We start from the raw sequence: 54,694 nt of genomic DNA on the forward strand, positions 1-54,694 counted from the left end.
GCAGCCTGCATCTGGCACAACTGGGCCACTGGCGCCAAGATCAAACGATCCCTGATCGCCTTCGACCACTGAGAACATCGGACTCATTCATCTAGCCGGCCGTTCGGCGGCCCCTGTGGCCCCTTGCGGCCCGCTGGCCTTGTTTGGGTGCGGCGGCCCGCTGGCCTTGGCCACGTTGGTGCCATCGTGGCGCCACACCGTGCGTAGATCACTGAACCGCTTGCCCGCACCTCACCGCACGTTGCCGTCCCCCGCCCGCCCACCGGCGGAACGTCGCCACACCCACACCCACACCCACACCCCCGCTCAGCAGACCCATCAGGCCCATCCGACCCATCAAACCCACCCCGCCCACACCAAGAGGACGGAACAGCCATGCCTCATTTCGACTTCGAGACACCCGAACCGGTCTCCGCCACCGTCGAGTTCGACATCGGGACCGTCCGGATCATCGCCGGCAAGCGCACCGACACCGTCATCGAGGTGCTGCCCGCCAACGCGGCCGAGGCCGCCGACGTACGGGCCGCGGAGCAGACCAAGGTCACCTGCGCGGGCGGAACCCTGCAGGTCAAGGGCCCCCGCAAGCGTTCCCTGTTCGGCCGGAGCGGTTCGCTCGACGTACGCATCGAGCTGCCCGCAGGGTCGGACGTCCACGGCACCTCCCCCATGGGGGACTTCGACTGCACCGGCCGCCTCGGGGAGTGCCGGATCAAGACCTCCTACGGTGACGTCCACGTCGACGAGGCCCACACCGCTTCCCTGCGGACCGACCTCGGCGACATCCATGTGAGCCGGGTGACCGGGGACGCCGAAGTCATCGCGGCCGGCCGGATCGAGGTGGGGGAGGTCGGGGGCGCGGCGACGGTCAAGAACGGCAACGGGGCGACCACGATCGGCGAGGTCACCGGCGATCTGACGGCCAGTTCGTCCAACGGCCGGCTCTCGGTGGGCGTCGCACACGGCGGCGTCGAGGCCAAGACGGCCCACGGGGGCATCCACATCGGCGAACTGGTGCGGGGCCGCTCCAACCTGCTGACCGCCACCGGTGACATCGAGGTGGGCATCCGTGCCGCCACCGCCGCCTGGCTCGATGTGCATACGCGGCTCGGCGGGGTGCGCAACACGCTCACGCCGTTCGACGGCCCCGGCGCGGGCGAGGAAACGGTCGAGGTCCGTGCGCGCACGGGCGTCGGCAACATCGAGATCCGCCGCGCCTGATCGCCTGATCACCGGACCGCTTCCCTCGGCAGCGGTTCTCCTCAAGTCCTCCACAACAGAACAGAGAGAGAAGGAAGTGACGTGACATGACGTCCCCCAGCCCGTCTTCCGCGCCGGCCCCGTCCTCCGCGACCACACCCGTCGCCCCGGCGACCACAGCGCCCGCCCCGGTGACCCCCGCCCCCGCGATCTCCGCCTCCGCGATCACTGCCGCCGGGCTCACCAAGTCGTACGGCGACAAGACCGTCCTCGACGGCATCGACCTCCGCATTGCCAGGGCACCGTCTTCGCCCTCCTCGGGCCCAACGGCGCGGGCAAGACCACCACCGTCCAGATCCTCTCCACCCTCCGCACCGCAGACGCCGGCCGGGCTCGCGTCGCAGGACATGACGTGCGCGACGCGGCCGACGCCGTACGGGCCACGATCGGCGTCACCGGCCAGTTCTCGGCCGTGGACAATCTCCTCACCGCCAGGGAGAACCTGCTGCTCATGGCGGACCTGCACCACCTCGACCGCCGGGAAGGCCGCCGGCGCACCGCCGAACTCCTGCGCCGTTTCGAACTGACCGAGGCGGCCGGCAAGCCCGTCGCCACCTTCTCCGGTGGTATGCGCCGCAAGCTCGACCTGGCGATGACGCTGGTCGGCAATCCCCGGATCATCTTCCTCGACGAGCCGACCACCGGACTCGACCCGCGCAGCCGGCGCACCATGTGGGACATCATCCGCGGTCTGGTCGCCGACGAGGGCGTCACCATCTTCCTCACCACGCAGTACCTGGAGGAGGCCGACCAACTCGCCGACCGGATCGCCGTATTGGACGGCGGAAAGATCGTCGCCGAGGGCACCGCGGAGGAACTCAAGCGCCGTATCCCGGGCGGGCATATCCGCCTGCGGTTCGCCGACGCGCACGGCCTCGAAGCGGCCGCCGCCCTCTTCGATCCCGGTGCCGCCGGCTTCGACCCCTCGTCCTCCTCCGGTCCCTCCCCCTCCGCCTCCCCCTCTGCCTCTGCCTCTTACGGTTCCGTCGGCCGGGACGCCGAAGCGCTCACCCTGGACGTGCCCAGCGACGGCAGTATCCCCGCCCTGCGCTCCGTGCTCGACGCGCTGGACGACGCCGCCATCGAGGCGGAGCGGCTCACCGTGCACACGCCCGATCTCGACGACGTCTTCCTCACCCTCACCGGCCCCGCCGCGTCCGGCCGGGACGCCAACTCCCCGAAGGAGCAAGCCCGATGAGCACGCTGCCCTACGCCGCCCGGGACTCCGCGACGATGCTGCGGCGCAACCTCAAGCACGCCCTGCGCTACCCGTCCATGACGGTGTCGGTCGTCGCGATGCCCGTGCTGATGCTGCTGCTGTTCAACTACGTCTTCGGCGGTGCCCTCGGCGCAGGTATCGGCGGCACGTCCACCGGCACCACCGGCACCACCGGTACCACCGATTACATCGACTACGTGGCGCCCGGCATCATCCTGATGGCGGCGACCTCGGGGGCGGTGGCCACCGCCGTCTCCGTCTGCGTCGACATGACGGAAGGCATCGTCAACCGGTTCCGGACCATGGCGATCTCCCGGGCCTCGTTCCTGACCGGGCATGTCGTCGGCAGTGTGATCCAGACGATGGTCAGCATCGCGCTGGTGATCGGGGTGGCCCTCCTGATGGGCTTCCGGCCCGACGCCACTCCGGTGGAGTGGCTGGCGGCAGCCGGCGTCCTGGCCCTGCTCACCCTTGCGCTCTCCTGGTTGGCGGCGGCGATGGGTCTGGTGGCGAAAAATGCGGAAACTGCGAGCAATATGCCCATGCCGCTGACGTTCCTGCCGTTCCTCGGCAGCGCGATCGTCCCGCCGGAGTCGATGCTCACCGGGCTGCGCTGGTTCGCCGAGTACCAGCCGTTCACCCCGGCAATCGAGACCCTCCGGGGCCTGCTGATGGGCACCGAGATCGGCACCAGCGGCTACCTCGCCGTCGCCTGGTGCCTCGGCCTCAGCCTGGTCGGCTACCTGTGGGCGCGCACGGCCTTCAAGCGCGGCGTCGAACGCTAGCCGTCCGTGACACGACCACGACGCCCGCCACGAGACCCGCCACGACAACCACAGTGACACCCGCCGCGCCACCCGCCGCGACAGCCGCGGCCCCTCACCGCACGAGAACTCCCGGAGCACCGCCGTGGACCGCCCCGCATCGCACCACCCGTTACGGCACACCACCACTCACCACAGGAGGACGAAGCCCCATGCGTAACGAACCGCCGACTACCCCCACCGCCCCCACTACCCCCACCGTCCCCACAGCCCCCACCAGCCCCGTCACCGATCTTCCCCTGACCCGCCCCACCGGCTGCCCCTTCGACCCGCCCGCCGAACTGGCCCGGCTGCGCGAAGAACAGCCGCTGCGGCGGATGCGCTACCCCGACGGCCACGAGGGCTGGCTGGCCACCGGCCACTCCGCGGTCCGGGCGATCCTCGCCGACCAGCGCTTCAGCTCCCGCTACGAGCTCATGCACCTGCCGATACCGGGCGCGCCCCCGTCGCTGCCCCCGGCCCCGGTCGGCGACCTCACCGGGATCGACGCACCCGAGCACACCCGCTACCGGCGGCTGCTGATGGGCAAGTTCACGGTCCGCCGGATGCGCGAACTCACCGCCCGCGTCGAGGAGATCACCGCCGAGCACCTGGACGCCATGGAGCGCCGGGGCGGCCCGCTGGACCTGGTGGAGGCGTTCGCGCAGCCCGTTCCCGCGCTGATGATCTGCGAGCTCCTCGGGGTGCCGTCCGCCGACCGGGACGTCTTCCAGCGCCATACGGCCATCGTGACCGACCACGGCGTCACCCAGGAGGAGCGGACGGCGGCCTACCTGGCGATCCAGGAGATCCTGCACGAGCTGGTGGTGGCCAAACGGGACCGGCCCACCGACGATGTGCTCGGCGACCTGGCGCAGAGCGGCGAACTCAGCGACGAGGAACTCGCCGGCATCGGCACCTTCCTGCTGGGCGCCGGCCTCGACACCACCGCCAACATGCTCGCCCTCGGCACCTTCGCCCTGCTGTCCCACCCGGAACAGCTCGCCGCGCTGCGCGGGGACCCGGAACTCGCCGACCGGGCCGTGGAGGAGCTGATGCGCTATCTGAGCATCGCCGACATGGGGCTCCGCGCGGCCCTGGAGGACGTCGAGGTGGCGGGGCAGCTGATCAGGGCGGGTGAGTCGGTGACCCTGTCGCTCCAGGCCGCCAACCGGGACCCGGCGCGGTTCCCCGCCCCCGACACCCTTGACCTGCGCCGGAAGGCGACCGGGCACCTGGGCTTCGGCCACGGCAGCCACCAGTGCCTGGGCCAGCAGCTGGCCCGGGTCGAGATGCGGGTCGCCTTCCCGGCGCTGCTCACCCGGTTCCCGACGCTGCGACTGGCCGTCCCACCGGAGGACGTACCGCTGCGCACCTCCTCGAACATCTACGGCGTGCACCGGCTCCCGGTCACCTGGGACGAGGCCTGAGCCCCCTCAGGGACGAGGCCTGAGCCCCCTTTGGGACGTGGCCTGAGCCCCCTTCAGCCCCGGCTCGCTGCCGGCCACTGGTCCGTCTTCCGTCCCACTGCTCACTCCTTGAGCCAGAAACTGGTGGCGTCGAGCCAGGCGTCGAGCAGCCCCTCATCGCCGAGGACCTCGACGCCGCCACCGGCGGCCCCGGGGGCGAACCGCCGGCCGTAGACGAACAGCAGCAGGTCGGCCAGGGGCCCTTGGGCGGTGACGCTGGCCGGGCCGCCGCCGCGGCGCGAGACGAGCGTGTCACCGCCCAGACCGACCAGCCACTCCGCGCCGGCCTCGGGCGCCGTATCGGTGGCCCGGAAGCCCAGGGTCCGGCCGCCGGCCAGGAGGGCGGGCAGATCGGGCCTGGTCTCGAACACGGGGGGCAGGTGGCCGAAGCTCATCCACTCGTCCAGGGCGTCGATGGCGACCTCGTCGTCCACGGTGAAGTCCGCTCCGACGGCGAACGCCGCGTCCGCGCGGTGCACCACCGTCTCGTGGGTCATACGGCGGGCCCAGAAGACCGGCGTGCCACCGGGGGCCACGGTCCACACCGCGGCCTCCGGCCCCGCTGCCCGCAGCGCGTCCGCCAGTTGCCCGGCGCCCTCGGTGAGCCAGGCGGCGAGTTCGGCCGGGTCCTGGTCCGTCGCGTCGGAGACGTTGTTGATCCGCTCCTCGGAGACCGGCCCGGTGGCCCGGGTCCGGACGATCGTCTCCACCCAGCGATGCGCTTCACCGAGGTGGCGCAGCAACTGACCGAGGTTCCATCCGGGGCAGGCCGGGACAGGAGCGGCCAGCCCGGCACCCTCGACGTGGGACACCAACAGGCCGGTCTGCGCGACGATTTCGCCACAGTGGCGCTCAAAACTCATGGACTCCATCGAACCCACTCCGTCCGTCCCCATCGAACCCATCCCGAACCCAGCGAACCCAGCGAACCCAACGAACCGATCGGACCCATCGAACCCATCGAACCCACCGAAGGAGGCATGGCGCCACGATAGGACGCCACCGGACCGGCCCCCACCGGACCGGCCCCCACCTGATTTCCCACCAGAAGGGCCCCTGGGCCAGACCAAGCAGTGGGTGCTATCCCGGCCACGTCCCGACGATCACCGTGGCGTACAGCTCCTCCGAGCGGGCGATCCGCGGACGCAGCCCCGCACCGGTGAACGCCTCGACGGCCCGCGGCGCCTGCCGTTCGCTCGTCTCGACCAGCAGATGCCCGCCGGGCGCCAGCCATTGCGGGGCGGCCCCGGTCACCCGGCGCAGCACATCGAGCCCGTCCTCCCCGCCGTCGAGCGCCACCAGCGGCTCGTACTCACGGGCCTCCGCAGGCAACAGCGCCACCTCTTCGGTCGGTACGTAGGGCACGTTGGCCACCAGGACGTCGACGCGGCCGCGGAGACCCGGTGGCAGCGGGCCGAAGAGGTCGCCCTCGTAGACCTCGCCGCCAACGGGCCCGACATTGCGGCGGGCACAGCACACCGCGGCGGGTTCGACATCGGCCGCGTACAGCTCGACCCGTTCCAGACCGGCGGCCAGTGCGGCGCCCACCGCTCCGGAGCCGCAGCACAGATCGACGGCCACGGTGGGCCGCCGAGGCGCCCCGGACTCCGGGCCGGCGGACGGGCGGAGCAGGCCGAGCGCCTGCTCCACGAGGAAGTCCGTACGGCGACGCGGCACGAAGACACCGGCATCGACGGCGATCCGAAGCCCGCAGAACTCCGCCCAGCCCAGGACGTGTTCCAGCGGCTGGCCGAGGGCGCGACGTTCCACCATGGCGGCGAGCTCATCGGGCGTACGGGCGGTGTCGCACAGCAGCGCCGCCTCGTCCTCGGCGAAGACACAGCCGGCAGCACGCAGCCTGGCGACGACATCCGCTACCGGACCGCGACACGTGCCCTGTGATGAGGGGCCAGGGCGCGAAGAGGGCGCTGACAAAGTACGTGAGGACCCTGATGGGCCATAGGGGCCTGACAGGGCTGAAGTGACTGAAGGGGCCGAAGTGCCTGAAGGAGCGGACGTATCTGAAGGACCAGACGTATCTGGAGGACCGAACGTATCTGGAGGGCCGGACGTATCTGGAGGACCGAACGTATCTGGAGGGCCGGACGTATCTGGAGGGCCAGAGGGTCGTGACAGATGCTGTGACGGCATGAGTGGTGAGCCTTTCGGGGCGCCGAGGGCGGGCCCGGCTCACCTGTGCCGGAAGGTCACCTGAGGCGGTGGACCACGCGGACGGGAGACGGGTGCGCCTGCCTGGACTGGCGGGGTATCGGTCTCACCTCCTCGTTCGCTCCACTGCTGGGACGGCAAAGGGTACCTGACGGCGTGTGAGCGGGTGTCACCCGTTCGAACTGATTTTCAGGAAAGTACTTGTCGAAATGGAAAGTGCTTGGCACGCTGAAAACACGAAGCCGAAGAGTGCTCGTCGGGGGAGACCAATCAGCGACGAGTAGCGACCAGTCAACGGCTGACCAACGGGGAAGTGCGGGAACGTCAGGGGGGACTGACATGTCGGAGCAGGTATACGCATCCGAGGACGCGGCGGCCGCGCTGGCCCGCGCGCAGGAGCTGAGCAGTACGGTCCGGGCGAGCATGAAGTGGTACGTCCGCTATCAGGTGATCTACGGCTGCGGGTCCGGAGTGATGGTGCTGGCCCTCGGGTTGCTGGGCCAGCCGTACGGAATGGCGCTGAGCAGTATCTTCTGGTGCGCCATCGTGGGCGGCCTGTCGGTGTACGCCGCCCGGCAGCGGGTCGCGCGACGCGGCTTCGGTCGCTGGCACGCCGGCCTGATCATCGCCTGGGGCCTGCTCTACAGCGCGGTCCTGGTGCCGGGCTTCATCTGGTTCCAGGGCGTCACGGCGTGGTGGGTGGCGGGAGCAGTCCTGGTGGCCCTGCCGGGGCTGATAGGCGGATATGCGGAGGCCCGCCGGTGAGCACCTCGCACCCATTGCCCCAGGGGGCCCATCCGCGGCACGGGCTCGACGAGGTCATCCACGCACCCGTCCGCTTCTCCATCGTGGCGACCCTGGCGCCCGCCGACAAGGCCGAGTTCGCCTTTGTCCGCGATACCGTCGAAGTGAGCGACTCAGTGCTCTCACGCCAGGTCTCCACCCTGGAGAAGGCCGGCTATGTCGCCGTCACCAAGGGATACGTCGGCAAGCGCCCACGCACCTGGCTCGCCCTGACACCTGACGGCCGCGCCGCGTTCGCCGCCCACTGCCAGGCCCTGCGCGCAATAGCCGAGGGCACTGGCTGACGAGGGAGGCTGACGGGTGACGGGTGACGGGTGACGGGTGACGGGTGACGGGTGACGGGTGACAGGCGACGGGTGACGGGTGACGAGCGCTGAGCCGATGCCGCGCCCCCTTCACGGTGCCCGTGACGCTGCGCCCGTGTCACGGTGCCCGTAATGCGGGCGCGCGTGACCCAGCACACCTTCCCTGCCGCGACGCGCTGGCACCGGCCTGGTCCCGCGAACTGGCCCGCGACCCGGCCCCGCGACCGAGATGGATGCCATCGGCGCAGCGCCGTGTTGACTTGGAGCGCACTCCAACTCCTACCGTCCAGAACGGGATTGCTTGAACGACCAGCCCGAAGCCCGTCCAGGAGGTACCAGCACCATGACCACAACGACCATTCCGCCGCGCAAGCTCGGTGAGCTGGAGGTATCCGCGCAGGGCCTCGGCTGCATGGGGATGAGCCACGGCTACGGGCAGTCGGACGACGCGCAGTCGATCGCCACCATCAACCGGGCGCTCGACCTCGGTGTCACCTTCCTGGACACCTCCGACTTCTACGGCGCTGGGCACAACGAGGAGTTGATCGGCCGGGCCATCGCCGGGCGGCGGGACGAGGTCGTGCTGGCGACGAAGTTCGGGTTCGCCAACCGGCTCGGCGAGCCGACCGCGATCCGGGGCGACGCGGCATACGTACGGCAGGCATGCGACGCGTCGCTGCGCCGGCTCGAGGTCGACCACATCGACCTCTACTACCAGCACCGGGTCGACCCCCAGGTGCCGATCGAGGAAACCGTCGGGGCGATGGCCGAGCTCGTCGCGGCAGGCAAGGTGCGCCACCTCGGACTGTCCGAGGCGAGCGCGGCGACGCTGCGCCGGGCGCATGCGGTGCACCCGATCGCCGCGCTGCAGAGTGAGTGGTCGCTGTGGACCCGGGACCTGGAGCAGGAGGTCGCGCCGGTCTGCCGGGAGCTCGGGATCGGTCTGGTGCCCTTCTCGCCGCTGGGACGCGGGTTCCTGACGGGTCGATACACCAGCGTCGAGGGGCTGGCCGAGTCGGACGTGCGCCGCACCCAGCCGCGCTTCGCCGACGGCAACCTGGAACGCAACCTGGCCATCGTCGAGAAGCTGAACGAACTCGCCGCGCAGAAGGGAGTCACTGCCGGGCAGCTCGCGCTGGCCTGGGTGCAGCACCGCGGGGACGACGTGGTGCCGATCCCCGGCACCCGTCGGCAGAAGTACCTGGAGGAGAACATCGGGGCGCTCGCCATCGAGCTCTCCGCCGAGGACCTCGCCGCCATCGACGCCGCGGCCCCGGCCGGCCAGGTCGCCGGGACCCGGTACGACGAGGTGAGCCTGAGCTTCGTCGACGGCTGACCGGCCGGGGGCGGGCCCGGTCCGGCTCCGCAGGCTGGTTCCGCCGACTGGTTCCGCAGTGTGTCTACGCTGGCGACATCACCTCGTAGAGGTTGCCGGAGTCGTCGGCGAAGAACAGGCCGCGGGGGCACAGCGGGTGGTCGGTCCGGCCGTTGTCCGGGGTGGCGGGGCCGTTGCCGTAGGGAATGCCGGCCGCCTCGATGCGGGAGAGGATCCCGTCGAAGGTCTCGGGATCCACGTCGAAGGCGAGATGGTGGCCTTCGGCGTCCGGCACGGTCATGAAGTCGAGGGTGAGGGTCTCATTGACCCGAACCGGCGCAAAATGCCCCAGCCGACCGGCCGGCGGAAGCTCCGCCAACCCCATGACCTGCGCAAAGAAGCGAGCAGCCGCCCGATGGTCGATGGCCGGAACGATGGTGTGGTTGAGGGTCACGGGCATGTGAACTCCTGAGGGTGAGGTCGGGCAACCGCGGTCGTTCGTCGGTGTCGGGCACGGTTGCTCGTCGGTGTCGGACGTGGTCGTTCGTCGGGCGTTCGCTGTGGCTGTGGCTGTGGCTGTGGCTGTGGCTGTGGCTGCTGTGGCTGTGGCTGTCGCTGGGGGTGGGGGTGGGGAGGCGGGTGGGGGAGGGGAAGGGGGGAGAGGGGAAGAAGGGGGGGAGCGCCCGGGCCTGGCGGTTCGTTGGTGTTGCCTGGGCGCGGTGGGGCGCCAATTGCCGGGTTACGGACGGTGCGTGGTGGGGCGTGGCGTTGCCGAAGCGCGGCGACGCGTGGTCGTCCGGGCACGGGGAGGGGGGCGGCCAGTTCCGGCCGGTAATTCCTTGCCGGCTGGGGCTGGGGCTGGGGCCGTGGCTGGGGCTTACGGGGCCGTGGCGATGTGTCGTTGCCCGGGCGCGGCGGTTGGTCGTTGGGGCGTGTGAGGGGTGATGCCTCGTTGCCGGGTGCCGGGTGCCGGGTGCCGGGTGCCGGGTGCCGGGTGCCGGGCGCTGGGTGCTTGCCGCAGTGCCCGGCCCCGGTGTTGGGCCATTGCTGGGTGCGTCCGGTTAGGCGTCGTACCCGGGGCGTGGCGGACCGTGGGGGCTGCCGGGTTGCGTACGGATTCTTCGGTGCCGCCCGTTTCCGCGGGTGTGTGGTCGCCGGGGGCGCAGCGGCGACTCGTTGGCGGTCGGCTGCGGTGCGGCGGCGGTGCGTCGTCTGTGTGCCGTGGGGCCCGTTGGCCGGGGCGGCGGGGCTACGTGTCGTTGCCGGGGTGGGTGAGGGTGCCGTGGAGGAGGACGGCGATGAGTTCCTCGCTGGTGAGGGGGGTGTCGGCCTCTGAGACGGGGGTGGGGAGGCGGGTGAAGAGGAGGCCCAGGAAGGCGCCGGCGACCTTCTCGGGGGTCAGTCGGAAGGCGTCCCGGTCCGGTTCGATCAGCTCGGTGACGGCTTGGCGTAGCGCGGCGGCCGACCGGGCCCGTGGGTCCTCCGGCGGTCCGTCCGGCTTGGTCCCGGCCTCCGGGGCGACGGTCCCGGCCTCGCGGCCGCGGCCGCGGAGGTGGCCGGAGGCGTGCAGGGCGCCGACGACCGTACCGATCCGCTCCATGTGGGCGCGCAGCGCCTCGGCCGCTTCCGTCAGCCGGGCGGCGAGCGGCTCGTCCAGGGAGACCGAGGCCAGTTCGCGCAGGACGTGGTCCGTGCTGACCGCCTCGCGGACGCAGGCGTCCAGTACCTCGTCCTTGTCCTTGAAGGCCCGGAAGATCGTGGCCTCGCCGATGCCCGCCGCGCGGGCGATCTGGCTGGTGGTGACGGCCGCGCCGTACTCCGCCACCAGCGGCAGCGCGGCGGCCACGATCATGGCCCGGCGCTGTTCCACACTCATGCCGGGCGCGCGCCGGCGTGCAGGTTGTGGGGTCATGCCTCCAGAGTACGGAGTGAGTGCTCACTCCGTCAATGCCTGCCACCTGCGCCGGGCCGCGCGCTGCGCATGGCCGTCGTTCGCTCTTTAGACTTCTTGCAGCGGATTTCTTGCAGTGGTGCAGCGGCGCAGCGGATTTCTTGCGGCGGGGCTTGCCGTTTGCGGAGTGGGATTTTGCTGGGGTGCCCCGGCGTGGAGTGCGCTGGTGCGGGTGCTCTTGCCGTCGCATGCGGAAGGCGGCGTGTCATGGACTGGAAGCTCGAACTGGTGCCGGTTCCGGTGGCCGATGTGGAGCGGGCCAAGCGCTTCTACAGCGAGCAGCTGGGCTTTGCCGTCGACCATGACGTCTCGGTCGGTGGCCAGGCGCGCATCGTGCAGCTGACGCCGCCTGGGTCCGAGTGCTCGATCGTCATCGGTGCGGGTAGGGGGGTTACCGACGTGCAGCCCGGTTCCGTGCAGGGCCTCCAGCTGGTGGTGTCCGATGTTGCCGCGGCCCGGGCGCAGTTGGTCGAGCGGGGCGTGGCGGCGAGCCCCGTGCAGCACGTCGAGGACGGCGCGCTGGCCGATGGGCCCGGCGGGACGTGGAACTCGTTCGTCTACTTCACCGACCCCGACGGCAACGGCTGGTCGTTGCAGGAGGGGCCCACGGGCGGCGGGCAGGGGCCCACGGGCGGTGGGTAGGGGGCCCCACGGGCGGCCAGGATGCTGGGCGGGTTCGGCCCCAACCCAACGCGCCACCCCAACGCCTCATTCCAACGTCCATCCCAACGCGCCTCCCAACGCCGTGGCTGCGCCCGGGTCTCGCACCGTCCTTCACGCCGTCCTTCACGCCGCCCTTCGGTCCTCCTCCCCCGCACCCGCCGTCGTGTCTACGATCGGGGGATGGCGACGGTTCGGGAGCAGGAAGCGTTTTTGCGGGCGTTTCACGCGGCGCGCCCCGCGGTGACGGTACGGGCGATGGCGCACGGACGAGCCGAGGACGGGCGGTCGAGTTACGAGATCCTCCGGGATCGGGTGGCGGACTGCGACAGGGTGCTGGATCTCGGGTGCGGTGACGGTCTATTGCTCGAACTCCTCGCCGAGCGGGGACGGCGGGCCGACCGGACAATGGCCGACCGCGAGTTGGCCGACCGGACACTGGCCGACCGAGAGTTGGCCGACCGGACGTTGGCCGACCGAGAGTTGGCCGACCGGGAGCTGGCCGACCGGGAGCTGGCCGACCGGGAGCTGGCCGGACTCGACCTGTCCGCCGAGGAGTTGGCGCTGGCTCGACACCGTCCCGGTCTTGCTGGCGCCGACCTGAGGGCCGGTCGGGCTCAGCAACTCCCCTTCGAGGGCGGCCGCTTCGATGGCTGTGTGTCCCATATGGCGCTGATGCTGATGGGCGACGTCGAGCAGGTCGCGGCCGAGGTGGCACGGGTGCTCGCGCCCGGCGGCACGCTGGCGGTCGTCCTGGGCGGCGGAGCGGTCGGGGGCGAGGCGTATGCGGCGTTCCTGCGGGTGGCCCGGCCGCTGTTCGCCGCCGCACCCGCCGACCAGCGGATTCCCTCGCTCGGCGACCGGCGGCTGCGGAGTCGTGAGGGGTTCGACGCGGTGTTCGGGCCGGCCGGCTTCGGGCCCGTGCGCTGGGAGACCGTACGGATCGATCTGACCGGGCCGCCGGAGCGTGTCTGGGCGACCATGAGCGGCTTCTACGATCTGGGGCCGCTCGACCCCGCCGTCACCGCGGACCTGCGGGCCCGTTTTGAGCGGGAGGCGGCGGCCCTGGCGCTGCCCGACGGCCGTATCCCGTGCGCGATGCGGGTGCATATCGCCACGGCGGTGCGGGGGGCGTAGTCACGGGGGGTGCGTAGTGACGTGCGGTGCGGGGTGCCGCCCCAAGGCCCCAACCGTCAACCCTCAAGGCCCAACCCCCAACGCCCCAACGCCACAACACCCCACCCCCAACGCCACGACATCGCAACGCGCCAACGCCACAACACCCCACCCCTCTACCCCGGATGCCGTTGACCGTAAGTGGCCTCCAAGTGGGGCATGTGGGCGGTGCCCCAGGCGCCGAGGGGGGCGAGGGCCTCGTTGAGGGAGCGGCCGGCCTCGGTGAGGGAGTATTCGACCCTCGGTGGCACCTCGGGGAAAGTCTCTCGGTGCACGATGCCGTCGGCCTCCAGTTCCCGTAGCTGCTGGGTCAGGACCTTCTCGGTGATCTTCGGCAGGCCGCGGCGCAGTTCGCCGAACCGATGGGGGCGCTCGGCCAGCGCCCACAACAGCAACACCTTCCATTTGCCGCCGATGACGTCCACCGCGGCGTCCAGCCCGCATTCGTACGGCTTGTTGCGTGCGCTCATGACCGGCCCGGCTCCCCCTGATGGCGTTCTGACGCGTTCCTCTCGCTGGAGCAAGTATCCAGGGCCGGGAGGCGGTTGGTGGGCCACGGTCGGTGTGCCCTCACAGGCCCTGGGCGGCCATCCACTCCGGGTCCGGGTCGATGGTCTGGAGGACCTCGATCAGGGTGCCCTCGGGGGCCCAGACGTTGAAGCGGCGCTGACCCCAGGGCTCGTCGCGCAGCGGTACGGCGATCGGCACCCCCTTGTCGCGCAGGGCGGCCTCCTCGGCCGCGGCGTCCTCCACCAGGAAGCCGAGGAGGGCGCCGGCGGTCTTCTGGTGACGGAAGTCCGACGGCATGGCCTCGTGCCCGCGCAGGGTGAAGTCCAGGGCGCAGTCGGGGTGTTGGGGGTGCTGAAGGCTGGCGTACCAGTCGAGCTCGACGAGTGGCTGGAAGCCGAAGTGGTCGACGTAGAAGCGGGTGCTGGCCGCGACGTCGTCGGTGAGCAGGGCGGTGCCGAGCTTGGCGAAGCGCATATGGATCCTCTCCGGGCGCGGCCGGGGGGTCCGGCGGCGCGGTGGTGTGCCACCGGATCGGGGCGGTCACGGCCGCCACCGGTGCAACGACTCCAGTTGTAGTACTCTGGATGTAGTGGTTGCAAGTCCTTTTCGAAAATTCGGCCGGCGGTCGGCGGTCGGCGGTCGGCAAAGTGCGAGGTGGGCGAGATGGTGCGTAATCCGGAGCGGCGGGCGGCGTTGGTGGATGCCGCGATCGAGGTGCTGGCGCGGGACGGTGCGCGCGGGCTCACCTTCCGGGCCGTCGACGCGGCCGCGGAGGTGCCTGGTGGCACCGCGTCCAACTACTTCACCAGCAGGGACGATCTCCTGGCCCAGGTCACCGGGCAGATCCACCAGCGGATCGCGCCCGACCCGGACGAGGTCGCCGAGGTGATGGCGGCGCCGCGCAACCAGGCGCTGGTGGCCGACCTGATGCGGTGGATCAACCGCCGGGTGACCGAGAACCGCACCGGCTATCTGGCGATGCTGGAGCTGCGGCTGGAGGCGACCCGCCGCCCCGAGCTACGGGCGGAGCTGACCCAGGTCATGCGGGCGACGCTCGACGAGAACCTCAGCTTCCATCTGGAGCACGGGCTGCCCGGCGGCCCGACCGCCGTGACGCTGATGTATCTCGCCATGACCGGGCTGATGCTGGAGCAGCTCACCCTGCCCGGCGTGGTGCCCGCCGAGGAGACCGACGGGCTGATCACGGCACTCGTCGACCGCACGATCGGGCCGGAGGGAAGTCCGAGTAACTCCGAATAGCGGGGCTCCCCCCCCGAGCCCGAATATCGGAGGCCACCACGCCGGCCCTCAGCCCGTAAGGGCGCGCCCTACCCCCGTAAGGGTGCGCCCCGAGTCCCCGTACGGGTGCGCCCCGCCCCGTCGCGGTGCACACCAAGTCCCGTAGGGGTGCGCACCAAGTCCCGTAGGGGTGTGGCCCGGTCCCCTGGGGATGCGGCCTAGCCCCCGTAAGGGCGGGCCGTGCGGGCCTCGCGGAGGGCCAGGGCCCACCACTCCAGCTGGCGGAGCAGGGCGCCGGCGGCCTTTTCGGCGGGGGCCGGGTCGTGCAGCCGGCCCTCGTCGTCGAAGAGGTTGCCGGCCAGCGCGAAGCTCACCGTTTCGCGCACCGTCGTGGCGTGCAACTCGGCGAAGACCAGCCGCAGTTGCTCGACGGCGCGGAGGCCGCCGGAGATCCCGCCGTACGAGACGAAGCCGACCGGCTTGGCCTGCCACTGCGGGAACAGCAGGTCGATGGCGTGCTTCAGCGGAGCCGGGAAGGAGTGGTTGTACTCCGGGGTGATCACCACGAACGCGTCCGCCTCCGCCACGCGCTTGGCGAAGGACTCGTACTCCTCGCTGCCGTGACGCAGCTCGTACGGGCGGATCTCGGCCAGATCGATCACGTCGAGGTCGACATGGGCGCGGGTCTCCGCCTGCCGGGTGAACCAGTTCGCGATGACGGGCGCGAACCGGCCCTCCCGGGTGCTGGCGACGATGACTGCGAGGCGGTAGGCGTGCTCGGACATACGGGTCCTCCGTGGCGGGGTGGCCGGGTGGCCGGGGTGGTGGACGGCGGGCTCGCCGTCGGGACCCGACGCTAAGACCTCAAGCAAAGTTGAGGTCAAGCGCGCCCCAGGACCGCCACCACGGAGGCCAGCGCTACGGGAACGCCGGCGCGAAGGCCAGTGCTACGGGACCGCTGTCACGCAGGCGGCCTCCATGGCGGCCGTCACCACGGAGGCCGTCACCACGGAGAGCCCGCCGACGGATCACCCCACGCCGGTCACGCCGATCACGCCACGCCGATCAACCCACGCCGATCACTCCACACCGAACAGCTTCAGCAGCTCCGTCTTCTGGAACATCTGCGCCGTCTCGATCGCCGACGGCGCGCCCGCCGACGGATCGGCCCCGTGCGCCATCAGTACCTTGACGACCTCGTCGTCGCCCTTGAACACCGCTCCGGCCAGTGGCGTCTGGCCGCGGTCGTTGGGGCGGTCGGGGTCGGCGTCGCGCTGCAGCAGTGCCTCCACCGTCGCCGGGTGGCCGTGGTACGCCGCCAGCATCACGAGCGAGTCGCCCTTGTCGTTCGTCAGGTTGGCGGGCACGCCGGCGTCCACGTACGCGGCGACGGTGTCGGTGTCTCCGTGCCGCGCCAGGTCGAACACCTTGGACGCGAGCTGCAGTACCTCGGGGTCATGCGCATGCTCGATCGACTCGGGCCCCTGCGGCTGGGGATTCGCGTCGCTCATGGTCGCCGGCCTCCTGCTGTCGTGGGTGGTACGTGCATGATCAGTGCGGGACGAGTACGCGGCGCCTGCATGGCACCTGCGTGGTACCTGCGCGGTACGTCCTTGATACCTGTGCGGTACCTGCGTGCACTTGTTCCTGCACCGTCATCGCCACTTTATGCAGGCCACCGTCCTTCCGGCAGCGCCACCGCACCCGGCTCCGGCGCCAACCCCGGCGGAGTCGGCACCAGCACGCCGCATCAACCCACCGCGTCAGAACGCCGCGCGGATCTCGCCCACCCGGACCCCGCCGCCCAGCAGCGGGACCTCCGCCAGCCGGGACAGCACCGGCGCGTCGACGCCCATCAGGCGGAGGGTGCGGGCGAGGACCGGGCCGAGGGCGCGACCGGCGCCGTCGTCGATCTTGAACGCCAGCGCCCGGCCGTCCGGCAGGGCCACCGCCTGGACCGCCTCGGCACCCATCTTCGACAGCGTGCCGGGCAGCTCCTGCATCAGCCAGGTGTCGGGGCGGCGGGTTCCGGCGACGTACTCCGGGTGGGCGCGCATCGCGTCCGCCACCAGCCGCTCCGGCGTGCCCGGGTCAGCCAGTACGAAGTGCCGGAACGAACGGGCCAGGCCCGTCAGGGAGAGCGAGAGCAGCGGGGCGCCGCAGCCGTCCGTACCGACGTGCGCGACGTCCTCGCCGCTCGCGCCGCGCACCGCCTCGGCCACCAGCTGCTGCAGCGGATGCGTCGGGTCCAGGTACGAGGCCAGCGGCCAGCCGTTGCGCGCCGAGGCGGCGAGCATCGCGGTGTGCTTGCCCGAGCAGTTCATGGCCAGCCGGTCGCGGACCTGGCCCGCGGCGAGGTACGACTCCGCCTCCTCCGGGTCCAGCGGCAGGTCGGGCGGCGTCTGGAGCTGGTCGGCGGTCAGCCCGTGCTCGGCCAGCATGGTCCGCACGAGGTCGAGGTGGAAGGCCTCGCCGGAGTGGCTCGCGGCGGCCAGTGCCAGCCGCTCGCCGGACAGCTCAAGGCCGGCCCGCAGTACGGCCGCGGCCTGCATCGGCTTGTTCGTGGAACGCGGGAAGACCGGCGCCGCCACATCGCCCAGCGCCGTCTCGACACTGCCGTCCGCCGCCAGCACCACCAGCGAGCCGCGGTGCCGGCCCTCGACGAAACCGGAGCGCACGACCTCGGCGAGGACGGGGGAGACGGCCTCCGCGGAACGCGGGGTCGGTACGGATATCGGGTTGGGCGAGGACGAGGTCATCGGCGGCCTTCCGGACGGGGACGGGGGGCGACCCGCGTCCGGAAGGCTTGTGGCCCGTCAGGACAGCAGGTCGTCCACTTGTGCTTCGCCTTCACGGTACCTGCGGGCGATTTCCGCACTGCACTCGTCGGTGGTGCGCTGCAGCGACTGACGGCGCTGCGAGACCTGGCGTTCGTAGCGGATCAGCCGGCCCATCGCCTCGTGCAGCTCCTGGTCGGTCCGCGCGGTGAGGTCGGACAGCTCGACCTCACCGAGCATCTCGTCCGCCATCCTGCGGTACTCCTCGCTGTGCGGCGTGCCGAGCGTCACATGCCGGGCCGACGAGCGGTGCCGCGACGGCAGGTCCGTCAGGATCTCCGGGAGCCGGTCCAGCAGCGGCGAGTGCTGGGCGGTACGGCGGGCGATCTCGGCCCGCAGGATGTCGATCCGGCCCTGCAGCAGCCGCCGCAGATAGCTCAGGTCGGCCTCCTCCTGCTGCGAGTCGCGGCGTACGACCCGCAGCTCGGGCAGCCCCAGGCCGGAGAGATCGGGTGTGTCGGCCGGGCGGCAGCGGTCGCGCTGCTGCGGAGGGCGGGGGTGCTGCGCCTGGCCTGCCTGGAGCATGGGGCCGTCCTTGGTGCCGGCCGGCTCACCGGGAGCCGCTGCCGTGGTCGTCGTGGTCGTCGCGGTGGATGTGGTGGCGTTGGTGGGGGATGCGGTGGTGGTCGTTGATGCGGTGGGGGCCGCCGGGGCGGCCGGTGCCGTCCGTCCGGTGCCGGACGCGGTGGTGGCGGCTGGCGCCGGTGGTTCGGTCGGTTTCGTACGGGCGCTTGGTGTCGTACGGGCGCTCGGTACGGGACCGGGTGTCTGTCCGGCGCCGGCAGTGCTCATGAATGGTTCCGTCCCCTCATCCGGGCCGCGTCCAGGGCATGTTGTCCATGAAACGCACCACGTGCACGCATCGTGCCACTCTGTGCGGTCCTTCTGCAGGGCCATGGCACCCGAACGGCCCCCGTGGGGGCACGGCTGTCCGAAGCCGTACCGCCGACCGGCATGATGGCGGGTATGCGAGCCGTGGTGCAGAGAGTTGACGGCGCCCGCGTCGAGGTGGCGGGCGAGACGGTCGGGGAGATCGTCGGGGAAGGGCTGTGCGTACTGGTGGGCGTCACTCACGACGACACCCCGGAGAAGGCGGCACAACTCGCCCGCAAGCTGTGGTCGGTGCGGATGCTGCAGGCCGAGAAGTCCTGCTCGGACACCGGGGCGCCGCTGCTGGTGATCAGCCAGTTCACTCTCTACGGTGACGCGCGCAAGGGCCGCCGCCCCACCTGGAACGCCGCGGCCCCCGGCCCGGTCGCCGAACCACTGGTCGACGAGGTCGTCGCCCAGCTGCGAGCGCTGGGCGCCCATGTGGAGACCGGCCGCTTCGGCGCACAGATGAAGGTCTCGCTGACGAACGACGGGCCGTTCACGGTCCTGGTCGAGGTGTGAGGGGTGCCCTTGGAGGGGCGGCTCGCGGGGGACTGGTGCCCGTAAGGGTGAGTCGAACGGATTCCCTAGGGGACGCGAGCGCCCCCTGCGGGGCCACAACGTGGCGGGGCGGGCGGGTATTCCCAGGCCGCCGGCCGGCGGCCACAGGCGGCGAACGTGGCGGGATGAGTGGGCCCTTCCGGGCCCGCAGGCGGCGAACGTGGCGGGAGGGGTGGGGCGTTCCGGGCTACAGGTGGTGAACGTGGCCGGGCAGACGGGCTCTTCCCGACCAGCCTCCGTAGCCCCCACAGCCTCCGTAGCCCCTACGCCCCGCAGCTCCCGCAGACCCGCTGCCCCCGTAGTCCCCGCAGACCCCACGGCCCCCGCAGACCCACTGCCCCGTAGCCCCCGCAGACCCAACGGCCCCCGTAGCCCCGTCGGGGCTACGGCTCCACCACCACCTCCTGGGCCGCTGCGGTGCCGCCCGCGGTCAGTTGGGCGTCCACGGGGACGTTGCGCTTGACCAGGGCCAGGGCGATGGGGCCGAGTTCGTGGTGGCGGGCCGAGGTGGTGACGAAGCCGAGTTGGCGGCCCTCCTCGCCGTCGGCGGCGAGCCGGACCGGGGCGCCGTGCGGGGGCAGGTGCACCTCGCTGCCGTCCAGGTGCAGGAAGACCAGCCGGCGCGGCGGCTTCCCCAGGTTGTGGACCCGGGCGACGGTCTCCTGGCCGCGGTAGCAGCCCTTCTGGAGGTGCACGGCGGTGCCGAGCCAGCCGAGCTCGTGCGGGATGGTGCGGTGGTCGGTCTCCAGGCCGAGCCGCGGGCGGTGCGCCTCGACGCGCAGCGCCTCCAGGGCCAGCACGCCGATCGCCGGGCCGTGGGCCTCCGCGAACGCCGACAGCTCAGCGCGCGGCAGGAACAGATCACGGCCGTGCGCGGTCTCCCGGACGACGGTGCCCTCGGGGACCTCGGTGATGGACCCGGCCGGCAGGTGGACCACCGCGATCTCGTCGGTCCGGTCGGCGATCTCGACCCGGTAGAAGAACTTCATGCTTTCCAGGTAGGCGATCAGCGCCTCCTGGCCACCCGGCTCGGTGTGCATCCACGTCGTTTCCCCGTCGTCGACGAGGTACAGCGCATGCTCGATGTGGCCGTGCGCGGAGAGGATCAGCGCCTCCGTGGCGTGGCCGGGCGGGAGTTCGCTGACGTGCTGGGTGAGCAGCAGATGCAGCCAGCTCAGCCGCTCGGGGCCGCTGACGGTGACCACGCCGCGGTGCGAGAGGTCCACGAAGCCGGTGCCGTCGGCGAGCGCGCGCTGCTCCCGGAACAGGTCGCCGTAGTGCGCGGCGACGCCTTCGTCGGGGGCCTCGGCGGGGACGGCGCCGGGCAGCGACAGCAGCGGGCTGACGGGTGATTGTCGCAGCATGGGCCCAGCCTACGACGCGGTCGCGGCTTTCGGCCGGGCGCGGCCTCAGCCCTCGTCGCCGGCGGCCTTGGTACGGCAGTCCGCGCACCGGCCGAAGATCGCGAAGTGCTTCATATCGGTCTCGAAGCCGAACTGTTCGCGCAGCGTCGCGGTGAACGGCTCGGCCACCGACAGGTCCGCCTCGATCACCTCGGTGCAGTCCCGGCACACCAGGTGGATGTGGTGGTGGCGGTCGGCGAGGTGGTACGTCGGCGCGCCGTGGCCGAGGTGGGCGTGGCTGACCAGCCCCAGCTCCTCCAGGAGCTCCAGGGTCCGGTAGACCGTGGAGATGTTCACGCCGCCGGCCGTCTTGCGCACCTCGGTGAGGATGTCGTCCGGGGTGGCGTGCTCCAGCCTGTCCACGGCCTCCAGGACGAGCTGCCGCTGCGGGGTCAGGCGGTATCCGCGCCTGCGGAGGTCGCTCTGCCAGTCGGTGGTCACCACACCGCCAGTGTAGGAGGGTGGACGGCGACGGGGTACGCGCCGCCGTCAGCCACCGCCCGCTCGCCGCGTCAGCCGCCCGCCCAGCGCCCCGAAGAGCAGCCCGGCGTTGGCGCCGGCGGCCGCGCCGGAGGAGATCCCGAGGCCGAACGGCTCGGCGGGCACCTTGCGGACCGGTGCCTGGACCGGACGGCGACGCGACGGCGGAGAGCCCGGCGCCGACGACCGCGGCCGGCAGGGCCGGACGTGCGGAAGGGGGCTTCCGCTCAACCGTTGCGGGTCAGTGCCGGTCAGTGCCGGTCAGGGCCGGACTCTCACCGGAACTTCCCCCGCGGGGGTGCGTCAAGCTTTTCGTGCGGGCCGGTCAGCCCTGGTACGGAGTGCCGTCGGGGTTGAAGAAGGAGACCCCGTCCGGCATGTCGTCGGGCAGGCTCTCGGCCCACTCCTTCAGATCGGCGACCTTCTTCAGGTGCGCGGACATGTACGGCCGCAGCGGCACGTCCGGGGTCGACTTCTCGCCGACCCACATCAGGTCGCTGTTGACGTAGCCGTAGAGCCGCTTGCCGCCGCTGTACGGGCCGGCCGAGGCGGTCCGTGCGATGGCGTCGGTGGCCAGGTCGATCTGCGGCTTCTGGTGGGCCAGCTCGCCGTACCAGACCTCGACGACGCCCTGGTCCCGGATCATCACGACCTCGACCTTGCGGTCCGCGTCGACGCGCCAGTAGCCGCTCTCGCTCTCCAGCGGGCGGACCTTCGTGCCCTGGGAGTCGAGCACCCAGCTGTGCGAGTGGTACTCCAGGAAGTCACGGCCGTCGTGGGAGAAGGTGACCTCCTGCCCGAAGTTGCACTTCTCGGCACCGGGGAAGTCGGCGACGCCGGCGCCCTCCCAGTGGCCGAGGAGGAAGGCGAGCGGCACCAGGGCCGGGTTCAGGTCGGAGGGGATCTCGATCATGAGAGCTCAGGCGATCTGTAGAGAGGGGAAAGGGGTGAACCGCGTGCGTCAGCGCTGGCCCTGGTACAGCTTCGCCCAGGTCAGCCCGGCGAACGCGATGACGCCGACGGCGACCAGGACCAGCAGGGTGGTGAAGAATGCCTCAAGCACGGGCGCGCTCCTTGGACGGAGTGAGGATGTAACGGACCGCTTGCGAGTCTAGTCGGCGGCATCGGCCACGGCGCTGTGAGGTCTGCCGCCCGCCCGCGCCTACTCTTGGCCCCATGGCGAAGAAGCTCGTGATCAAGGTGACGGCGGGGGCGGATGCACCCGAGCGGTGCTCGCAGGCGTTCACGGTGGCGGCGGTGGCGGCGGCCAGCGGCGTCGAGGTGTCGCTGTGGCTGACCGGGGAGTCGGTGTGGTTCGCGCTGCCCGGGCGGGCGGCGGAGTTCGAGCTGCCGCACGCGGCACCGCTGCCGGAGCTGATCGACGGTATCCGCGCGGGCGGTGGCGCGATCACGGTCTGCACGCAGTGCGCGGCCCGCCGCAACATCGAACAGAAGGACCTGATCGAGGGCGCGGGCATCGCCGGGGCCCAGGTCTTCGTCAGCGAGATCATGCCGGACGACGTCCAGGCGCTGGTCTACTGACCGCTCCCGGGTGGCGACCGCGGTGCCTCTGACCGCTCCCGGGCGGTCGGGGGACGCTACCGCGGGTGCTTGTCGTCGCCGCGGTCGTCGAGCTCGCGCCACCAGCGGTCCGATTCCGGGTCGCCGGACTCGTCCCACCAGCGTTCGCCGGGCTCGCGGCGGTTGCCGATGATCGCCGCGACCGGCGGGATGACCATGGCGACGACGCACATGCCGACCGCGACCGGCACCGACCACAGCCGGACCACGCCCCAGGCCAGCACGAACAGCACGAGGCACACGCCCATCAGCACGAAGTACCGGCGATGACGGCGCTCTGCGGGCGACCGTTGGTGCGCGTACACAACTCCACGGTAAATCCGCGGGGGACCGGAAAGAAGCCGGGGCGCGGCCCGGTTCCGGGCCGGAGCGGCGCGAAGGGCCGCACCCCCGCCAAGGCGTCCAAGCCTCGGGGGTGCGGCCCTCACGGCCGTACGGAAGGTACGGACAAGGGTCGCCGTCAGACGGCGATGGCGACCTCCGCCAGCCCGCCCTTCTGGGCGACGACGGTACGGTCCGCGGTGGCGCCGGGGACGAGCGCGCGCAGCGTCCAGGTGCCCTCGGCCGCGTAGAAGCGGAACTGTCCGGTCGCGGAGGTGGGGACCTCGGCGGTGAACTCGCCGGTGCTGTCCAGGAGTCGGACGTAACCGGTGACGGGCTCGCCGTCGCGGGTCACGCTGCCCTGGATCGTGGTCTCACCGGGCTTGATGGTCGAGGCGTCCGGGCCGCCGGCCTGTGCTCCACACATAGGGGTACTTCCTTGAGGGGTTCGGGGGAGAAGCCTTGTTTACTTGTTGGCGCCGAGCTCGATCGGGACGCCGACCAGCGAGCCGTACTCGGTCCAGGAGCCGTCGTAGTTCTTGACGTTGGTCTGGCCGAGCAGCTCGTGCAGCACGAACCAGGTCAGCGCGGAGCGCTCACCGATCCGGCAGTAGGCGATGGTGTCCTTGGCCAGGTCGACCGACTCCTGCTCGTAGAGGGCCGTGAGCTCCTCGTCCGACTTGAAGGTGCCGTCGTCGTTGGCGTTCTTCGACCACGGGATGTTGCGGGCGCTGGGCACGTGGCCGGGGCGCTGCGACTGCTCCTGCGGCAGGTGCGCGGGGGCGAGCAGCTTGCCGCTGAACTCGTCGGGGGACCGCACGTCGACCAGGTTCTTGGCGCCGATCGCGGCGACGACGTCGTCCCGGAAGGCGCGGATGGAGGTGTCCTGGGCCTTGGCCTTGTACTCGGTGGCCGGGCGCTGGGGGACCTCGGAGCCGTCGACCAGGTCGCGGGAGTCCAGCTCCCACTTCTTGCGGCCGCCGTCGAGCAGCTTGACGCTGTCGTGGCCGTAGAGCTTGAAGTACCAGTACGCGTAGGAGGCGAACCAGTTGTTGTTGCCGCCGTAGAGGACGACGGTGTCGTCGTTGGCGATGCCCTTGGCCGAGAGCAGCTGCTCGAAGCCCGCCTGGTCGACGAAGTCGCGGCGGACCGGGTCCTGGAGGTCCTTCTTCCAGTCGATCCGGACCGCGTTCTTGATGTGGTTCTTGTCGTAGGCCGAGGTGTCCTCGTCGACCTCGACGATCACGACCTTCGGGTCCTCGAGGTGGGCCTCGACCCAGTCGGCGTCTACGAGGACGTCGCTACGGCTCATGTTCTTCTCCTCCGGGGCAGTTACGGGGGCGGTTGGGGAAGTGGCACGCGGGTACGCCGGGCGCGCGCCGGAGGCTTCCGGACGGCCCATGACGATCGTCGGGGCGCCGGAGCGGCGCGGTGCGGGGGACACGCGGGGGATTCGGCCGGAGCGGCCGGCCGGCCGGGCGAGGGGAACACCCCGTGCTCTGGCGAGCTGGGGGAAGGGCGCACCCCGTCAGACAGGGCGACAGAGCATGGCGGCGACGCGGCACAGGTCCACTGCCCGCCGCTTCGTGAGGACCGCCAGTCCCCGCGGACGGGAACGGCTCAATGCGCTCTGCATGGCACCGATCGTAGGGACGCGGAGCCGGGCATGTCACCGGCGTGTCGAATGGCGAGACGCGTCTGTCCGTGATGTGGGACGCGGAGCATGAACGGGCGGCCTCCGGCCGGGCGCCGGAGGCCGTTCGGTGGTGGGGGGTCTGGGGTGCGGACCCGGCTGTCTCAGGAAATGGACGGCACGGTGGTCGGGCCCGGTCGTCGGGCCGGGCGGCGGGCCGGTGGGGCGGCCCGCACCGGGCGTCCGGGATCAGCCGGGAAGCTTGACGTCCGTGCCGGAGGCGGAGATCGACAGCCCGTCGGCCAGCGTGGCCACCTTGTCCAGCTTCAGGTTGCCCGGCAGCTGGTCCAGCTTCCAGTCGTGGTCGGTCTGCGCCCGCACCTTCGACTCACAGCCCGGCAGCGCCCGGCACATCGCGGGCAGCCCGTCGGCCCGCAGCCGCACGGTGTTGCCGTGGACGATGCTGATCGAGCCGGTCACGTCCAGCGAACTGAGGAGCGGCAGGTTCGGCGAGATCTTGACCTGGCTGCGGCCGTTCTTCTCGCCGCCGTAGGTGATCTTGACGCCGCCGCCCGCGGCCCTGGTGAGGTCCGCGTAGCTGATCCGGGCGTTGCCGGTGGCCGTGGCCGCGCTCTCGATGGACATGTAGTCGCTGGTCAGCGCCACGTCGTGGAACTGCGCCGACAGCTTGTCGATGCGCAGCGCATGGCCGTCCGCCCGGGCCTCGATCCCGCCGAGCTCGGCGTCCACCTCCTCCAGGTCGCGCCCGACGACCTGGGTCAGGAACGGGAAGCCCTTGATGGTGACGTCCGGGGTCCGGTCGAGTCCCTGGCTGCTGCGGATCTTCTCCGCGGCCTTGTCCTCGACGAGATTCACCGCCACCCGGTCGGCGGCCACGAAGAGCCCGCCGAATATGACGACGAGGACCAACAGCACCCGTAGTGCACGCATCGAACCACTACCCCCACACTGGGCCGGCACTGCCCGGCCGGCCCGTCGCTTGGCGTGCAGGCCCCCTGCCTGCGCTCCGGACGCCTACCCAGGGCCTGTCCGGTGGATCAGACCCTAAACGACGCCCTCCCCAAAGGGGAGCGGCGGCCGCCGGCGGGCGCGAGAAGCGCTCACCGGCGGCCGCCGCCGAGTGTCGGTGCGGGCCCGTCGGGCTAGCCCAGGGCCCGGCCCAGGACGTAGACCGCGGGGGCGGCGAGGGCCAGGGGGAGGGCCACGCCGGCGGTCATGTGGACGAAGCGGGAGGGGTAGTCGTAACTGGCCACCCGCAGCCCGATCAGGGCGCAGCCGCCGGCCGCCAGGCCCAGCACGGCGCCGGACGTGCCCAGGCCGGTCAGCTGGCCGGCCGCGATACCGGCACCGGCCGCCGCCACCAGGGAGATCCCGACCGAGACGAACGAGGGCAGCGGCAGCGCCCGGGCGAGCGTGGCCACCCCGACCGCGGCCGCGCCGACGACCACCGCGTGCGGGTTGCCGGCCAGGTGGCCGGCCGCGAGCACCGCCAGCGCGGTCGAGGTCAGGCCCGCGGTCAGCGCGTACATCCGCTCGTCCGCGCTGCTGCGGTTGCGCAGCTGGAGGATCAGGACCAGCAGGCACCACACACCGAGCGTGCCGATGCAGACCAGGGGCGCGCTCGCGCGGTCCGTGGCCAGCAGCGCCGCGTCGGTGGCCAGTCCGGCCAGGAACGCCAGCGCGATGCCCTGGCGGGCCGGCCACATGCCGTTCAGCCGGAACCAGCCGGCGGCGGTGACCGCCTGGAGGAGCGCCACCGGCACCGCGAGCACCGGCCGGGCCAGCGGCGCGGTCAGGGCCAGCAGCAGCGCGAGGACGGCGGTCAGCGCGGCCGGCTGGATACCCGGCGGGATGATCGGCGAGCGGCCCTCCAGGCGGGCGCGCTGGTTGGGCGCGAGCGGCGCGGCGGGCAGTGAGGGCGGGGCGGCCGCCATGGTGGCGGTCGCGGCCGGCTGCCGGTCGGGCAGCGGCGCGGCGAGTCCGGGCTGTTCGTGGCCGGGCCGGTCGTGGCCGTAGCCGGGCTGTTCGTGGCCGGGCCGGTCGTGGCCGTGGCCGTACCCGGGCTGCCCGTACGGGTCGCCGTAGGCGGCCTGGGGGGCGTGCGGCGCGGTGGCCGGCTGGTGTGCCGGCTGCCCGTAGTGGGCGGGAGCGCCGTACTGCTGCTCCTGGTAGGGAGCGGGCTGCCCGTATGCGGGCTGTTCGTACTCGGGCTGCCCGTAGGGGGCCGGCCGGCCGTAGGCGTCCTGCGGCGCGTAGGGCCCGGGCTGCCCGGGCTGCCCGTACGGGTCCTGCGGGGCGTAGGGGTCGTGCGGCTGGTACGGGTGGTGGCCCTGCGGCTGGTGGTCGCTCATGATCGGCTGCTCACCCTCCCGCGAACGGCGGCAGGACCTCGACGGTGCCGCCCTCGGCCAGCGGCACCCGGGCGTGGTCGCGGGTGCCCACCGGATCGCCGTCCACCAGGAACGAGCAGCGCATCAGCACACGCGCGAACTCGGGGTTCGCGGCGTGCGCGGCGCGCGCCGCGTCGAGCGCCTCGGCGAGCGTCGCCGCCGTATAGGGCTCCTCTGCCGTGCCCGCGGCGGCCTTGGCCGCGGCCCAGTAGCGCACGGTGCCAGTTGTTGTCACGGCGGCCTCTTCGTCGTGTCGGTCGGGGGACCGCCCTCGGTGGCGGCGGCCCCGTCGTTGCCGCCTCCATGATGGCGTACGCGGCGGCCGGGGCCGTCCGGGACAAGTTCCGGTAACGGCTTTCGTCCCGCTCCTGCGGCCTTTCGGAAATTCGATTGCCGAAGGCAAGTGTTCACTTAGGCTCATTGTGTGTTGGTACGACTCGCGCGGGCGCATTTGCGGCCCCACAGGCGCTCGATGACCCTGATCGTGCTGCTCCAGCTGATCCAGACCCTGGCCACCCTCTACCTCCCCACCCTCAACGCCGACATCATTGACAACGGTGTCGTGCGGGGCGACACGGGCTACATCTTCCGTACCGGCGGCTTCATGATCGCCGTCACCCTGCTGCAGATCGTCTGCGCGATCGGTGCCGTCTACTTCGGCGCGCGCACCGCCATGGCCCTCGGCCGGGACGTCCGCGCCGCGGTCTTCGACCGGGTCCAGTCCTTCTCCGCCCGCGAGCTCGGCACCTTCGGCGCCCCCTCGCTGATCACCCGTACCACCAATGACGTCCAGCAGGTCCAGATGCTGGTGCTGATGACGTTCACGATGATGGTCTCCGCGCCGATCATGTGCGTCGGCGGCGTCGTCATGGCGCTCAACCAGGACGTGCCGCTGTCCGGCCTCCTGCTGGTCATCGTCCCGGTCCTCGGGATCCTCGTCTCACTGATCGTGCGCCGGATGCGGCCGCTCTTCCGCGGCGTGCAGGAGCGCATCGACACCGTCAACCGCGTGCTGCGCGAGCAGATCACCGGCATCCGCGTGATCCGCGCCTTCGTCCGCGACCGTTACGAGCGCGAGCGGTTCGCCGGGTCCAACACCGACCTCTACGACGTCTCGCTCCGCGCCGGCCGGCTGATGTCGATGATGTTCCCGCTGGTCATGCTGATCGTGAACCTCTCCAGCGTGGCCGTCGTCTGGTTCGGCGGGCTGCGCATCGACAGCGGCGGGATGCAGATCGGCGCGCTGACGGCCTTCCTCAGCTACCTGATGTACATCCTCATGTCGATCATGATGGCGACGTTCATGGTCATGATGCTGCCGCGCGCCGAGGTCTGCGCCGAGCGCATCCAGGAGGTGCTGGCCACCGACTCCAGCGTCGTCCCGCCGCAGAACCCGGTCACCGCACTGCGCCGCCGCGGCGAACTCGAGCTCCGCAACGTCGAGTTCCGCTTCCCCGGCGCCGAGCAGCCGGTCCTCAAGGACATCTCGCTGACCGCCCGCCCCGGTGAGACCACCGCCGTCATCGGCTCCACCGGAAGCGGCAAGTCCACCCTCCTCGGGCTGGTGCCCCGGCTCTTCGACGCGACCGGCGGCACGGTCCTCGTCGACGGCGAGGACGTCCGCGGCCTCGCCCCCGAGACGCTGGCCGGCGCCATCGGCCTGGTCCCGCAGAAGCCGTACCTCTTCTCCGGCACGGTGGCGAGCAACCTCCGCTACGGCAACCCGGACGCCACCGACGACGAGTTGTGGCACGCCCTGGAGATCGCCCAGGCCCGCGACTTCGTCGAGCGGATGGAAGGCGGGCTGGACGCGCCCGTCGCCCAGGGCGGCTCCAACGTCTCCGGCGGCCAGCGGCAGCGGCTGGCGATCGCCCGCGCACTGGTCCGCCGGCCCGAGATCTACCTCTTCGACGACTCGTTCTCCGCGCTGGACTACGCCACGGACGCCGCACTGCGCGCCGCGCTCGCCCGCGAGACGGACCGGGCGACGGTGGTGATCGTGGCCCAGCGGGTCGCCACGATCCGCGGCGCCGACCGGATCGTCGTGCTGGACGAGGGCCGCATCGTGGGCACCGGCACCCACACCGAGCTGATGGCCGACAACGAGACCTACCGGGAGATCGTGCTCTCCCAGCTCACCGAGCAGGAGGCGGCGTGACCACCGCGGACAAGGGGACGGCCACCCGCGCCGACGCCCCGGCGGCCACCGAAGGGACCCCCACGGCGGCCCCGAGACGAGGGCCGGCCCCGGCGGCCGGCCCGGCCCGCTTCATGGGCGGGCAACCCACCGAGAAATCCATGGACTTCAAGGGCTCCGGCACCCGCCTGCTGGCCCAGATGCGGCCCGAGCGCGGCATCATGTCCGTGGCCCTGCTGCTGGGCGTGGCGAGCGTGGCGCTGACCGTCGTCGGCCCCAAGGTCCTCGGCCACGCCACCGACCTGATCATGTCCGGCATCATCGGCCGCCGGCTGCCCGAGGGCATCACCAAGGCCCAGGCCGTGGACCGGCTGCGGGCGCACGGCCAGGGCGGGCTGGCCGACATGCTGGGCGCCATGCCGTTCGTGCCCGGCCACGGCATCGACTTCGGCGCGGTCGGCGTGGTCCTGCTGTGGACCGCCCTGATCTACGCCGCGGCCTCGCTCTTCGGGTTCGTCCAGGCCCGGATCGCCACCAAGGTCGTCCAGCGGACCGTCTTCCGGCTGCGCGAGCAGGTCGAGGAGAAGCTCGGCCGGCTGCCGCTGAGCTACTTCGACAAGCAGCAGCGCGGTGAGGTCCTCTCCCGGGCCACCAACGACATCGACAACATCGCGCAGACCCTCCAGCAGACCCTCAGCCAGATCGTGTCGTCGCTGCTGACCATCGTCGGCGTGCTCGCCATGATGTTCTGGATCTCCTGGCTGCTGGCCCTGGTCGCGCTGGTCACGGTCCCGGTCTCGGTGGTCGTCGCCACCAGGATCGGCAAGCGGGCCCAGCCGCAGTTCGTCCAGCAGTGGAAGACCACCGGCAAGCTCAACGCCCACATCGAGGAGATGTACACGGGCCACAGCCTGGTGAAGGTCTTCGGCCGGCAGAAGGAGTCCGCCGAGCTCTTCCGCGAGCAGAACGAAGCGCTCTACGAGGCCGGCTTCCGGGCCCAGTTCATCTCCGGCATCATCCAGCCCGCGATGATGTTCATCGGCAACCTGAACTACGTGCTGGTCGCGGTGGTCGGCGGGCTGCGCGTCGCCTCCGGGGCGCTGTCCATCGGTGACGTCCAGGCGTTCATCCAGTACTCCCGCCAGTTCAGCCAGCCGCTGACCCAGGTCGCCTCGATGGCCAACCTCGTCCAGTCCGGCGTCGCCTCCGCCGAGCGGGTCTTCGAACTCCTCGACGCCCGGGAACAGGACCCCGACCCCGAGCGGCCGGCCCGCCCCGCACACGTCCGCGGCCACGTCGGGTTCGAGTCCGTCTCGTTCTCCTACGCCGAGGACAAACCGCTGATCGAGGACCTGTCGCTGGCCGTCCACCCCGGCCAGACGGTCGCCATCGTCGGCCCGACCGGTGCCGGCAAGACCACCCTGGTCAACCTCCTGATGCGGTTCTACGAGGTGCGCGGCGGCCGGATCACCCTGGACGGCGTGGACATCGCCGCGATGTCCCGCGAGGAGCTGCGCGCCCACATCGGCATGGTCCTCCAGGACACCTGGCTCTTCGGCGGCACGATCGCGGAGAACATCGCCTACGGCGCGCCGGCCGGCACCTCGATGGACAAGATCATGGCGGCCGCGAAGGCCACCCACGTCGACCGCTTCGTGCGCACCCTCCCCGACGGGTACGACACCGTCCTCGACGACGAGGGCAACAACGTCTCGGTCGGCGAGAAGCAGCTGATCACCATCGCCCGGGCCTTCCTCGCCGAGCCCGCCATCCTCGTCCTCGACGAGGCCACCAGCTCGGTCGACACCCGCACCGAGGTCCTCATCCAGCACGCGATGGCCCAACTCCGCTCCGGCCGCACCAGTTTCGTGATCGCGCACCGCCTCTCCACGATCCGGGACGCCGACACCATCCTCGTCATGGAGAACGGCGCCATCGTCGAACAGGGCAGCCACGACGCCCTGTTGGCGGCCGACGGCGCCTACGCCCGGCTGTACGCGGCCCAGTTCGCGGAGGCGGTGGTGGAGGCGGACTGACCCGGCCGCGCGCCGGCCGCAGCATTACCGCACCCGCGCCCGTATGACCTGCGAGTAAACCCAACTCCCCCTGGAGATTGCGGATTTATGTGTAGGTCATACGGGCGCGCCGCTATGGTGTGGTCAACACGTCACACACGGCGACGAAAGGGGGCGGGCCGGATGATCCGTACGTACAAGTTCCTCATGCGGCCCACCGTCGGTCAGATGGGCGCGCTCGCCGAGATGCTGCGTGATCACTGCTCGCTCTACAACGCCGCGTTGCAGGAGCGGCGGGACGCCTACCGGCACAGCTCGCGGACGACTGTTCGGTACGGGCAGCAGTCCGCGCAGCTCAAGGACATCCGTGCCTTCGATCCGGAGCGTCAGGGTCGCTGGTCCTTCTCCTCCCAGCAAGCGACGCTTCGCCGATTGGACAAGGCGTTCGTCGCGTTCTTCCGCCGCGTCAAGACCGGGGACAAGCCTGGCTACCCACGCTTCCGCTCGGGCAAGAGGTTCGACACCGTGGAGTGGCCGAAGGACGGCGACGGCTGCCGCTGGGACGCCACCCCGCACGATCCCGTCACCCGCCTCCGGCTGCAAGGCGTCGGGCACGTCAAGGTGCACCAGCACCGGCCCGTGATCGGCAAGGTCAAGACGATCAGCGTGAAGCGGGAAGGACGACGCTGGTACGTGGTCCTCACTGCCGAGCGGCCCGCACCCGAACCGCTTCCGGCGACGGGAAGCGTGGTCGGCATCGACCTGGGCGTAGCCAACTTCCTTGCGGACTCCAACGGCGAGTTCGTGGCCAATCCGCGCCACGGCCAGAAGATCGCCGCCAAGTTGAAAGCTGCGCAGCAGGCTCTCTCCCGGTGCAAGCGCGGCAGCGAGAGGCGTCGCAAGGCCGTGGAGGCCGTAGCTCGTCTGCATCGTAAGGTCCGTCGGCAGCGACTCGATCATGCACACAAGACCGCTCTCGATCTCGTTCGTGAGCACGACTTCATTGCACACGAAGACCTCAAGATCCACGACATGAGCAAGGCCCCGGTCCGGAAGCCGGACCCTGACAAGTCAGGCAGTTTTCTGCCCAACGGGGCTGCTGCCAAGGCAGGACTCAACCGTTCGATCGCTGATGCCGGATGGGGGGTGTTCCTCCAGATGCTCACCGCCAAGGCAGAATGCGCCGGACGGGAGGTGATGGCCGTGGACCCCCGTAGCACCTCCCGGCGGTGCCCCGAATACGGGCACACCGCCAAGGAGAACCGGCCCACGCAGGAAACCTTCCACTGCGTCTCGTGTGGCCACGAGGCGCACGCGGACACGGTGGGGGCCCTGAACGTTCTACGGGCCGGGCTGGTCCGTCGCGGAGCCGTACCGGCGTAGCGAGCAGCCCCCGCCTTCACGCGGGGGAGGAGTCACGCCAAGAGGGTGCGGACGACGGCGTGCGCACCGCGCTCGATCCTGGCCCGGCGGGTGACCCGGGCGCTGATCGTGCACCCGGTCGTCATCGCCTTCACCGACGGCACCGAGCCGGTGCACGCGCTGGTGGCCAGGGACGGCAAGGAGGTCGCCACCCGCGCACGTCGCGGTGGACCTGGCGGCGCCGGACCGGATCCGCCGGGACGGCGGGGACGAGGTGCCGCTGCTGCCGTGGGACGTCGTCTACGCGTCGGACGAGGCCCGGGCGCGCAAGACGATCGCGGACTCGATGCCGTCCGCGCCCTGGCCGGCCGGTCCGGTCGGGGCGAGGCCCGGGGAGCGGGCGGACGAGGGGGCCACCGCGGCCGACCCCGCGGCGGGGCAGGAGGCCGGGGCGTCGGACGACCGTCCCGTCGGGGCCCGGATCGCCGATCAGCGCAGGGCGCTGGGACTCGCGCTGAGCGGCGCGGAGCATGCGCTCGCCAAACTGCGTGACCTGGGCCAGGGCCGGACCTATCCGCCGCTGTTCACCGACGCCGACGAATGGCACGAGCTGCGCGAGGCCGCGATCCGGGTGCACCACCAGATCGACAACCACCGGCCGCCCTCGGAAGAGGAGGAGCCGGTCGAGGACGGCACCGGGGCCGACGACTGAGGTGCGGGAGGTGTGCCGGTGCGCGCACCCGTGCGCTCCCCGTGCGCTCCCCGGCCCCGGGAACGGCCGCCCGTCGCCGCCCGCCCGCCGGCCGTAGGGCCCGCGGCGTCCCGCTGTGCGGACAGATCACGTCCGTATGCCGGGACGCCACCGCGGTCGGACCGGGGCGGCGCGGGGCCCGGTCATGTGCTGGTCGAAGGCCGTGGGCGGGGTGGCGGCGGGGGGTCTTCGGAGGCTGCCAACTCGCCCTCGTGTGGGGCCGTTCAGGGGATTCGGGAGACCGTGTTCCGTGCCCCGGCGGCCGTCAACGGGGACACGCGATGACCACTCGAAGTGATCGACGGAACACAAGAACGTGCAAAATCGGCCTCGGGTCCGGTACCCATCTGAGCTATTCTGCTGGGCAAGAAGGATCCGGGCAGCGTTGCCCCCGGGTCCTTTTGTGCTTTCAGCCGCGTTCCGCGCGACTGCGAGGACCGTACGAAGCAGTGCCGCAGACACCCGGCAGGGCCGGGAGATGCCCCCGTCGCAGGGACCGAGGAGGAACCAGACGTCATGGGCGAGCGAAGCAGGCAGGACCGCGAGCAGAAGAGGATGCAACACCCCGAGAACCGGGTAGGTGGTCGCAGGTGAGTTCCCTCCTGCTGCTGACCAACGCACTCCAGCCGTCGACGGAGGTGCTCCCGGCGCTCGGGCTGCTGCTGCACAGCGTGCGGGTGGCCCCGGCCGAGGGTCCGGCGCTCATCGACACCCCCGGTGCCGACGTCATACTGATCGACGGCCGACGTGACCTTCCCCACGTGCGCTCGCTGTGCCAGCTGCTGCGGTCCACCGGCCCCGGCTGCCCGCTGATCCTGGTCGTCACCGAGGGCGGCCTGGCCGCCGTCACCGCCGACTGGGGCGTCGACGACGTCATGCTGGACACGGCCGGCCCCGCCGAGGTCGAGGCGCGGCTGCGGCTGGCGACGGGCCGCCAGCAGATCACCACCGACGACGGGCCGATGGAGATCCGCAACGGCGACCTCTCGGTGGACGAGGCCACGTACAGCGCCAAGCTGAAGGGCCGGGTGCTGGACCTGACCTTCAAGGAGTTCGAGCTGCTCAAGTACCTCGCGCAGCACCCGGGCCGGGTCTTCACCCGCGCCCAGCTCCTGCAGGAGGTCTGGGGCTACGACTACTTCGGCGGCACCCGGACGGTCGACGTCCACGTCCGCCGGCTGCGCGCCAAGCTCGGCCCCGAGCACGAGTCCCTCATCGGCACGGTCCGTAACGTCGGCTACCGCTTCGTCACCCCCGAGAAGCCCGAGCGCTCCGCGGAGAGCGGCGGGAAGAACAAGGACGACGGGGCGAACGGGACGAAGCACGCGGAATCCGACCGTCACGCGGGCGCTGCGCAGAGCCGCACCACCGCCGACGGCACCGGCCCGGACCCGGCCGCCGCCGCGACCGCGAACTCCGCAGGCCCACGGCCTGCCCGGAGGTAGGGGGTGGGCGGCAGTTCTCCGCGGGCTCGCGGGGCCTGGCACGCACATCTGCGGCGTTGTCGTCAGCCTCCGACGCTCCGCGTGGACTCCTTCCTCCGCCTTGCCGCTGCACTCGGCATCCCAAGGGCGCATCAAAGAGCCGAGACGTTCTGAGCGCAGCGAAGGGAGTGCACCAGGCCCCGCTCCCTGATCCACGGAGAACTGCCGCCCACCCCCACGGCCCACCCGCGTAGACTGCCGCGCGTGGCCAAGGTGACGCGGGATGATGTGGCAAGACTGGCGGGGACGTCCACCGCCGTTGTCAGTTACGTCATCAACAACGGACCCCGGCCGGTTGCCCCGGCCACGCGCGAGCGGGTGCTCGCCGCGATCAAGGAGCTCGGGTACCGGCCGGACCGGGTCGCGCAGGCGATGGCGTCCCGCCGGACCGACCTCATAGGCCTGATCGTGCCGGACACCCGGCAGCCGTTCTTCGCGGAGATGGCGCACGCCGTCGAACAGGCCGCCTCCGAGCGCGGCAAGATGGTGCTGGTCGGCAACGCCAACTACCTCGACGAGCGCGAGGTGCACTACCTCCGGGCGTTCCTCGGCATGCGGGTGGCCGGGCTGATCCTGATCAGCCAGGGCCCCAGTGAGCACGCCGCCGCCGAGATCGACGCCTGGGACGCCCGGGTGGTGCTGCTGCACCGCCGGCCGGACGCCATCGACGACGTCGCCGTGATGACCGACGACATCTGGGGCGCCCAGCTGGCGACCCGGCACCTGCTGGAGCACGGACACCCGTACGTCGCCTTCCTCGGCGGCACGGAGGAGACCCCGAAGTCCGGCGACCCCGTCACCGACCACGTCGAGGGCTGGCGGCGCGCCATGCTGGAGTCCGGCCGCTCCCCGGACGGCCACTACCACCAGGCCGCCTACAACCGCTATGACGCCTACCAGGCCGCGCTGAAGCTGCTGGCCGGGCCCGAGCGGCCGCCGGCCATCATGTGCGCAACCGACGACCAGGCCATCGGCGTGCTGCGGGCCGCCCGCGAGCTGCGCATCGACGTGCCCGGCGAGCTGGCGGTGGCCGGCTTCGACGACGTCAAGGAGGCCGGGCTCACCGACCCGCCGCTGACCACCGTCGCCTCGGACCGCCAGGCGATGGCCCGGGCCGCGGTCGACCTGGTGCTGGACGACGGGCTGCGGGTGGTCGGCTCCCGCCGCGAGCGGCTGCGGCAGTTCCCGTCGCGGCTGGTCGTCCGGCGGTCGTGCGGCTGCGGCGGCTGACCGCCCGCGGCGCCGCACCGGCCCTCTTCACGCCTGACCTCTTCGCACTGGCCGTCTTCACGCCGGACCTCTTTATACCGGGCATATCTACTTCTGTCGGGTCTCTCACGGCGTTCTCAGACCGTTCTCATGCACCCGACGCACAGTCATCTCCATGACCGACAGCTACCGCCGAAGCGGCGATGAGACGCATCAGCAGGGGTTCACCCAGGGGTTCGCGCACGGGGCCGGGCAGGCTTTCCCGCCCCCGCCCCCGCCCCCGCCCCCGTACGCACCGGGGCACGGCGAGGCGGGCGGTGCGCCGCGGCGGGCCCGTAAGCCGGTCGCGCTGATCGCCGCGGTCGCGCTCGCCTCCGGTCTCATCGGGGGCGGCAGCGCGGCGCTGATCGCCGGCGCGACCACGCACGCCACGCAGAACAGCGTCGGCACCCCGCTGGTCAACGCGGGCAAGAACAGCGGCAGCGGCGTCTCGGCGGTGGCCAAGGCGGTCAGCCCGTCGATCGTGGAGATCAAGGCGCGCACCACCGAGGGGGAGTCCACCGGTTCCGGCGTCGTGCTCACCGCCGGCGGCGAGGTCATCACCAACAACCACGTGGTCGCCGGCGCCGACACGGTCCGGGTGACCTTCAGCGACGGCAGCCGGAAGACCGCCAAGGTCGTCGGAACGGACCCGGACAAGGACCTGGCGCTGATCAAGGTCCAGGGGGCCAAGGGGCTCACCCCGGCCTCGCTCGGCGACTCCGACAAGATCACGGTCGGGGACGGCGTGGTGGCCATCGGCTCGCCGGAGGGCCTGACCGGCTCGGTGACCAGCGGCATCGTCTCCGCCCTCAACCGCGACGTGACCGTCCCCAAGCAGGACGGCGGCCGGGGCCGGCAGGGCGCACCGGACGACGGCGGCGGCTGGCCGTTCGAGTTCGGCGGCAACCAGTACAACGGCGACACCGGCTCCTCGAAGACCTCGTACAAGGCGATACAGACCGACGCCTCGCTCAACCCCGGCAACTCCGGCGGCGCCCTGATCAATCTCCAGGGCCAGATCGTCGGCATCAACTCCGCTATGTACTCGCCGAGTTCGGCCAACAGCAGCACCGCGGGCAGCGTCGGCCTGGGCTTCGCCATCCCGATCAACACCGTCAAGGCCGACCTCGACTCGCTGCGCGGCGGCGGCAGCGGCGGAAGCAACAGCGGCGTCTGACAGGCCGGCCGGCCGCCTGCCGTGCCAGGCTGAAGAGCAGCCGCAAGAGCAGCCGTCCGATTCCGTATCCCAGCCGAGGTAACCACGCACATGAGCCCCGCCGAGCACGGTGACCACCCCGCCCGCATCCTCATCGTCGACGACGAGCCCGCGGTCCGCGAGGCGCTGCGGCGCTCGCTCGTCTTCGAGGGGTACGGGACCGAGGAGGCGGTCGACGGTCTGGACGCGGTCGACAAGGTCGCCGGCTACGACCCCGAACTGATCGTGCTCGATGTCCTGATGCCCCGCATGGACGGGCTGACCGCCGCCCGCCGGCTGCGGGCGAGCGGGGTGACCGTGCCGATCCTGATGCTCACCGCCCGCGACACCGTCGGCGACCGGGTCACCGGCCTCGACGCCGGTGCCGACGACTACCTCGTCAAGCCCTTCGAGCTCGACGAACTGCTCGCCCGGATCCGCGCCCTGCTGCGCCGCAGCTCCTACGCGGCGGCGGCCGGCGCGCAACCCGCGGAGGACGAGACGCTGGGCTTCGCCGACCTGCGGATGAACCTGTCCACCCGCGAGGTGACCCGCGGCGGCCGGCCGGTCGAGCTGACCCGCACGGAGTTCACCCTGCTGGAGATGTTCCTCGCGCACCCGCGGCAGGTCCTCACCCGGGAGCAGATCCTCAAGGCCGTCTGGGGCTTCGACTTCGAACCCACCTCGAACTCCCTCGACGTGTACGTGATGTACCTGCGCCGCAAGACGGAGGCGGGCGGCGAACCGCGCCTGGTCCACACGGTGCGGGGGGTCGGCTACGTCCTGCGGGGGGAGGGCGGGGCGGAATGAGCACCGGCCGCCCGGGCCCGCTGGCCCGGTTCCACCGGCTGCCGCTGCGCTCGCGGCTGGCGATGCTCACGGCGGTGGCGGTGGCCTTCGCGGTGGCCCTCTCGGCCGCCGCCTGCTGGCTGATCACCCGGGACCGGCTGACCGAGCAGCTCGACACCCAGCTCAGCAGCGTCGAGGTGGGCGACGGCTACGTCCGGGCGCTCAGCGCGTACTGCAACAGCCCGGACGGGGTGCACTTCCAGCCCACCCCGTACACCATCCAGCTGGTCTCGGCCGGCGGCTACGTCTGCACCTCGCCGGACAAGTCGCCGATCCCGCCGCAGCGTGCGGACACCGCGGTGGCCGCGGGCCGGCTGGCGGCGACGGAGCACACCACCCGGGCCCAGGACGGGGCCGAGATGCGGGTGTCGACCAAGCCCTACGACGGGCCGCTCACCGACGCCGCGGGCAACCGGCTGGCGATCTCCGTGGCGGTGCCGATGAAGCAGGTCACCGACCCGCTCAACCAGCTCGCGCTGGTGCTGCTGGTGGTCGCCGGAGTGGGCGTGCTCGGCGCCGCCACCGCCGGTCTCTGGGTCGCCCGGGCGGGCCTCAAACCCGTCGACCGGCTCACCGCCGCCGTCGAGCACGTCGCCCGTACGCAGGACCTGGCCGTCCGCATCCCGGTCGACGGGGAGGACGAGATCGCCCGCCTCTCCCGTTCCTTCAACTCCATGACCTCCGCGCTGGCCGCCTCCCGCGACCTCCAGCAGCAGCTGATCGCGGACGCCGGCCACGAGCTGCGGACCCCGCTGACCTCGCTCCGTACCAACATCGACCTGCTGGTGCGCAGCGAGCAGTCCGGCCGCCCGATCCCGCCCGCCGACAAGGCGGCCCTGCTGGCGTCGGTGAAGGCGCAGATGGGCGAGCTGGCGGCGCTGATCGGTGATCTGCAGGAGCTGTCCCGGTCGCCCGAGCCGGGCCAGAGCGCGGTCGGAGTCGTGGCGCTGCACGAGATCGTCGGCTCGGCGCTGGAACGGGCCCGGCTGCGCGGCCCGTCGCTGACCCTCACCGCGGACGTCGCGCCCTGGTACGTACGCGCCGAGGCGGCCGCGCTGGAGCGCGCGGTGGTCAATCTGCTCGACAACGCGGTGAAGTTCAGCCCGCCGGGCGGCACGGTCGAGGTCCGGCTGGCCGGCGGTGAGCTGACCGTGCGCGACCACGGCCCGGGCATCCCGCAGGACGAACTGCCGCATGTCTTCGAGCGGTTCTGGCGCTCGCCGTCCGCCCGCAGCCTGCCCGGCAGCGGACTGGGCCTGTCGATCGTGGCCCGTACGGCGGAGCAGGCGGGCGGCGCGGTACGGCTGCGCTCCGCCGACCTCGGCGGCACCGAGGCGGTCCTGACCCTGCCGGGCGCACCGACCCCGCCACCCGCGGGGCCGGCCCCACGGCCGGGGAGGCCGGCGCCGCGGCCCGGCCCGCCGGAGCCGCCCGCGCCGAGCTGAGCCGGGCGGCCCGCCGCCTACGTCACTTCTTCTTGCCGGCCGCGTCCCCGAACGGCAGGTCCGTGCCGGAGAGTTCGGCGCGGATGCCGTCCCGTTCGACGGAGATGTTGCGCAGCCGCACGTCACCGGGGGTCTTGGGGAGCTGGAAGGAGAGCGACAGCCGGTCCGCGAGCTGCGGCTTGGTCAGGCCGCTCAGCGCGCCGAGGATCTTCGGGTCGATGCCGACCTTCTGCAGCAGCCAGGGGTGGTCCACCACCACGTCGACGAGGTTGACCTTCATCAGCTGGTGGACGAAGCGCGGCGACCCGGTCAGCTGGTGCAGCTTGTCGTCGCTGCGGAGCGCTTCGTCGAGGTACTGCTTCGGGATGCCGATCCGCTCGGCGATCGCCGGGATGCTCAGCATCGCCTTGGCCTTGGCGGCCTGCCGGCTGAGTTCGGCGGCGGCCTTGCGGGTCAGCCGCAGGCCGTCCGCCTTGCCGGTGCCCGGCCGGTAGACGGCGACGTCGCCGATGTCCAGCCGCATCCGGCTGATGTCGGTGGACACCCCGCGGTCGCCGGCCCGCCGGATGCGCGCCTCGGCCCGGACCCGCAGTTCGTGCCCGGCGATCGGCAGCCGGCCCTCCGCGCGGACCGAATCGTGCCCCAGCTCGCTGAACTTCACCTGGGAGGCGCCGAGTTCGCGGTTCATGTCGTCGAAGGCGAGCAGCACGTCACCGTGCATGGAACCGATCGTGGCGCCCTTGACGGAGCTGGGCAGATCACCGTCGAGGCGGACGTCGTGCGCGGTCGCCTCGAACTTCGCCAGCGAGACCCGGTCGGCGGCCAGGTCGGGGATGGTGACCTTCACCTGGTCGACGCGCTTGTCGAGGACCTGGGTGAGGAACGGGAAGCCCTGGATGTCGACTTCGGGCGTGGCGTTCAGATGCAGCGCGGACTTGAGCTTCTCCGCGGTCTTGTTCTGCGCGTAGAGCACCGCGAACCGGTCGAAGAGGGTGAGGAAGGCGGTGCACACCAGCACCGCGACCAGCAGCTTCACGGCGATCGGAACGGCGGCGAAGCGGCTGATGCCGCGCTTGGCCCGGCGGTGGTTGGGCGGTGACCAGGCCTCCTCCTCGTCCTCGTCGGCGCGCAGCCCGAGGCCCAGCGGATCGTCGCTGTCGTCCCGCTCGTTGAGGTACGTGCGGCGGCGCGGGCCGCCGGCGTAGGCCGAGGGATCGTTCTCCGTTCCGGTCTCCGCGGCGGGGTCCGGCTCGGGATCGGCGAGGGCGGCCAGATCGGCGTACGGGTTGATCGGGGGAAGCTTTCTGGTGTTGCCGGCGGGGTCGTCCTGGGCGCCGCTCGTGACGGGGGTGTGGGGGCGGTACGAGGCGGCGGGCTCGGGCGAGGGTGAAGGTATGCGTGTGGGGGATCGCATCCCGACATCCCACCACGATCGGGTCCCTCGAACGCAAGTCTTACCGAAGGTATGTCGGATACGCGAAGCTTGTCGTGGCGGTCTTGAGGAAATTTTTCCGCACCACCGGCTGTTGCTGAATTACCGTCAGCACTCTTCCAGGTCGTTACTTCGTCCGTACTTCATCCGTCTTCGTACGCACTCCGTCCGGACTTCCCCGCACCTAGTGCTCTTACCGATCCCCTGAAGGTGACCCCATGATCGTGGTAACCGGAGCAACCGGCAACATCGGCCGCAGCCTTGTCGACCGGCTCCTCGCGCACGGCGCCGCCGTACGCGCCCTGACCCGCGACCCGGCGCGCGCCCAACTGCCCGCCGGTGCGGAGGTGGTACGCGCCGATCTCACCGGCAGCGCCGCCGACTTCGCGCCCCTCCTCGACGGTGCCGACGCCCTCTTCCTCAACCTGGCGGCCGGCGGCGACCGGGCCGCGCTCGCCCTCGTCGAGGCCGCGGCCAAGGCCGGCGTCCGCCGGATCGTCCTCAACTCCTCGATGGCGGTGACCGACACCCCCGCCGACGAGACCAACTTCATCGCCCGGATGCACGCCACGCTGGAGCGCGCGGTGCGCGACTCCGGCCTGGAGTGGACCTTCGTCCGCGGTGGCAACTACGCCACCAACGCCCTGGCCTGGGGCCCGGCGATCCGCGACTCCGGAGTGGTCCGCGACGCCCACCCGGGCGCGCAGGGCGTCCCGGTCCACGAGGCGGACCTCGCGGACGTCGCCGCCGTCGCCCTCCTGGACCGCACCGGCACCCACAACGGCCAGGCGTACCTCGTCACCGGCCCCGAGGCGCTGACCGTCGCCGACCAGGTCGCCGAGATCGGCCGCGCGATCGGCCGCGAGACCCGGGTCGAGCAGATCACCGAGGAGGCCGCCGCCGAGGCGATGTCCGGCCCCCACCTGCCGAAGGAGGCGGCCCTCGAACTGGTCCGCATGTTCGGCAGCACGGTCGACGCCCCGGCCTTCCCGATCTCCGACGCGGTCGAACGGGTCACGGGCCACCCCGCCCGCACGTTCGCCCAGTGGGCGCGGGATCACGTGGGGGACTTCTCCTGACGTTGCCGCTTCGCGGGGCTGCCCACGTACCCGTCTGTCCCGCCGTCGGGCTTGCTCGCCGTTGCCGCTCAGCGGCGCCTCCCGCGTAGCCGGCCCTCCCGCTGCGGGGTCTGCCCGCCGTCGCGCGCACCCCGCTGGTGGAGCACGGCCAGGGGCAGCATCACCACCGCCCCCACGAAGAAGTACGTATTGATCGCCATCTCCGTCCAGAACTCCCCGGACGCCGGATCGGCGGGGCGTTCCGCCAGCCCCAGCAGGCCGTACGGGGTGAGCCCGGCCGCCGTCGTGAGGTTCTCGACCAGGCCCGGCACACCCCGTACGGCCAGAAGCACGGCGCCGCACCACAGCGGCACCGTCACCAGCCACCCCGGCAGCCGCCGCCCCCACGGCCGTACCGTCGCCAGACTCACCACCGCGCCGCCCGCCGACATCGCCACGATCAGCCCGTCATAGGCGAGGAACACCCACACCGGCACGGCGTCCTCCGCACCCATCGCCGCCCGGTAGTCCACGCCCATCCACACGTGCCACACGAACGACACCACGAGCCACCCGAACGCCCCGTAGGCCCAAAAGACCTTCCTGGCCCGCTCCTTGGGCCCCTCCCCACCCCGCACAGAAGTCATACCCGCCACGCTAGGAGCGGCCCCCACGAAGCACGTCCTCCTTGCGGGCGGGGGCCCTCCGCCTTGCGGGGGAGCGGGGCCGCTGCGCTTTGCGGTGCCGCCCACGTACCCGTCTGTCCCGCCGTGGGGGTTGCTCGCCGTTGCGCTTTGCGGCGCCCCGCACGTACTTGGCCGTCCCGCCGCGGGTGGTCTCGCCGTTGCGCCTGCGGCGGGCTGGGTGGGTGTCGGGTGCGGTGACGGGCCTGCGGGGCCGGTGTTTGGGACTGCTGTCGCTTTACGTCCCAAACACCGGCCCCTCCGGCCCGTCCCCTCCCGATTGGGGGAGGGGAATGCGGTGGGTGGGGGCGGGCGTTGGGGCTGCAAGGGGCCCTTGGGACCCGTAGGGGACGGTCGAACAGAACCCGTAAGGGTCGCGAGCGCCCCCTGCAGGGCCACAACTCGACAGGTGAGGCGCGGTATTCCCGCTGACCGGCGACGTCAGGTGTACGCCCCACAACGCGCGCCCCCACACACACCCGCACACTCCCCCAACGGGAGGGGACAGGCCGGAGGGGCCTTGTTCGTGGACGTAAAGCGTCAGCAGTCCACGAACAAGGCCCCGGAGGCCCGTCACCGCACCCAACAACAACCCAGCCCGCCGCAGGCGCAACGGCGACCAACAACCGCGGCGGGACGGCCAAGTACGTGCGGGGGCGCCGCAAAGCGCAACGGCGAGCAACAACCGCGGCGGGAGAGACGGGTACGTGGGAGTTACTTCACCACGTGAATACGGTCCGCCGCCGGCGGTTTCAGCGGGGAGGAGGCCGACGAGTGTGCCGTCAGGTACGCCGTGAAGGCGTCCAGGTCGGACGGGCCGACGTACTTGTTCTTGGCGTCCTTGAAGGCGGGGAAGCCGTCGCCGCCGCCGGCGAGGAACTCGTTCATCGCGACGCGGTAGGTCTTGGCGGGGTCGAGGGCGGCGCCGTTCAGTTTGACGGAGTCCTTGACGATGCGGTCGGCGCCCTTCTTGGTCATGTCGAGGGTGTAGGTGAGACCCGCGGAGACCTGGAGGATCTTGGGGGACGCCTCGTTGGGGCCGCTGACCTGCTGCTGGAGGGCGGTCAGCAGCTGGGCGCCGGTGAGGTCGACGACGTTCATCATGTTGGTGAAGGGCTGGACGGTGAACGCCTCGCCGTAGGTGACGACGCCGTCGCCCTCGGAGCCGGACGCCGGGTAGGCGAGGTCGGAGCGGATGCCGCCGGGGTTCATCAGGGCCAGCTGGGCGCCCCCCTTGTCGGCGGCCTTGGTCGCTTCGAGCTGGGCGTCGGCGATGACGTCGCCGAGCGGGGACTCGGGGGCGTTCGCGCCACGGCCGGCGATGTCGGCGGCGATGTGGCCGACCGGGCGGGCCGCGACCGGCGCGGCCAGCTTGTTCCACCGGGCGATCAGGGACGTCATGTCCGCGGCCTTGGGCTGGGTGCGGTCGACCACGTGGTTGACCGCGCCGGGCGCCTTGACGCTGGTGCGGACGATGTCGTGGGTGCGCCGGTCGTAGGTCAGCTCGGTGTCGGTGTAGAGCTTGCCGTAGGACGCGGCGGAGGTGACGGTGCGCGGCCGGCCCGACGGGTCGGGGATGGTGCAGGCGTACGCCTGGTGGGTGTGGCCGGTGACCAGGGCGTCGACCTTGGGCGTGACGTGCTTGGCGATCTCGGTGATCGGGCCGGAGATCCCGTCGCCCGGCCCGGGGCTGTCGCAGTCGTAGTTGTACGAGGTGGAGGCGGGCAGGCCGCCTTCGTGGATGAGGGCCACGATCGCCTTCACGCCCTGCCGGTTCAGGACCTTGGCGTACTTGTTGATCGTCTCTACCTCGTCGTGGAACTTCAGGCCCTTGACGCCGTTGGCGCTGACGATGTCCGGGGTGCCTTCGAGGGTCACGCCGATGAAGCCGATCTTCACGCCCTTGTGGCGCCAGACGGTGTACGGCTTGAGCAGCGGCCTGCCGGTCTTCTCGTCGGTGACGTTGGCGGCCAGGTACGGGAAGCCGGCGCCGGCGAACTTCTTGCCGTCCTCGTAGCAGCCGTCCTTGGGGTGGCAGCCGCCGTTCTGCAGGCGGGTCAACTCCGCCCGGCCCTCGTCGAATTCGTGGTTGCCGACGGAGGTGACGTCCAGGCCCAGCTGGTTCATGGCCTCGATGGTCGGTTCGTCGTGGAAGAGGCCGGAGAGCAGCGGGCTGGCCCCCACCAGGTCGCCGGCCGCCGCGGTCACCGAGTACGGGTGGCCCTTGCGGGCCGTGCGCAGGGACTGGGCCAGGTACTCGACGCCGCCGGCCGGCACGCTCTTCCTGGTGCCGTCGGCCTGCAGTTCCTCGACCGTGCCGGAGGAGCCCTGCGGCGGTTCGAGGTTGCCGTGGAAGTCGTTGAAGGAGAGCAGCTGAACGTCAACGGTGCGGTCGGTGCGGCCGGAGTGACCGGTGCGGTCCGGGTGCACGGTGTCGGCCCCGGCCGGCAGGGCGGCGACGGTGACGCCGATTCCGACGGCGGCGGCCAGTGCGGCCGATCCGGTCCTCAATCTGCTGATGGCGCGGCGCCGTTGCGGTGTCGCTGGCATGGGTTCCCCTCCTGGATGGTCCTGAGCGGACCGCAGCTTATTGTTGACGCGCGTAGCGCAACAGGGGGTGCCGGGTTACGGGACGGTTGCCGGTGAGCGCCGGGCCGGCGGGCGGCACCGGCGTGGCTCGCCGGGCAGATCGGGGCGGCCGCGCCCTGATGCCGCTGCGGGACCCCGGCAGGGTCGTACGCTGCACACATGACTGACGCTGCACAGGAGATGGGCCGGACCGGCCGCAGGATCCAGGTGGTCGACGAGGTCGCGCCGGAAACGGCCGGGGCCGTTCTGGAGCTGATCGAGCGGGCCGCGCGCACGGACGGGCAGCCCGCGGTGTCCGAACAGGGACGGCTGCAGCTGCGGGGCGGCAAGCGGCCGGGTGTCGCGCATGTGCTGGTGTACGCGCACGGGGAAGCGGGCGAGGAGCTGCTGGTCGGCTACGGCCAGCTGGAGGACACCGACCCGGTGGAGGCGCCGGCCGCCGAGCTGGTGGTGCACGCCGGGCACCGCGGCCGGGGGCACGGCCGGGCGCTGGGCACCGAGCTGCTGGAGCTGTCCGGGCGCCGGCTGCGGGTCTGGGCGCACGGCGGGCACCCGGCCGCCCGGCACCTCGCGCAGACCCTGGGTCTGACGATGTTCCGCGAGCTGCGGCAGATGCGGCGCTCGCTGGGCGACCTGGAGCTGCCCGAGCCGGTACTGCCCGAGGGCGTGACCGTACGGACCTTCCAGCCGGGCACCGATGACGCGGCCTGGCTGGAGGTGAACGCGGAGGCCTTCGCGCACCACCCCGAGCAGGGTTCGCTGACCCAGCGCGACCTGGACGACCGCAAGGCCGAGGCGTGGTTCGACCCCAAGGGCTTCTTCCTGGCCGAGAAGGGCGGCCGGCTGGTCGGCTTCCACTGGACGAAGGTGCACCCCGAGGAGGGCCTGGGCGAGGTCTACGTCCTCGGCGTCCGGCCGGGCGCCCAGGGCGGCGGCCTGGGCAAGGCGCTCACCTCGGTGGGGCTGCGCCATCTGGCCGGGCAGGGGCTGCCGACCGCGATGCTCTACGTCGACGCCGACAACGCGGCGGCGGTGAGCGTCTACGAGCGGATGGGGTTCGTCACGCACGAGACGGACCTGATGTACCGGTCGGAGACCTGAGCGGCGGCGGGCGGGTGCGCGCGGGCGGGGCGGCCCGGCCGGGGGCCCGGCCCGCGTCCGCCGCGCGCCGGGGCTAGCGCCGCTGTGCCCGCCCTTCCCGCGCCAGCATCGCGTGGACGACCTCGTCGGACCACTCGCCGTCGGGGAACTCGTTCTCCCGCAGATGGCCCTCCCGGCGCACCCCGAGCCGTTCCAGCAGCCGGGCCGAGGCGGTGTTGCGGCCGTCCAACTCGGCCTGGACACGGTGCAGCTGCAGCTCCTCGAAGCCCAGGGCCAGCAGCGCCCGCAGCCGGGTTTCCGGGCCGGGGGCGGGGCGCCATAACCAGTTTCCTTCAGTAGCGGAACGGCCAGAAGGCGTGGAACGGCCGCCGGATCGCTCCGGCGCGCCCGCCTTTTATTTCTGCCGGGTGCGCCGTCATCATTCTCGTTCCTTACGGCTCTCCGCCCGGCTTTCCGGCACCTTTCGCAGGTGTTTCTCGGCATGTGCCGGGGCCTTCAACTGGCGACCCATCAACTGGCGGACCGTCAACTGGCCTCTCCCGTCGGGCCGGCGCGGCGCGACGGTCGGAGACAGGGGCGGCTGCATGACGGCCCTGCAGAAGCTCATCGGTTTCCCCTCGGCTCGGTGAATTACTTTCGCATTTCCTGGTCCCGACCCTTTCGCTTCGGAGGACTCCCGTTCGAATTCTTGCACTGTCACACGTTTTAAAGCTTTACGTGGAAAGCTTTGCGCGAGAAATCGGATCCGCCCCCCGAAGGGCATGAGGCCCAGCTGAGGGAAGCCGGGGTATTTCTCATGGGTAACGGTTGCGGCGACCGGGCGGCGACGTGGTGACAGCGCGACGGGGTGGTGACACAGTGTCGGCGGCGCCGCACCGCCCGCGTTCGGGTGCCGCCGTGGCCCGCCCCTGGCCCCGCCCCCGGCCCCGCGCCGTAGCGTCCCGCTTGCTTCTGCGCCATATCCGCGTTACCGCTGATTCAAGGTCGGTTGCGAGCATCGCTGAATGCAGCCCGCTGTGCCGAACCTCCCCAACCCGAGGCTCCGTCTCGCGCCGCCACCTCCTGACGCGCCTGGAACCCCCGGAACGCGGAAGAATAAGGCCATGAACCAGCAGCCCAGCGCTCAGGCACAGGTCCAGCCCGAGATGCCGGCCACCAGGCCCCCACAGGCCCCGGCCCCCTCGGCCCAGCCTTCCGTGGGCTCCATCGCCGCGCACCGGCCGCACGCGGTCCGCGGGACGGTGCCGGGCCTGGAACCGGACCTCGACGCCGACCCGGACGCGTACGTGGACCAGGGCGTGGTGGGCGTGGACGGCGCGGAGCTGCCCGCCGACCGCTTCCTGGACCGGGAACGCAGCTGGCTGGCGTTCAACGAGCGGGTGCTCGAACTCGCCGAGGACCCGGCCACCCCGCTGCTCGAACGCGCCAATTTCCTGGCGATCTTCGCCAGCAATCTGGACGAGTTCTTCATGGTCCGGGTCGCCGGACTCAAGCGGCGGATCGCGACCGGCGTCGCCACCCGCTCCGCCTCCGGCTTCCAGCCCCGCGAGGTGCTGGACCTGATCTGGACCCGCTCGCGCGAGCTCATGGCCCGGCACGCCGCCTGCTTCCAGCAGGACATCGCCCCGGACCTCGCCGACCAGGGCATCCACCTGATCCGCTGGCCGGACCTGACCGAGAAGGAGCAGGCCCGGCTGTTCACCCTGTTCCGGCAGCAGATCTTCCCGGTGCTCACGCCGCTGGCGGTGGACCCGGCGCACCCGTTCCCGTACATCTCCGGCCTCTCGCTGAACCTGGCCGTCGTCGTCCGCAACCCGGTCAGCGGCCACGACCACTTCGCCCGGGTCAAGGTCCCGCCGCTGCTCTCCCGTTTCCTCGAAGCCTCCCCGCAGCGCTACGTCCCCATCGAGGACGTCATCGCCGCCCACCTGGAGGAGCTGTTCCCGGGTATGGAGGTGCGCGCGCACCACATGTTCCGGGTGACCCGCAACGAGGACCTGGAGGTCGAGGAGGACGACGCCGAGAACCTCCTCCAGGCGCTGGAGAAGGAGCTGATGCGGCGGCGGTTCGGCCCGCCGGTCCGGCTGGAGGTCGAGGAGTCCATCGACCCCGCGGTGCTCGACCTGCTCGTCCAGGAGCTGAAGATCTCCGACGCCGAGGTCTACCCGCTGCCCGGCCCGCTGGACCTGACCGGGCTGTTCGGCATAGGAGCGCTGGACCGGCCCGAGCTGAAGTACCCCAAGTTCGTCGCCGGCACCCACCGTGACCTCGCCGAGGTGGAGTCGGCGTCGGCGCCCGACATCTTCGCCGCGCTGCGCGCCCGCGACGTCCTCCTGCACCACCCCTACGACTCCTTCTCCACCTCGGTGCAGGCGTTCCTGGAGCAGGCCGCGGCCGACCCCGACGTCCTCGCCATCAAGCAGACCCTCTACCGCACCTCGGGTGACTCGCCGATCGTCGACGCCCTGATAGACGCGGCGGAATCCGGCAAGCAGGTCCTGGTGCTGGTCGAGATCAAGGCACGGTTCGACGAACAGGCCAACATCAAGTGGGCCCGCAAGCTGGAGGAGGCGGGCTGCCACGTCGTCTACGGCCTGGTCGGCCTGAAGACGCACTGCAAGCTCTCCCTCGTGGTCCGCCAGGAGGGCGACATGCTGCGCCGTTACTCCCACGTGGGCACCGGCAACTACCACCCCAAGACGGCCCGGCTCTACGAGGACCTCGGGCTGCTGACCGCCGACCCGCAGGTGGGCGCCGACCTCTCCGACCTCTTCAACCGGCTGAGCGGCTACTCCCGCCGGGAGACCTACCGCCGCCTCCTGGTCGCCCCCAAGTCCCTGCGCGACGGCCTGGTCCAGCGGATCACCAAGGAGATCGCGCACCAGCGCGCGGGCCGGCCCGCGTACGTCCGCATCAAGGTCAACTCGATGGTCGACGAGGCCGTCATCGACGCGCTCTACCGCGCCTCGCAGGCCGGCGTGCCGGTCGACATCTGGGTGCGCGGCATCTGCGCGCTGCGCCCGGGAGTGCCCGGCCTCAGCGAGAACGTCCGGGTCCGCAGCATCCTCGGCCGCTTCCTGGAACACTCCCGGATCTTCGCCTTCGGCAACGGCGGCGAGCCCGAGGTGTGGCTGGGCAGCGCCGACATGATGCACCGCAACCTCGACCGGCGGATCGAGGCGCTGGTCCGGGTCACCGACCCGGCGCACCGCGCCGCCCTCAACCGGCTCCTGGAGACCGGTACCTCGGACACCACGTCCTCCTGGCACCTGGGCCCGGACGGCGACTGGACCCGGCGCTCCGTGGACGCGGACGGCGCGCCGCTGCGCAACGTACAGGAAATGCTCATCGACGCCCGGAGGCGCCGGCGTGGCCCAGCGACCTGACCAGCGGACCGGGGGGCCGGCCGGTCTCCTCGGCACCGGATGCGAGCCCGGCGGGGCGGCCGGCGCCCGTGCCGCGGTGGTGGACGGACCCTACGGACCGTACGGACCACCGGGGCCGTACGACGACCCGGCGGCCGGCACCGGACCCGCCGCCGGCCTCCACCTCGCCGGGCGGACGGCCGAGGACGTGCTCGCCGGCTACCTCCACCAGCAGTCCGCGGACTTCCTGCGCAGTCTGCGGCTGCACCGGGAGAGCGGCCCGGACGCCGAGGGCGCCGGCGCGGCCGCCCGCCGGCTGCGCCGCGCCGCCCGCCGGATCAGCGCCACCCTGCACACCTTCCGGCCGCTGACCGAAGAGGCCTGGGCCGACCAACTCCTCGCCGAACTGGGCTGGTTGTCCGGCACCCTGGCCCGCGAACAGGCCTGTGCGGCCCGCCGTGACCGGCTGATGGCCGCCCTGACGCGGCTGACCGGCCGCACCGACCGCCCCGAGCACAGCACCGGCCGCGCCCCGCGCACCGGCCGCGGCGTACGCCCCGACCGCGCCGAACCACCCGCCGGGCCCCGCTCCACGGGCACCCGTGCCGCCGGCACCCGCAAGACGGAGCCCTCCAGTACGGACACCGGCGGCCCCGGCAACCCGGGCCCCGACACCGGCTCCCTCGAAGGGCGCGACCCCGCCGTCCCGGACGCCGATGCCGTCCTCGCCGCCGGTGCCGCACGGGCCGGGGCACTCCTGGACCGCCAGCTCACCCTCGCCCGCACCCGCGCCCACTCCGCCGCGCTCCAGGCCCTGGGCTCGTCCCGTTTCCACGCCGTCGCCGACTCCGTGGCCGTGCTCGCCTCCGAGGTGCCGCTGACCCGCGCGGCCGCGGACGTCCCGGCCGCCGAGGCGCTGCCGCCGCTCGCCGAGCAGTCCGCGCGCCGGCTCGCCGAGGCGGTCGGCGCGCTGCCGCTGGTCCGCGCCGGACAGCCGTACAACGCCGAGGCGCTGGCCGACGGCGCCCGCCAGGACGCGCCCTGGCACCAGGTACGGGTGCTGCTCCGGCTGAGCCGCTACGCCCAGGAGGTGCTGGTCCCCGAGTACGCCGACCCCCGCCTGGCGGAGGCGGCCCTGCTCCTGGAGGGCCACCGGGACGCCGCCGAGGCCGCCGCCGCAGCCGCCGCCGCGGCCCGCACCCCCCGCATCGCCCCGGCCACCGCCTACGCCCTCGGCGTCCTCCACGCCGACCAGCGCCACCAGGTCGAGGCGGCCCGCTACGCCTTCGGCCGCGTCTGGCTGTCCCGGGAGAAGGCACTGAAGGGGGTGGAGCGATGACGGGACCCGGAGAGCCACCGGCCCGCACGCCGGACATGCGTAAGCCGGCATCCCGCACGCCGGACGCCCGCACGCCGGACGCCCGCACGGTGGATGCCCGTGAGCCGGACAGCCGCAAGCCGGTGCGGGCCGCGGGCTGTGTGCTGTGGCGCCGCCGCCCGTCCGTCGAGCACGGCCTGGAGATCGCGCTCGTCCACCGGCCCAAGTACGACGACTGGTCCCACCCGAAGGGCAAACTCAAGCGCGGCGAGGACGCCCTGGCCGGGGCGGTCCGCGAGGTGGCCGAGGAGACCGGTATGGACTGCCGCCCCGGCGCCCCCCTGCCGACCTCCTACTACTTCGCCAACGGCCGCCCCAAACAGGTCCGTTACTGGGCCGCCGAGGCGATGGCGGGGGCGTTCACGCCGACCGACGAGGTCGACCGGCTGGAGTGGCTGCCCCCGGAGGAGGCCCGCCACCGCCTCACCCAGGAACGCGACCGGCCACTGATCGACGCGCTGCTCGCGGCGCTGCATCTGGCCTGAACACAGGCCCCTTCACCGCCGCCGCAGTGCCGGATCCGAGACGGCCGGGGGCAGGTAGTAGTTGTCCGCGCGGTTGAGGTCGGTGCCCGGGGGGACGATGGCGTCGATCCGGTCCAGGACGTCCGCGTCGAGGGTGATGTCGGCGCCGTCCAGCAGGCTCTCCAGCTGGTCGAGGGTGCGCGGGCCGATGATGACCGAGGTCACCGCAGGGTGCGCGCGGACGAAGGCGGTGGCCAGGTGGGGGAGGGTGAGGCCGGCGTCGGACGCGACCTCGGACAGGGCGCGGACCGCCTCGGCCTTGCGGGCGTTCTCCGGCAGCGAGAGGTCGAACTTCCGGGTCTCCAGGGCGGCCCGGGAACTGGCCGACAGGTCGCGGCCGGAGAGCCAGCCGGCGCTGAGCGGACCCCAGGTCAGCACGCCGATGCCGTGGCGCTGCGCGGTCGGCAGCACCGCGTTCTCCACCCCGCGCGCCAGCATCGAATACGGCGGCTGCTCGGTACGGAACCGGACGTGGCCGCGGCGCTCGGCGGTCCACTGGGCCTCGACGATCTGCTCGGCGGGGAACGTCGAGGTGCCGATGGCCCGCACCTTGCCGGAGCGGACCAGGTCCGAGAGCGCGGACAGTGTCTCGTCGATGTCGGTCGTGGGGTCGGGGCGGTGGACCTGGTAGAGGTCGAGGTGGTCGGTGTCCAGCCGGCGCAGGCTGTCCTCCACGGCGCGCACGATCCAACGCCGGGACGCCCCGCCGTGGTTGGCGTCCCGGCCCATCGGGTTGAAGAACTTGCTGGCCAGTACGACGTCGTCGCGGCGGCCCTTGAGGGCCTTGCCGACGATCTCCTCGGACTCGCCCGCGGAATATATGTCCGCGGTGTCCACGAAGTTGATGCCGGCGTCCAGTGCGCGGTGCACGATGCGGACGCAGTCGGCGTGGTCGGTGTTGCCGAAGGCGCCGAGCATCATCGCGCCCAGCGCGTACTCGCTGACCGAGATGCCGGTGCCGCCGAGGATCCTGCGCTGCATGAGCTGCTCCCTGTGCGTTCTTGGTTCGTTCTGACGACTGCGTGCGCATCAGACTGCTGGGGCCGGCCGGGGCGGACCAGGCCCGTCGCAGCCTGGGTCCGGCGGAACCACCCACGCGGCGCCGCGCGCATACTGGACGGATGCTGCATGCGGAAATCGAGATCAGCTCGTTCCTCAAGGCGCGCCGCGCCGCGCTGGACCCGGCCGACCTGGGCCTGCCGAGCGGGATCGGCCGCCGCCGGGTGCGCGGGCTGCGGCGCGAGGAGGTCGCCCAGCTCGCCGGCATCAGCGTCGACTACTACACCCGCATCGAGCAGGGCCGGGCGCCCGCCATCTCCGACTCCGTCCTGGACGCCATCGCGCGGGCGCTGCGGCTGTCCGGCGGCGAGGTGACGTATCTGCGCAACATCGCCGTGCCCCGGCGCCGGAGCGAGGCGGACTGCGTGCCCCGGGCGGTCCCCGGCCAGACCGTACGGCCGGAGATCCGGCAGCTGCTGGACGCCATGGCGAGCACCGTCCCGGCCATGGTCCTCGGCCGCGGCCTGGACATCCTGGCCTGGAACGCGCTCGGCGGCCGGATCGCCTTCGACCTGGACGCGCTCGCCCCGGAGCGGCGGAACACCGCACTGCTGGTCTTCCTCGACCCGGAGGCCCGCGCGCTGCACCCCGACTGGGAGGACAAGGCCGTCGAGGTGGTCGGCAATCTGCGCGCCGACAGCGGCCGGCACCCGGACGACCCGCGGATCTGCGAGGTCGTCAATGAACTGCTGGCGCGCAGCGCGGACTTCCGGCGGCTCTGGGAGGCCCAGTCGGTGCACGAGTGCCTGCGCGGCACCAAGCGCCTGCGGCACCCGGACGTCGGCGAGCTGGAGATCACCTTCGAGAGCTTCCGGCTGACCACCGACCCGGACCAGGCGCTGGTCACGTACACGGCCCCGCGCGGCTCGACGACCGAGCGGCGACTGCGCGAGCTGGCGGCCCGGCCCGCCGCGGCCCGCGGGCCGGAGGCCAGGCCGCTGGCGGTGTGACCGCGGTCCGGGCCTGATCCGCCCGGGCGCTACCCGCGCGGCGCCAGTGCCTCCCAGCGCACGGTGACCTCGCCCTGGCGCCGCCGCCGCGGGTCACCGGCCAGCGGCCAGTCCGCCGCGAGGGACGCCACCGCGGCCCGCCACCGCTGCCGCGCACCGAGCGCGCCCAGCGGGGCGGCAGCCGCCCAGGCCCGGTCGAAGTCGCGCAGGAAGGCGTGCACCGGCTCGCCCGGCACATTGCGGTGTATCAGCGCCTTGGGGAGGCGTTCGGCCAGGTCGGAGGGGGTTTCCAGGGTGCCGAGCCGGGCCGCGAAGGTGACCGTACGGGGCCCTTCGGGGCCCAGCGCCACCCATACGTGGCGGCGCCCTATCTCGTCGCAGGTGCCCTCGACCAGCAGCCCGCCGGGTGCCAGTCGCGCGCACAGCCGCCGCCAGACGGCGGCCACCTCGTCCTCGTCGTACTGCCGCAGCACGTTCGCGGCCCGTATCAGGACCGGCGCCCGCCCCCGGTCGCCGGGCAGCGGCACCTCGAAGCCGCCGTGCAGGAAGTCCAGCCCCGGCTTCTCGTACGGGCGGGCGGCGGCCACCCTTGCCGGGTCGATCTCTATGCCGACGACCCGGGCGTCGGGGCGCACCGTGCGCAGCCGGCCCAGCAGCTCGACGGCGGTCCAGGGCGCGGCGCCGTAGCCGAGGTCGACCGCGACCGGGTCGGCCGAGCGGCGTAGCGCGGTGCCGTGTTCCGCGGCTATCCAGCGGTCCATCCGGCGCAGCCGGTTGGGGTTGGTGGTCCCGCGGGTCGCGCTGCCGACGGGCCGGCTCGGCGCGGGGTGAGCGGGGGCGGGGCGGCGGGGCATGGCTTCGAGAGTATGGGGAGCCGGGGACCTCCTTGCCCCGTGGTCACGTGCGATCGGTCACGTGCACCGAACGGTCACACTTTGGCAAAGTGCGACGATGGGACGCCGGACGGAAATGCATCGCCCGGATGAGTTGTTGCAGCAGGTCGGTGGCGTGCCGCCACGCCCCGGCTAGGAGGTAGCTCGACGTGAGCCCATATGTGTCCCGGCTCCGCAGCCGTCCCCATGGGCCGTTCCC

General features: G+C 72.0%; 54 protein-coding genes and 2 pseudogenes (1 of these 56 cut by a window edge). 28 read left to right on the forward strand and 28 right to left on the reverse strand.

What is annotated here, in order from left to right:
• Positions 1-375 precede the first annotated feature (375 nt).
• The 4 genes and pseudogenes from ACGF4C_RS22315 (at position 376) to ACGF4C_RS22330 (ending at position 4,709) form a co-directional block, all read left to right on the forward strand.
• Positions 376-1,218 (forward strand): DUF4097 domain-containing protein, encoded by an 843-nt coding sequence (locus tag ACGF4C_RS22315; protein WP_393568532.1) that lies wholly within the window; start codon positions 376-378, stop codon positions 1,216-1,218.
• Between the two features lie 170 nt (positions 1,219-1,388).
• A pseudogene (locus ACGF4C_RS22320) lies at positions 1,389-2,455 on the forward strand (ATP-binding cassette domain-containing protein).
• The gene (locus ACGF4C_RS22325; protein ID WP_393568534.1) at positions 2,452-3,261 is read left to right on the forward strand and encodes an ABC transporter permease; all 810 of its coding nucleotides are present in this window, start codon (positions 2,452-2,454) and stop codon (positions 3,259-3,261) included. The pseudogene ACGF4C_RS22320 and the gene ACGF4C_RS22325 overlap by 4 nt, the downstream one beginning before the upstream one ends.
• A 191-nt stretch (positions 3,262-3,452) precedes the next feature.
• Complete coding sequence (locus tag ACGF4C_RS22330) at positions 3,453-4,709, forward strand: cytochrome P450 (RefSeq protein WP_393568536.1); 1,257 nt, start codon at positions 3,453-3,455, stop codon at positions 4,707-4,709.
• A 101-nt stretch (positions 4,710-4,810) separates the two neighbouring features.
• Here ACGF4C_RS22330 and ACGF4C_RS22335 read toward each other — a convergent pair whose 3' ends face one another.
• On the reverse strand, positions 4,811-5,611 hold the full coding sequence (locus tag ACGF4C_RS22335) for a maleylpyruvate isomerase family mycothiol-dependent enzyme (RefSeq protein ID WP_393568538.1): 801 nt from the start codon (positions 5,609-5,611) through the stop codon (positions 4,811-4,813).
• A gap of 217 nt (positions 5,612-5,828) precedes the next feature.
• Complete coding sequence (locus ACGF4C_RS22340; RefSeq protein ID WP_393568540.1) at positions 5,829-6,683, reverse strand: putative protein N(5)-glutamine methyltransferase; 855 nt, start codon at positions 6,681-6,683, stop codon at positions 5,829-5,831.
• Between the two features lie 573 nt (positions 6,684-7,256).
• Here ACGF4C_RS22340 and ACGF4C_RS22345 point away from each other — a divergent pair.
• The 3 genes from ACGF4C_RS22345 (at position 7,257) to ACGF4C_RS22355 (ending at position 9,362) form a co-directional block, all read left to right on the forward strand.
• On the forward strand, positions 7,257-7,682 hold the full coding sequence (locus ACGF4C_RS22345) for a hypothetical protein (RefSeq protein WP_393568542.1): 426 nt from the start codon (positions 7,257-7,259) through the stop codon (positions 7,680-7,682).
• Entirely contained in the window at positions 7,679-8,005 is a 327-nt protein-coding gene (locus tag ACGF4C_RS22350; RefSeq protein ID WP_393568544.1) for a winged helix-turn-helix domain-containing protein, read from the forward strand. Before ACGF4C_RS22345 ends, ACGF4C_RS22350 begins: the two co-directional genes overlap by 4 nt.
• Before the next feature lie 364 nt (positions 8,006-8,369).
• Complete coding sequence (locus ACGF4C_RS22355) at positions 8,370-9,362, forward strand: aldo/keto reductase (RefSeq protein WP_393568546.1); 993 nt, start codon at positions 8,370-8,372, stop codon at positions 9,360-9,362.
• A gap of 64 nt (positions 9,363-9,426) precedes the next feature.
• Here ACGF4C_RS22355 and ACGF4C_RS22360 read toward each other — a convergent pair whose 3' ends face one another.
• Complete coding sequence (locus ACGF4C_RS22360; RefSeq protein WP_030414774.1) at positions 9,427-9,801, reverse strand: VOC family protein; 375 nt, start codon at positions 9,799-9,801, stop codon at positions 9,427-9,429.
• A 789-nt stretch (positions 9,802-10,590) separates the two neighbouring features.
• On the reverse strand, positions 10,591-11,193 hold the full coding sequence (locus ACGF4C_RS22365) for a TetR/AcrR family transcriptional regulator (RefSeq protein ID WP_393568714.1): 603 nt from the start codon (positions 11,191-11,193) through the stop codon (positions 10,591-10,593).
• Positions 11,194-11,499: 306 nt separating this feature from the next.
• On the opposite strand from ACGF4C_RS22365, the gene ACGF4C_RS22370 reads away from it, so the two are divergent.
• Together ACGF4C_RS22370 and ACGF4C_RS22375 are read left to right on the forward strand one after the other, a co-directional pair.
• Positions 11,500-11,934 carry a VOC family protein gene (locus tag ACGF4C_RS22370; RefSeq protein ID WP_393568548.1) on the forward strand — a complete coding sequence of 145 codons (435 nt, stop codon included), beginning with the start codon at positions 11,500-11,502 and terminating at the stop codon, positions 11,932-11,934.
• Between the two features lie 201 nt (positions 11,935-12,135).
• The gene (locus ACGF4C_RS22375) at positions 12,136-13,089 is read left to right on the forward strand and encodes a class I SAM-dependent methyltransferase (RefSeq protein WP_393568550.1); all 954 of its coding nucleotides are present in this window, start codon (positions 12,136-12,138) and stop codon (positions 13,087-13,089) included.
• 155 nt (positions 13,090-13,244) lie between these two features.
• Here the strand turns inward: ACGF4C_RS22375 and ACGF4C_RS22380 are convergent, their stop codons facing one another.
• Together ACGF4C_RS22380 and ACGF4C_RS22385 are read right to left on the reverse strand one after the other, a co-directional pair.
• Positions 13,245-13,598 carry a winged helix-turn-helix transcriptional regulator gene (locus ACGF4C_RS22380; protein WP_393568551.1) on the reverse strand — a complete coding sequence of 118 codons (354 nt, stop codon included), beginning with the start codon at positions 13,596-13,598 and terminating at the stop codon, positions 13,245-13,247.
• A gap of 100 nt (positions 13,599-13,698) precedes the next feature.
• The gene (locus ACGF4C_RS22385; protein WP_393568553.1) at positions 13,699-14,112 is read right to left on the reverse strand and encodes a VOC family protein; all 414 of its coding nucleotides are present in this window, start codon (positions 14,110-14,112) and stop codon (positions 13,699-13,701) included.
• Between the two features lie 189 nt (positions 14,113-14,301).
• Here ACGF4C_RS22385 and ACGF4C_RS22390 point away from each other — a divergent pair, with 189 nt between their 5' ends.
• Entirely contained in the window at positions 14,302-14,898 is a 597-nt protein-coding gene (locus ACGF4C_RS22390) for a TetR/AcrR family transcriptional regulator (RefSeq protein ID WP_393568555.1), read from the forward strand.
• Between the two features lie 197 nt (positions 14,899-15,095).
• Here the strand turns inward: ACGF4C_RS22390 and ACGF4C_RS22395 are convergent, their stop codons facing one another.
• The 4 genes from ACGF4C_RS22395 to ACGF4C_RS22410 form a co-directional block, all read right to left on the reverse strand.
• The gene (locus ACGF4C_RS22395; RefSeq protein ID WP_393568557.1) at positions 15,096-15,662 is read right to left on the reverse strand and encodes an NADPH-dependent FMN reductase; all 567 of its coding nucleotides are present in this window, start codon (positions 15,660-15,662) and stop codon (positions 15,096-15,098) included.
• Positions 15,663-15,956: 294 nt separating this feature from the next.
• Positions 15,957-16,388, reverse strand: coding sequence for an ankyrin repeat domain-containing protein (locus ACGF4C_RS22400; RefSeq protein ID WP_265361589.1), 432 nt, complete (start codon positions 16,386-16,388; stop codon positions 15,957-15,959).
• Positions 16,389-16,640: 252 nt separating this feature from the next.
• On the reverse strand, positions 16,641-17,636 hold the full coding sequence (locus tag ACGF4C_RS22405) for an asparaginase (protein WP_393568559.1): 996 nt from the start codon (positions 17,634-17,636) through the stop codon (positions 16,641-16,643).
• A gap of 57 nt (positions 17,637-17,693) precedes the next feature.
• Positions 17,694-18,239: a hypothetical protein gene (locus ACGF4C_RS22410; protein WP_030414764.1), complete on the reverse strand. Its 546-nt coding sequence runs from the start codon at positions 18,237-18,239 to the stop codon at positions 17,694-17,696.
• A 441-nt stretch (positions 18,240-18,680) separates the two neighbouring features.
• On the opposite strand from ACGF4C_RS22410, the gene dtd reads away from it, so the two are divergent.
• Complete coding sequence (gene dtd / locus ACGF4C_RS22415; protein ID WP_393568561.1) at positions 18,681-19,106, forward strand: D-aminoacyl-tRNA deacylase; 426 nt, start codon at positions 18,681-18,683, stop codon at positions 19,104-19,106.
• 422 nt (positions 19,107-19,528) lie between these two features.
• On the opposite strand, the gene ACGF4C_RS22420 is transcribed toward dtd, so the two are convergent.
• The 4 genes and pseudogenes from ACGF4C_RS22420 to ACGF4C_RS22435 all read right to left on the reverse strand — a co-directional run bounded on the left by ACGF4C_RS22420 (position 19,529) and on the right by ACGF4C_RS22435 (position 21,941).
• Positions 19,529-20,509, reverse strand: a complete 981-nt coding sequence (locus ACGF4C_RS22420) for a YgfZ/GcvT domain-containing protein (protein ID WP_393568563.1) — start codon at positions 20,507-20,509, stop codon at positions 19,529-19,531.
• Positions 20,510-20,554: 45 nt separating this feature from the next.
• On the reverse strand, positions 20,555-20,992 hold the full coding sequence (locus ACGF4C_RS22425; RefSeq protein ID WP_393568565.1) for a Fur family transcriptional regulator: 438 nt from the start codon (positions 20,990-20,992) through the stop codon (positions 20,555-20,557).
• A 78-nt stretch (positions 20,993-21,070) separates the two neighbouring features.
• Positions 21,071-21,230: pseudogene (locus ACGF4C_RS22430) on the reverse strand (iron ABC transporter permease); the annotation flags it as partial.
• 123 nt (positions 21,231-21,353) lie between these two features.
• On the reverse strand, positions 21,354-21,941 hold the full coding sequence (locus ACGF4C_RS22435) for an FABP family protein (protein WP_362143194.1): 588 nt from the start codon (positions 21,939-21,941) through the stop codon (positions 21,354-21,356).
• A gap of 263 nt (positions 21,942-22,204) precedes the next feature.
• Between ACGF4C_RS22435 and ACGF4C_RS22440 the strand changes: the two genes are divergently transcribed.
• Complete coding sequence (locus ACGF4C_RS22440; protein ID WP_030414758.1) at positions 22,205-22,570, forward strand: DsrE family protein; 366 nt, start codon at positions 22,205-22,207, stop codon at positions 22,568-22,570.
• A gap of 56 nt (positions 22,571-22,626) precedes the next feature.
• On the opposite strand, the gene ACGF4C_RS22445 is transcribed toward ACGF4C_RS22440, so the two are convergent.
• From ACGF4C_RS22445 to ACGF4C_RS22475, 7 genes are all read right to left on the reverse strand, one after another.
• A complete protein-coding gene (locus ACGF4C_RS22445) occupies positions 22,627-22,914 on the reverse strand; it encodes a DUF3099 domain-containing protein (protein ID WP_030414757.1) in 288 nt (95 codons plus the stop codon).
• A 155-nt stretch (positions 22,915-23,069) separates the two neighbouring features.
• The gene (locus ACGF4C_RS22450; RefSeq protein WP_030286290.1) at positions 23,070-23,357 is read right to left on the reverse strand and encodes a DUF1416 domain-containing protein; all 288 of its coding nucleotides are present in this window, start codon (positions 23,355-23,357) and stop codon (positions 23,070-23,072) included.
• A gap of 39 nt (positions 23,358-23,396) precedes the next feature.
• The gene (locus ACGF4C_RS22455) at positions 23,397-24,242 is read right to left on the reverse strand and encodes a sulfurtransferase (RefSeq protein WP_393568567.1); all 846 of its coding nucleotides are present in this window, start codon (positions 24,240-24,242) and stop codon (positions 23,397-23,399) included.
• A 216-nt stretch (positions 24,243-24,458) separates the two neighbouring features.
• Positions 24,459-24,566, reverse strand: a complete 108-nt coding sequence (locus ACGF4C_RS22460; RefSeq protein ID WP_351531855.1) for a putative leader peptide — start codon at positions 24,564-24,566, stop codon at positions 24,459-24,461.
• Positions 24,567-24,812: 246 nt separating this feature from the next.
• A complete protein-coding gene (locus tag ACGF4C_RS22465; protein ID WP_393568569.1) occupies positions 24,813-25,514 on the reverse strand; it encodes a DUF2993 domain-containing protein in 702 nt (233 codons plus the stop codon).
• A 212-nt stretch (positions 25,515-25,726) separates the two neighbouring features.
• Positions 25,727-26,935, reverse strand: coding sequence for a hypothetical protein (locus ACGF4C_RS22470; RefSeq protein ID WP_393568571.1), 1,209 nt, complete (start codon positions 26,933-26,935; stop codon positions 25,727-25,729).
• Between the two features lie 10 nt (positions 26,936-26,945).
• Positions 26,946-27,191, reverse strand: a complete 246-nt coding sequence (locus ACGF4C_RS22475) for a MoaD/ThiS family protein (RefSeq protein WP_030414753.1) — start codon at positions 27,189-27,191, stop codon at positions 26,946-26,948.
• 207 nt (positions 27,192-27,398) lie between these two features.
• Between ACGF4C_RS22475 and ACGF4C_RS22480 the strand changes: the two genes are divergently transcribed.
• The 3 genes from ACGF4C_RS22480 (at position 27,399) to ACGF4C_RS22490 (ending at position 32,509) form a co-directional block, all read left to right on the forward strand.
• Positions 27,399-29,132, forward strand: coding sequence for an ABC transporter ATP-binding protein (locus tag ACGF4C_RS22480; protein WP_393568573.1), 1,734 nt, complete (start codon positions 27,399-27,401; stop codon positions 29,130-29,132).
• Positions 29,133-29,245: 113 nt separating this feature from the next.
• A complete protein-coding gene (locus ACGF4C_RS22485; RefSeq protein ID WP_393568715.1) occupies positions 29,246-31,147 on the forward strand; it encodes an ABC transporter ATP-binding protein in 1,902 nt (633 codons plus the stop codon).
• A 162-nt stretch (positions 31,148-31,309) separates the two neighbouring features.
• Positions 31,310-32,509 carry an RNA-guided endonuclease InsQ/TnpB family protein gene (locus tag ACGF4C_RS22490; protein WP_393568575.1) on the forward strand — a complete coding sequence of 400 codons (1,200 nt, stop codon included), beginning with the start codon at positions 31,310-31,312 and terminating at the stop codon, positions 32,507-32,509.
• Between the two features lie 32 nt (positions 32,510-32,541).
• On the opposite strand, the gene ACGF4C_RS22495 is transcribed toward ACGF4C_RS22490, so the two are convergent.
• Entirely contained in the window at positions 32,542-32,700 is a 159-nt protein-coding gene (locus ACGF4C_RS22495) for a hypothetical protein (protein WP_393568576.1), read from the reverse strand.
• A gap of 14 nt (positions 32,701-32,714) precedes the next feature.
• Between ACGF4C_RS22495 and ACGF4C_RS22500 the strand changes: the two genes are divergently transcribed.
• The 6 genes from ACGF4C_RS22500 (at position 32,715) to ACGF4C_RS22525 (ending at position 39,463) form a co-directional block, all read left to right on the forward strand.
• A complete protein-coding gene (locus ACGF4C_RS22500) occupies positions 32,715-33,200 on the forward strand; it encodes a hypothetical protein (protein WP_393568577.1) in 486 nt (161 codons plus the stop codon).
• A gap of 629 nt (positions 33,201-33,829) precedes the next feature.
• Positions 33,830-34,684, forward strand: a complete 855-nt coding sequence (locus tag ACGF4C_RS22505; RefSeq protein ID WP_393568578.1) for a response regulator transcription factor — start codon at positions 33,830-33,832, stop codon at positions 34,682-34,684.
• A gap of 243 nt (positions 34,685-34,927) precedes the next feature.
• A complete protein-coding gene (locus ACGF4C_RS22510) occupies positions 34,928-35,953 on the forward strand; it encodes a LacI family DNA-binding transcriptional regulator (protein ID WP_393568580.1) in 1,026 nt (341 codons plus the stop codon).
• A 154-nt stretch (positions 35,954-36,107) separates the two neighbouring features.
• Positions 36,108-37,151: a S1C family serine protease gene (locus ACGF4C_RS22515; RefSeq protein WP_393568582.1), complete on the forward strand. Its 1,044-nt coding sequence runs from the start codon at positions 36,108-36,110 to the stop codon at positions 37,149-37,151.
• Between the two features lie 90 nt (positions 37,152-37,241).
• On the forward strand, positions 37,242-37,979 hold the full coding sequence (locus tag ACGF4C_RS22520) for a response regulator transcription factor (protein ID WP_362143214.1): 738 nt from the start codon (positions 37,242-37,244) through the stop codon (positions 37,977-37,979).
• Positions 37,976-39,463, forward strand: coding sequence for an ATP-binding protein (locus ACGF4C_RS22525; protein ID WP_393568583.1), 1,488 nt, complete (start codon positions 37,976-37,978; stop codon positions 39,461-39,463). Before ACGF4C_RS22520 ends, ACGF4C_RS22525 begins: the two co-directional genes overlap by 4 nt.
• A gap of 22 nt (positions 39,464-39,485) precedes the next feature.
• On the opposite strand, the gene ACGF4C_RS22530 is transcribed toward ACGF4C_RS22525, so the two are convergent.
• Complete coding sequence (locus ACGF4C_RS22530) at positions 39,486-40,877, reverse strand: DUF2993 domain-containing protein (RefSeq protein ID WP_393568584.1); 1,392 nt, start codon at positions 40,875-40,877, stop codon at positions 39,486-39,488.
• A gap of 236 nt (positions 40,878-41,113) precedes the next feature.
• On the opposite strand from ACGF4C_RS22530, the gene ACGF4C_RS22535 reads away from it, so the two are divergent.
• Positions 41,114-41,974 carry an SDR family oxidoreductase gene (locus ACGF4C_RS22535; RefSeq protein WP_393568585.1) on the forward strand — a complete coding sequence of 287 codons (861 nt, stop codon included), beginning with the start codon at positions 41,114-41,116 and terminating at the stop codon, positions 41,972-41,974.
• Between the two features lie 68 nt (positions 41,975-42,042).
• Here ACGF4C_RS22535 and ACGF4C_RS22540 read toward each other — a convergent pair whose 3' ends face one another.
• Positions 42,043-42,600 carry a hypothetical protein gene (locus tag ACGF4C_RS22540; RefSeq protein ID WP_393568587.1) on the reverse strand — a complete coding sequence of 186 codons (558 nt, stop codon included), beginning with the start codon at positions 42,598-42,600 and terminating at the stop codon, positions 42,043-42,045.
• A 750-nt stretch (positions 42,601-43,350) separates the two neighbouring features.
• Positions 43,351-45,186 carry a bifunctional metallophosphatase/5'-nucleotidase gene (locus ACGF4C_RS22545; RefSeq protein ID WP_393568588.1) on the reverse strand — a complete coding sequence of 612 codons (1,836 nt, stop codon included), beginning with the start codon at positions 45,184-45,186 and terminating at the stop codon, positions 43,351-43,353.
• 219 nt (positions 45,187-45,405) lie between these two features.
• Between ACGF4C_RS22545 and mshD the strand changes: the two genes are divergently transcribed.
• Complete coding sequence (gene mshD, locus ACGF4C_RS22550; protein ID WP_393568716.1) at positions 45,406-46,326, forward strand: mycothiol synthase; 921 nt, start codon at positions 45,406-45,408, stop codon at positions 46,324-46,326.
• Between the two features lie 73 nt (positions 46,327-46,399).
• Here mshD and ACGF4C_RS22555 read toward each other — a convergent pair whose 3' ends face one another.
• Positions 46,400-46,615: a GNAT family N-acetyltransferase gene (locus ACGF4C_RS22555; protein ID WP_393568717.1), complete on the reverse strand. Its 216-nt coding sequence runs from the start codon at positions 46,613-46,615 to the stop codon at positions 46,400-46,402.
• Between the two features lie 814 nt (positions 46,616-47,429).
• Between ACGF4C_RS22555 and ACGF4C_RS22560 the strand changes: the two genes are divergently transcribed.
• The 3 genes from ACGF4C_RS22560 to ACGF4C_RS22570 are packed head-to-tail and all read left to right on the forward strand — an operon-like array spanning position 47,430 to position 51,554.
• The gene (locus ACGF4C_RS22560; RefSeq protein WP_393568590.1) at positions 47,430-49,712 is read left to right on the forward strand and encodes an RNA degradosome polyphosphate kinase; all 2,283 of its coding nucleotides are present in this window, start codon (positions 47,430-47,432) and stop codon (positions 49,710-49,712) included.
• The gene (locus tag ACGF4C_RS22565; protein ID WP_393568592.1) at positions 49,696-51,030 is read left to right on the forward strand and encodes a CHAD domain-containing protein; all 1,335 of its coding nucleotides are present in this window, start codon (positions 49,696-49,698) and stop codon (positions 51,028-51,030) included. Before ACGF4C_RS22560 ends, ACGF4C_RS22565 begins: the two co-directional genes overlap by 17 nt.
• Positions 51,027-51,554, forward strand: coding sequence for an NUDIX hydrolase (locus ACGF4C_RS22570; protein WP_393568593.1), 528 nt, complete (start codon positions 51,027-51,029; stop codon positions 51,552-51,554). The genes ACGF4C_RS22565 and ACGF4C_RS22570 overlap by 4 nt, the downstream gene beginning before the upstream one ends.
• Before the next feature lie 12 nt (positions 51,555-51,566).
• Here ACGF4C_RS22570 and ACGF4C_RS22575 read toward each other — a convergent pair whose 3' ends face one another.
• Positions 51,567-52,574 (reverse strand): aldo/keto reductase, encoded by a 1,008-nt coding sequence (locus tag ACGF4C_RS22575; RefSeq protein WP_393568595.1) that lies wholly within the window; start codon positions 52,572-52,574, stop codon positions 51,567-51,569.
• Positions 52,575-52,714: 140 nt separating this feature from the next.
• Between ACGF4C_RS22575 and ACGF4C_RS22580 the strand changes: the two genes are divergently transcribed.
• A complete protein-coding gene (locus ACGF4C_RS22580) occupies positions 52,715-53,602 on the forward strand; it encodes a helix-turn-helix transcriptional regulator (protein ID WP_393568597.1) in 888 nt (295 codons plus the stop codon).
• 29 nt (positions 53,603-53,631) lie between these two features.
• Here ACGF4C_RS22580 and ACGF4C_RS22585 read toward each other — a convergent pair whose 3' ends face one another.
• Entirely contained in the window at positions 53,632-54,456 is an 825-nt protein-coding gene (locus tag ACGF4C_RS22585; protein ID WP_393568599.1) for a class I SAM-dependent methyltransferase, read from the reverse strand.
• Positions 54,457-54,644: 188 nt separating this feature from the next.
• Between ACGF4C_RS22585 and mshA the strand changes: the two genes are divergently transcribed.
• A protein-coding gene (mshA, locus tag ACGF4C_RS22590; protein WP_393568601.1) for a D-inositol-3-phosphate glycosyltransferase crosses the window boundary here: on the forward strand, positions 54,645-54,694 show its 5' end (the start). Its footprint extends 1,321 nt past the window's final position; the window shows 50 of its 1,371 coding nt (coding positions 1-50); it begins with the start codon at positions 54,645-54,647; the stop codon falls past the right edge of the window.

Origin of the sequence: Streptomyces sp. NPDC048197 (assembly GCF_043202395.1) — a bacterium.
Taxonomy (GTDB): domain Bacteria; phylum Actinomycetota; class Actinomycetes; order Streptomycetales; family Streptomycetaceae; genus Streptomyces; species Streptomyces siderophoricus.

Bases quoted from the DNA above. Each gene is read 5' to 3' on its own strand.
- ACGF4C_RS22530 (WP_393568584.1), bottom strand. From the start codon at position 40,877: ATGCGATCCCCCACACGCATACCTTCACCCTCGCCCGAGCCCGCCGCC.
- ACGF4C_RS22460 (WP_351531855.1), bottom strand. From the start codon at position 24,566: ATGCAGAGCGCATTGAGCCGTTCCCGTCCGCGGGGACTGGCGGTCCTC.
- ACGF4C_RS22345 (WP_393568542.1), top strand. From the start codon at position 7,257: ATGTCGGAGCAGGTATACGCATCCGAGGACGCGGCGGCCGCGCTGGCC.
- ACGF4C_RS22450 (WP_030286290.1), bottom strand. From the start codon at position 23,357: ATGTGTGGAGCACAGGCCGGCGGCCCGGACGCCTCGACCATCAAGCCC.
- ACGF4C_RS22330 (WP_393568536.1), top strand. From the start codon at position 3,453: ATGCGTAACGAACCGCCGACTACCCCCACCGCCCCCACTACCCCCACC.
- ACGF4C_RS22575 (WP_393568595.1), bottom strand. From the start codon at position 52,574: ATGCAGCGCAGGATCCTCGGCGGCACCGGCATCTCGGTCAGCGAGTAC.
- ACGF4C_RS22410 (WP_030414764.1), bottom strand. From the start codon at position 18,239: ATGCTCCAGGCAGGCCAGGCGCAGCACCCCCGCCCTCCGCAGCAGCGC.
- ACGF4C_RS22560 (WP_393568590.1), top strand. From the start codon at position 47,430: ATGAACCAGCAGCCCAGCGCTCAGGCACAGGTCCAGCCCGAGATGCCG.
- ACGF4C_RS22585 (WP_393568599.1), bottom strand. From the start codon at position 54,456: ATGCCCCGCCGCCCCGCCCCCGCTCACCCCGCGCCGAGCCGGCCCGTC.
- ACGF4C_RS22545 (WP_393568588.1), bottom strand. From the start codon at position 45,186: ATGCCAGCGACACCGCAACGGCGCCGCGCCATCAGCAGATTGAGGACC.
- ACGF4C_RS22355 (WP_393568546.1), top strand. From the start codon at position 8,370: ATGACCACAACGACCATTCCGCCGCGCAAGCTCGGTGAGCTGGAGGTA.
- ACGF4C_RS22325 (WP_393568534.1), top strand. From the start codon at position 2,452: ATGAGCACGCTGCCCTACGCCGCCCGGGACTCCGCGACGATGCTGCGG.
- ACGF4C_RS22360 (WP_030414774.1), bottom strand. From the start codon at position 9,801: ATGCCCGTGACCCTCAACCACACCATCGTTCCGGCCATCGACCATCGG.
- ACGF4C_RS22390 (WP_393568555.1), top strand. From the start codon at position 14,302: ATGGTGCGTAATCCGGAGCGGCGGGCGGCGTTGGTGGATGCCGCGATC.
- dtd (WP_393568561.1), top strand. From the start codon at position 18,681: ATGCGAGCCGTGGTGCAGAGAGTTGACGGCGCCCGCGTCGAGGTGGCG.
- ACGF4C_RS22540 (WP_393568587.1), bottom strand. From the start codon at position 42,600: ATGACTTCTGTGCGGGGTGGGGAGGGGCCCAAGGAGCGGGCCAGGAAG.
- ACGF4C_RS22420 (WP_393568563.1), bottom strand. From the start codon at position 20,509: ATGCTGCGACAATCACCCGTCAGCCCGCTGCTGTCGCTGCCCGGCGCC.
- ACGF4C_RS22365 (WP_393568714.1), bottom strand. From the start codon at position 11,193: ATGATCGTGGCCGCCGCGCTGCCGCTGGTGGCGGAGTACGGCGCGGCC.
- ACGF4C_RS22485 (WP_393568715.1), top strand. From the start codon at position 29,246: ATGGGCGGGCAACCCACCGAGAAATCCATGGACTTCAAGGGCTCCGGC.
- ACGF4C_RS22435 (WP_362143194.1), bottom strand. From the start codon at position 21,941: ATGATCGAGATCCCCTCCGACCTGAACCCGGCCCTGGTGCCGCTCGCC.
- ACGF4C_RS22455 (WP_393568567.1), bottom strand. From the start codon at position 24,242: ATGAGCCGTAGCGACGTCCTCGTAGACGCCGACTGGGTCGAGGCCCAC.
- ACGF4C_RS22385 (WP_393568553.1), bottom strand. From the start codon at position 14,112: ATGCGCTTCGCCAAGCTCGGCACCGCCCTGCTCACCGACGACGTCGCG.
- ACGF4C_RS22535 (WP_393568585.1), top strand. From the start codon at position 41,114: ATGATCGTGGTAACCGGAGCAACCGGCAACATCGGCCGCAGCCTTGTC.
- mshD (WP_393568716.1), top strand. From the start codon at position 45,406: ATGGGCCGGACCGGCCGCAGGATCCAGGTGGTCGACGAGGTCGCGCCG.
- ACGF4C_RS22380 (WP_393568551.1), bottom strand. From the start codon at position 13,598: ATGAGCGCACGCAACAAGCCGTACGAATGCGGGCTGGACGCCGCGGTG.
- ACGF4C_RS22580 (WP_393568597.1), top strand. From the start codon at position 52,715: ATGCTGCATGCGGAAATCGAGATCAGCTCGTTCCTCAAGGCGCGCCGC.
- ACGF4C_RS22375 (WP_393568550.1), top strand. From the start codon at position 12,136: ATGGCGACGGTTCGGGAGCAGGAAGCGTTTTTGCGGGCGTTTCACGCG.
- ACGF4C_RS22335 (WP_393568538.1), bottom strand. From the start codon at position 5,611: ATGAGTTTTGAGCGCCACTGTGGCGAAATCGTCGCGCAGACCGGCCTG.
- ACGF4C_RS22405 (WP_393568559.1), bottom strand. From the start codon at position 17,636: ATGACCTCGTCCTCGCCCAACCCGATATCCGTACCGACCCCGCGTTCC.
- ACGF4C_RS22515 (WP_393568582.1), top strand. From the start codon at position 36,108: ATGACCGACAGCTACCGCCGAAGCGGCGATGAGACGCATCAGCAGGGG.
- ACGF4C_RS22400 (WP_265361589.1), bottom strand. From the start codon at position 16,388: ATGAGCGACGCGAATCCCCAGCCGCAGGGGCCCGAGTCGATCGAGCAT.
- ACGF4C_RS22315 (WP_393568532.1), top strand. From the start codon at position 376: ATGCCTCATTTCGACTTCGAGACACCCGAACCGGTCTCCGCCACCGTC.
- ACGF4C_RS22440 (WP_030414758.1), top strand. From the start codon at position 22,205: ATGGCGAAGAAGCTCGTGATCAAGGTGACGGCGGGGGCGGATGCACCC.
- ACGF4C_RS22370 (WP_393568548.1), top strand. From the start codon at position 11,500: ATGGACTGGAAGCTCGAACTGGTGCCGGTTCCGGTGGCCGATGTGGAG.
- ACGF4C_RS22470 (WP_393568571.1), bottom strand. From the start codon at position 26,935: ATGAGCGACCACCAGCCGCAGGGCCACCACCCGTACCAGCCGCACGAC.
- ACGF4C_RS22465 (WP_393568569.1), bottom strand. From the start codon at position 25,514: ATGCGTGCACTACGGGTGCTGTTGGTCCTCGTCGTCATATTCGGCGGG.
- ACGF4C_RS22520 (WP_362143214.1), top strand. From the start codon at position 37,242: ATGAGCCCCGCCGAGCACGGTGACCACCCCGCCCGCATCCTCATCGTC.
- ACGF4C_RS22490 (WP_393568575.1), top strand. From the start codon at position 31,310: ATGATCCGTACGTACAAGTTCCTCATGCGGCCCACCGTCGGTCAGATG.
- ACGF4C_RS22395 (WP_393568557.1), bottom strand. From the start codon at position 15,662: ATGTCCGAGCACGCCTACCGCCTCGCAGTCATCGTCGCCAGCACCCGG.
- ACGF4C_RS22570 (WP_393568593.1), top strand. From the start codon at position 51,027: ATGACGGGACCCGGAGAGCCACCGGCCCGCACGCCGGACATGCGTAAG.
- ACGF4C_RS22525 (WP_393568583.1), top strand. From the start codon at position 37,976: ATGAGCACCGGCCGCCCGGGCCCGCTGGCCCGGTTCCACCGGCTGCCG.